We start from the raw sequence: 54,359 nt of genomic DNA on the forward strand, positions 1-54,359 counted from the left end.
GAAATGGCGCGACGCGGCGCATCGGGCCGACGGTGCGTCACTGTCCTGGCATCCGAGCGGCGATTGGATTCTAACGGAGGACTGCGCCGTCGCCGGGGACCGGTGGCACCGCGGACGTGGCCGGCACCGAGCGTGGCGTTCACCACTCGCCGTTGGGGCCGATGCGCTGGCCGCGTTACCGTCTATCGTTCTCAACTCTGAGGGGAGGCGCCATGGGAGGCCCGAGACGACCGTGGTGGACGACGTGGCCCGCGATCGTGCTGGGCTTCGCGCTGTTCACCCTGCCTGGCGTCGTGCTGCTGTGGCTGCGTCGCGGCGCGCCGCTGTGGCTCAAGGTCGTCGCCACGGCGCTCGCCGTGCCTGCCTTCGTCGGGGTGATCGCCCCCCAGGCTCCTCATGGCGGTGCGGCGGCGTCCTCCCCCGCTGCCAGCGCAACGGCCGAACCCGCGCCAACCGCACGCGTGTCCCCGTCCACCGCGCCTTCTCCGACGGCCACTGCCACGGCCGCTCGCCCCGCCGCCAGCGCATCGGCCCTTCCCAGTCCCGATCCAGCAAGCGAAGAGGCCGCAGCGTTGTACGGCACGGCCTACGCGGCCGCGCTGCGGCTCGAGGTCAAGGGTCGGGGGCCGCGAACGGGCTACGACCGCGACGTGTTCGGATCGGGCTGGATCGACGTGGACCGCAACGGGTGCGACACCCGCAACGACATGCTGGCGCTCAGGCTCACGGCCCGCGAGATGTCGGGCTCGTGCACCGTCCTGGCCGGCCGGCTCGTCGATCCCTTCACGGGCGCAGCGATCTGGTTCGAGCGAGGCGGGGCCAGCGAGGTGGACATCGATCACCTGGTCGCGCTGTCGGACGCGTGGGTCAAGGGCGCGGCGACGTGGGAGCATCCCAAGCGGGTGGCCTTCGCCAACGATCCGCTGAACCTGGAGCCCGTGGATGCCGCGCAGAACCGCGCCAAGGGCGACGGCGACGCCGCGACCTGGCTGCCGCCTCGCCACGAGTTTCGCTGCGAGTACGTGGCGCGCCAGGTCGCCGTCAAGGCCAAGTACGAGGTGTGGGTGACGCGGGCGGAGCTGGACGCCATCCTCCGCGTGCTCGACCGCTGCCCCGAGCAGGAGCTGCCGCCTCCGGGCGCGCAGCCCGTGCTCGCGCGCAACGCTGGCCCTGCCCCGCGCCAGACCGCGAGGCCCGCCGCGCCGGAGGAGGCCCCGGCGGACGCGCAGGTCACCGAGCTCGACGAGCGCTACCCGTACTGCAAGGATCTGCCGACCGGGTTGGGCCCGTACGTGAAGGGCGAGGACGCCGAGTACGCCTGGTACTCGGACCGTGACGGTGACGGCAGGGTCTGCGAGTAGTGCGCGCGATGCGACGCCGCTACTCTGCGCCGCTACTCCACGCCGCCCACGGTCTCCCCGGGCTCGAACGCACCCGTCGCGATGTCCTCCCAGAACTGATCGATCTCGTCGGGATCCAGCAGCACGGTCGAGCCGACGCCGTCGACGCTGTATCCCATGTCAGCGATGGGAGGAGTTCCGGTCACCGCCTGGTCGCCCAGTCCTGAGCGCAGCGCGAGCGCCATCCTCGCGAGGTCGAAGGCTCCTGTGCCGTCCGAGAACGTGAACGCGTCGAACGAGGCGTTCGCCACCGGCACGAGCGTCGCAGGATTGAGCAGCGTGGACGGCTTCAGCAGTTCCTCTGCCACGGCTCCCACCACCTGACGCTGGCGCTCGGCCCGCCCGATGTCTCCGAGGGGGTCGCTGTAGCGCATGCGCGAGAAGGCCAGGGCGGTCTCGCCGTCGGCCACGTGGCAGCCGGCCTCCCACTCGAGCTGGCTGCGCCGGTCGCTGACGTCGCTGTCGTAGCACAGCTCGACGCCGCCCAGAGCGTCGACGATCTCTGCGACGCCGGTGAAGCCCACCTCCATGTAGGTGTCGACGGTGAGTCCCGTGAGGTCCTCGACGGTCTCGACGAGCAGCTCGGGGCCTCCGAACACGTACGCCGCGTTGATCTTGTTCGAGCCGTTGCCTGGAATCTCGACGTACGAGTCGCGAGGGATGCTGATGAGCGCAGTCGGCCCCTGCTCCGGCCGGTGGAGCACCATGATCGTGTCGGTCCGGTTCCCCTCGACCGAGTCACCGCCATCCCACCCCTCGCGCGAATCGCCGCCGACGATGAGGTACGTGTCCCCTGGCGTGTCCTGGGCGCCACTCAGGGCGGGGACGGTCTGCAGGCTCGAGTTGATCCACACGACGAGCGCGACCGCGCCGGCGACCAGCAGCGCGAGGATCACCAGCATCGCGGTCATGCACCGGTGGTGACGCCGCCGTCGAGGCCTGGCGACGGGCGCCTGCTGGTCATTCGTCCCGGGACGGCCCGTCTGCGCTCCCTGCCCGGGCGCGATGGAGGCGGGCCGCGCGCTGTGCTGCGTTCGCTCTGATCCGCGCTGAGGCACGGGCGGGCGTGCGGAGCCGGAGGGCTGCCCGGACGATCGGCTCGACTGCTGGGGCCGCGGCTGCGTCGACGAGGTCGGGAGGACGCTGCGGCGCGCAGGCCCTTGCCTTCCCTCGGCGGGGCGCCCGCCCTGCTCGCGCGGCTGGATCGACGGCGGCATGGGGCGCCGTGCGCCGGGCGCTCCGTCGCCGTTGCCGGATCGGCCGCTGGTGTCGCTCACCCCGCGAGAGTACCGCCGGGCTCACCTGCGATGCGGGAGGCTGGGCTACGCACGCAGCACCTTCTCCATGGCCTTGCCGCGCGCGAGCTCGTCGACCAGCTTGTCGAGGTAGCGGATCTTCTGCATGAGCGGGTCCTCGATCTCCTCGACGCGCACGCCGCAGACCACGCCGGTGATGAGGCTGGCGTGAGGATTCAGCGTCGCGTCCTCGAAGAACGCCTCGAAGGACGTGCCGGCGTCGAGGTGCGCCTTGAGCGCGGTCTCGTCGAAGCCGGTGAGCCAGGCGATCGCATGGTCGAGCTCCGCGACCGTGCGCCCCTTCTTCTCCATCTTCGCGACGTAGTGCGGGTAGACGGAGGAGAAGGGCATGCTGAAGATCCGGTGAGCCATGCCCGTCAGCGTACGCGCGGCGCCGCGAGCGCTCAGCCGTCGGCCTCGAGAGCGTCGGTGAGCAGCCCCACGAGCGCCTCGACCTGAGCATCGGTCGACGCGCCGTCGTCGTCCACCGCCACGCCGTCGAGGGCTCGGGCCGCGAGCCCGGACTTGCTGTCGATCAGCTGGGCGATCCTCGAGTCGACGGTCTGGGCGGCGATGATCCGCCACGCGGTGACGGGCTCGGACTGGCCGATGCGGTGGATGCGGTCGATCGCCTGCGTCTGCTCGGCATCGGTCCAGGACAGCTCGGCGAGCACGAGGTTGGACGCGACCTGAAGGTTGACGCCCACGCCCGCAGCCATGAGCGAGCACACGATGACCTGAACGTCAGGGTCCTCGGTGAACGCGGCGATGCTGCGCTCGCGCGCCTTGGCCGTCTGATCCCCGCGGATGGACGCATACCCGATGCCACGGTCCGCGAAGAGCGCCTCCGCCTCGTCCATCACGTCGATGTGCTTGGCGAAGAACACCACCTTGCCGACGTTGCGCGCCAGCTGAGCGGCGTAGTCGGCGGCAAGCGAGGCCTTCGCCTGTCCGATCCTCCGCACCAGGGTGAAGACGTTCTCGCCGGACTTCTTCGAGCTCGCGTCCTTGAGCTCGGCGGCCGCGATGTGACGGGCCAGGTCGAGGTCGATGCCGTCGCTCTGCATGTCACCGGAGCGGGACTGGACGGAGCGACGGTACTGCTCGACCATGCGGCCGGCGAGCGCCGCCTCGGCGGCACGAATGGAACGTCCGACGGGTCCGTCGAGCTCCACGGGCAGGTCAGCGACGCGACGGGCGGGGATGTCCGCAGCGACGTCGACCTTGCGACGGCGCACGATCCCCTGGTCGACCACTGCCGCGCGCGCCGCTGCGTAGAACCCGCGATCCAAGGGGTTCAGGCCGGTGTCCTCGAGAGCGTTCATGAGGGAGCCGAGCGGCTTGTCGTCATCGATCCAGCCCAGGAACTGCCAGATGGCGCGGAAGTCCTCGATGTCGTTGATCAGCGGCGTCCCCGTGAGTGCCATGAGGAACGGCCGTGGGCTGCGGTGGCGGATGCGGTCGGACAGCGCGAGCACGTGCTGGGAGCGCTGCGAGGACTTGTTCTTGATGAAGTGAGCCTCATCGACCACCATGCCGCGGAAGCCATGGTCGCCGAACCACCCGACGTGCCGGTCGAGCACCTCATAGTTGACGATCACGACGTCCGCGAACGCGTCGACCTCGTCGCCGTCGCCGTGCACGACGGTCGCGGTGCGGTGCGGCGTCCACATGTCGACCTCGCGAGCCCAGTTGGTCTTCACCACGTTGGGCACCACCACGAGCAGCGGGTAGGCATCGGCTGCCTGCGCCGCGAGCAGCGCCTGAGCGGTCTTGCCCAGGCCCGGCTCGTCTGCGAGCAGGAATGTCCGATGGCCCCGGGCAGCCGCGGCCACCACTTGTGCCTGGTGCGCCATCAGGGTGCGACCGAGCGGAACCCTCGCCGCCTCGAGCGCTGGCCCGGCGTCGGGCAGCTCCATGCACGCGATCGCGCCGGGCGCATCCTGCTCGAACGAGCGGAACAGCGGGTCGAGCAGCTCCCAGCCGGCGAGGCGTCGCGGCTTCGCGGCCTGCCGCTCGCGGGCGGCCTCGAAGTCGGGCGCGAGAAAGGGGTTCGCGAGCTGTCTTGCGATCGCGGACTGCGGCACCACGCGCCGGGCCATCTCCGGTGTCGGCTCGGACGGTGCCGGCGGCTCGGGCTCAGGCTCATCCGGAACGTCGCGCCCGGCATCGCGCAGCACCTCGACCCGATACCGGCGCGCGGAGTCGGTGACGCGCGCATCCTCCGCCAGGAGCGCGAGCAGCGAGGTGTCCCGCGCTGCGGTCTTCGCGAGCAGCGTTCCCACGCCGTCGAGGCGCTTGAGCAGCTCGTCGCGTGCAGGGCCGCTCAGCGACTCGTCGGCCTTGACGTTCGCCCGCTCCTCACGGACCAGCAGCGCCACCACCTGGAACTTGGTGCGCACGCTCGGCCGGATCGGCGGGCGCTGAAGCGCGCGGTCGACCTCGCCCGCGAGCGCGGCGAGGAGCGGAATCAGTCCCTTCTCGGACGGCCGCTTCGCGCGGCGCCGCTGCGTGCCGGCGCCCGTCCTCGACCGGCCCGATCGCCGCTGTCCTGCTCCTGCCACGTGTCCTCCTCCTCGTCGCGTGGCCCGCGCGCCACGCGTGCCCAGGGACCATGAGGCCCCAGGCGGATGAGCTGGCCTGTACGCCGGGTTCTGTCACTCGCTCGCGTCGCCGCTTGCGAGGGGCGACCATCCATCTAGGCCCTGAGTTGCCTCAGGGCTCAAGCGACCTACCCGGAAGCTCGGGCGGGCAGCCCTCGTGCGCTTCCTGTCTGGCCTTGCTCCAGGTGGGGTTTACCGTGCCGCTCCTGTCACCAGTCGCGCGGTGAGCTCTTACCTCACCCTTTCACCCTTACCCCGCCCCCGAGGGAGCGCGGCGGTCTACTCTCTGTGGCACTGTCCCGCGGGTCACCCCGGGTGGCCGTTAGCCATCACCCTGCCCTGCGGAGCCCGGACGTTCCTCGGGGCCCCGAGGGGCCACGCGGCCGCCTGGCCAGCTCATCCGCTCCGCCAGGATACCGGGCGCGACGCGCCACGGGAAGCACCGAGCGTGCGACGGCGCTCGAGAGCTCCGACCTCGCGAGCCACGTACCCTGGTGCGCGTGCTGATCCTGCTCCCGCCCTCGGAGGGCAAGACCTCGCCGACCGCCGGCGACCCCGTCGACCTCGGGGCGCTCGCGCACCCAGCGCTCGCCCATGCTCGGCGCCGCGTCGGGGATGCGCTGGTGAAGGTGAGCGGGCAACGCAACGCACTGGCGGCATTGGGGGTCGGCCCAAGCCTCGCGGACGAGGTCGAGCACAACAGGGAGCTGTGGACCAACCCTGCAGACGTCGCCGCGAAGGTCTACAGCGGCGTGCTGTTCGAGGCGGCACGCGCCTCGACCTGGGACGGGGCCACGCTCGCTCGCGCGGCCGAGCGCGTGCGCATCATCTCCGCGCTGTGGGGAGCGGTCACCCCAGCCGACCGCATCCCCTCCTACCGGCTGTCCATGTCGACCAGCCTCGGGCGCATCGGCGCTCTCGCGTCCTTCTGGCGCCAGCACCTCGCGAGCGAGCTGTCGCACGTCGCGGACGGCCGAGTCGTGGTCGACTGCCGCAGCTCGTCCTACGTCGCCGCGTGGAGGCCCGCTGGCGCCACGCTGCTGTCCGTGCGCGTCGAGCGTGAGCTGCATGGCAAGCGCAGCGTGGTCAGCCACATGGCGAAGCACACGCGCGGGCTCCTCACCGGAGCGCTGGTGAGGGCCGATGCGGCGGCAGAGTCCTGCTCCGATGTCGCCGACGTGACACGCACGTTGGACGGCGTGATCGACATCCGCCTCGACCACCGCGAGCTCACCGTCGTCGTGGGCGCCTGACCCCTGCCTGGCCGCGGTCGCCCCCCGCCGGGAACCGAACGCGGCGCGCGCACGTCACCTCACCAGACGCGTCACCGTGCACGAGCGACATGACAGGGAACCCATGACAGACCAGCTCACCGTCCAGCCCATCGCCGTCCTCACCGGCGCCGACGTGGGCGGCGTCGACCGCGACCAGCTGCTCGCCATGCGGCGGGAGATCCAACGGTTCCTGCTCCAGTACGAGTTCGGCCTGCGCGAGATCGGCACCAAGATCGACATCCTCCGCGACGAGTTCCTCGAGCTCCACGACTACAACCCCATCGAGCACGTGTCGAGCCGCGTCAAGTCGCCCGAGAGCCTGGTCGACAAGATCGCTCGCAAGGCCCTGGGCACCGACCTCGAGTCGATTCGGGAGCACGTCACCGACATCGCGGGCATCCGGGTGACCTGCTCCTTCACAAGCGACGTGTACCGACTGTTCGGCCTCCTCACCCGGCAGGACGACGTCTCCGTGCGCTCCGTGAAGGACTACATCGCGAGTCCCAAGCCGAACGGCTACCAGAGCCTCCACGCCGTGATCGAGATCCCCGTGTTCCTGTCATCTGGCCCGGTATCCGTGCCTGTCGAGGTGCAGTTCCGCACCATCGCCATGGACTTCTGGGCGAGCCTCGAGCACAAGATCCACTACAAGTACGACGGCGACGTGCCCGCGCGGCTCACGGAGGAGCTGCGGGAGGCCGCCGCCACCGCCACGGAGCTCGACGACCGCATGGCTCGGCTTCACCGCGAGATCCACGGCGACACGGTCTGACGCGTCAGCCCGTCGGCGCTCCCACGCACAGCACGTGGCGCTCGACGATCTGACCGTCTCCGCGCACCCGCAGCTGCAGGATCGTCATCGAGGCAGGCTGCGGCCAGATCGAGCCCCAGTGTGCGCTGTCCATGGCCAGCGAGATGCCCACAGCGGACTTGATCGCGACGGCGTGCGAGGCCACGGCCCACGCGCGCGCGACGTCCTCGCGCTCGCACAGCGCCGCATGCTCGCGCGCCGCGTCGCGCAGGAACTCATCGAACCGCGCGCCGACGTCGGGAATCGACTCGCCGCCGGGAGCAGGGATCTCGCCGAACCGCCATCGGTGGATCGCGTCACCGTCGCGCTGCGCGACATCGTCGCTCGTGAGGCCCTCCCACGCACCGAAGTCGATCTCGCGCACGCGCGGCTCGGTCTCGACATGTGCGCCGATGCGCCTGCCGATGGCCGCGCCGGTCTCTTGGGTGCGGGTCATCGGAGAGGCGAGCACGCGCGTAACGTGCGGGACGCGGTCCCAGCTCCTGCGCCCGATGCCGTAGACCGCATCGGCGGCCTTGGCGACCTGGATGCGTCCCTGCGAGTTGAGCGCAGGTCCCGCCACAGCCGAACCCGACAGCGCGTGGGTGAGGGTCATGTCGGTCACGCCATGGCGCACGAGCACCAGCGTCAGCGGGCTGACGAGGTCGCCGTCCTCGACCGAGAACAGCGAACGATCGCGCGTGCGCGGCGTCGCAGTGGACGAGCCGTCAGGCCGGCCATCCTCGGCGGTGTCGTCGTACTCAGGGCCGGCGTCGGGTCCGGTGTCGTGCTCGTGCTCGTGCTCGGTCACGCTCAGCCCCTGCGCACGAGGATCCGGCCGCACTCCTCGCAGCGCACCACCTGGTCAGGTGCCGCGGCCTCGATCGCTCGCAGATCCGCTGGGTTGAGCGTCATGTGGCAGCCCAGGCACTGCGAGCCCTGGAGCGCGGCGGCTCCGATCCCGCCGCGCTGCTCGCGGAGGCGCTCGTACAAGGCCGTGAGCCCGGCGTCGAGGCCGTCCGCCGCCCGGGCGCGCTCCGCGCGCGCCTCAGCGATCTCCTCGTCGATGGCGCCGCCCTCGATGTCACGGGCGCGCTCGAGCTCGCCGCGCCGCGTGGCGATCTCCGCGCGGCGCGCGGTCACGGCGTCCTCGACCCTCTCGGCGTTCTCGAGACGCTCCATGGCCTCGAGCTCAATGTCCTCGAGGTCGCTGAGGCGGCGCGTGAGCACCTCGAGCTCGCTCTGCAGCGCCTGCAGGTCCTTGGCGTTGGTGCCACCGGACGCGAGGCGCTGCTCGTCTCGCTCCTTGCGCGCACGGACCGCCTGGACGTCGTCCTCCGCCTTCGTGACCTCGCGGCGAATGTCCGAGGCCTCGGTGCCGCGCGCTACGCGCTCGACCTCGAGCGCCTGGTCCTCGGCGGCGAGCTCGGCGAGCTGGGCGAGCACGGGCAGCGTGGCCCGCCGATGCTCGAGCTGCTGGATGCGCAGATCCGCGTCCTGCACGTCGAGGAGTCGCAACTGATCGGCAGCGGGGGCGGTGGGCACAGAGTCCTCCGTAGGGGTCGTCTCAGGCGCTGAAGCGCGCGGTCCAGGGATCGGTCGACAGGGTCGAGACCGTCACGTCCACGCCCGCGGCATCCGCGACGTGCTCGGCCGCGTCCGCGAGCCAGAGCCACTCCGAGGCGTAGTGGGACACGTCGACCAGGTAGGGGCGCCCATCGCCGAGCTCGGCGAGCTCTCGCGCCTCCGAGGCCGGATGATGGCGCAGGTCGGCGGTGACATAGACGTCAGCTCCGCTCACGCGCACGGCATCAAGGAAGGAATCCCCGGCGCCGCCCACCACCGCGACCGTGGACACCAGGCCGTCGAGGTCGCCGGCGACGCGCACGCCATGCTCCGTGGGAGGCAGCGCCCCTGCCACGGCCTGGGCGAACTCGCCAAGCGTGAGCGGACCGGCCAGCATGCCGATACGCCCCGTGCCCTCGGCGCCCGCCTGCCCTGCCGGGATCAGCGGCACCGGGTCGACCACGCCCACCGCGGCCGCGAGAGCGTCGCACACGCCCCCGGCCGCCGCATCGGCGTTGGTGTGGGCCGTGTACAGCGCGATCCCGCTCGAGATCAGGCGGTGGACGACGGCGCCCTTGGGCGTCGACGACGCGACGGACGTCACGCCGCGCAGCAGCAGCGGATGGTGCGTGACGATGAGATCGGCGCCCAGTTCGATCGCCTCGTCGACCACGGCGAGCGCCGGATCGACAGCGAACAGGATCCGGCGGACGTCGGCCGACGGGTCGCCGACCGCAAGTCCGTTGACGTCCCAGGGCTCGGCCAGGTCGGGCCGGAAGCGAGCTTCGAGAAGATCCGCGATGTCAGCGACCGTGGGCATGCGACAACGCTACTGCCCTTTCGACGGCCCGCGCTCCGCGAGGCCATCGATCTTGGCCTCGAGCCGCTCGATGCGCTCCAGCAGCTGGTGGTGACGGTCGACCTCCCGCTCCTCCTCGTCAGCATCCTCCCCCGAGCTGGTGAGCTGCACGAACCAGGCGGCCACGGAGGCGGTCACGACACCGATGAGCGCGATGCCGATGAGCATCATGATCCCCGCGATCACCCGACCCGTCACCGTCACGGGCGCGAAGTCGCCATAGCCGACGGTGGTCACGGTCACGATCGCCCACCACACGGCGTCGCCGAACGACTCGATCTGAGCGTCCGGCTTGCCCCGCTCCGCGCTCAGCATGGCGACGGAGCCGATCCACAGCAGCAGCACCACGGACACCGCGACGGCCTGCGAGGTCTGCACGCGCCCGCGCGTGCTCGCGAGAGCCGTCCCCTCGGTGAAGACCGTCAGGATCTTCAGCGGTCGCGCCGGCGGATAGAGGACGGCGAACACATCGATCGGGTGCGTCCACAGGTACCGCCACGACTTCTTGGAGATGATCGTGCGCACGACGATGTCCACGACGAACGCCACCCAGATCCAGGTGAGCGCGACTGTCGTCACCGTGTCGACCACGGGGTGCATGTCGTCGTGGAAGATCACGCGCCCTGACCACACCACCAGGAACACCAGCGCCAGCGCAAGCATCCATGGATCAGTGCGCCTTGCGTAGGCGTCGTACCGCTCGCCCATCGGCTCGGCCACGCGCAGTCCCTCCGTCGACGTCGCTTCGGTCAGCGTGGGCCCTGCCGGACTCGAACCGACGACACCTGCGGTGTAAACGCAGTGCTCTAACCAGCTGAGCTAAGGGCCCGAGGCCCATTGTTGCGCATCGGCGGCGACGCCCGTGCCCGGCATGCCGCGCTACAGTGCCGCGATCGCCGCCCGGTAGTCCTCGATGTCGCGCGCCTCGCCCACGGGGTTGATCACTGACCACGCCACGTCGCCCTGCGCATCGATGAGGAACGTGCCGCGGGTCGCAAGGCCCTTCTGCGGGTTGAACACCCCGTAGTCGCGGGACGCCTCGCCGTGGGGCCAGAAGTCGCTGAGCAGCTCGTCCTGGTATCCGTGCGCATCCGACCACGCCTTGAGCGTGTAGATGGAGTCGCACGACACCACGAGCACCTCGAGCGCACGGCCGTCCGTGAGGTCTGGTGCGTCGCGCAGCTCGATGAGCTCGTTCGTGCACGTGTCGGAGAACGCGAACGGCACGAAGACCAGCAGCACCGCGGCGCCGCGGTAGTCGCTGAGCGTCACACGGCGGCCATGATGATCGGTCAGGGTGAAGTCGGGAGCGGGACGTCCTACTTCGGGTTCTGTCACTTACTGCGGCCCTTCTCGACCAGCTGGGTGCAGGACCAGCCTTCGCCGACCACGAATGTCGACGTGGCGTGCAGGCCTGCCAGAGAAGACGATTCTTGCACCTCGCCGGGGAGCACGTGACCAGTGGTGCCCGCCTTGGGCGTCAGCAGCCATACGCATGCGCCGTCGTCGAGCAGCGACTGCACGTCCATCAGCATGTCCGCGAGATCCTCGTCGCCGTCCCGGAACCACACCAGGGCGCCGTCGGTGACGTCACCGAACTCCTCGTCCGCGAGGTCCTCGCCGGTGAGGTCCTCGATAGCCGTGCGCAACGCCTCATCAGCATCGTCGTCGTAGCCGAACTCCTGGATGATCATCCCGCGTTCGAATCCGAACCGGTCGATGACGCCAGCATCGATGGTGCTGGCACCGTCCTCAGTCGCCACGGTGGCGATGCTCCCTTCGTCGGTGGTGCGGGCCAGGCCCGCCGCTCACGTCTCACAGTAGAGCTCATGTCGCGGCGATGGCAACGTCCAGGGTGCCGGCGGTGGGATGATGGGCGGGAACACCTTGGCGTGACATTCACGCCGGATGTGGGAACAATGGCGAGAGCGGCGGCATCCCCGCCCCCCACCCACACGTATGGACGGCGCATCACCCCTGCGCCCAGACGAAAGGTCACCGGTGGCAGAGCACGGCGAGGTTGACAAGGACCCGAACGAGACCGGCGAGTGGCTCGAGTCGCTGGATGGGCTGATCGACAGCCGCGGCGAGTCTCGCGCCGAATACGTGCTCGACCGGCTGGTCGAGCACGCAGCCACCAAGCAGCTGTCGGTGCCGCTGAGCCTCAACACCCCGTACGTCAACACCATCCACGTCGACGATGAGCCCGAGTTCCCCGGCGACGAGGAGATCGAGCGCCGCTACCGCGGGTGGATCCGCTGGAACGCGGCCGTGATGGTGACGCGCGCGCAGGCCGGCAACAAGGGAGTGGGCGGCCACATCTCCTCGTACGCGTCGGTCGCGACGCTGTACGAGGTCGGACTCAACCACTTCTTCCGGGGCAAGGACCACCCCGGCGGCGGTGACCAGGTCTACTTCCAAGGCCATGCCGCTCCCGGCGTGTACGCGCGCGGGTTCGTGGAGGGCCGGCTGTCCGAGGAGGACCTCGACTCGTTCCGCCAGGAGAAGTCGGCCTCGGGCCGCGGCCTGTCGTCGTACCCCCACCCGCGCCTCATGCCCGAGCTGTGGGAGTTCCCCACGGTGTCGATGGGCCTCGGTCCCGCATCGGCCATCTACCAGGCCTGGACCAACCGCTACCTGCAGCTTCGGGGCATCAAGGACACGTCGCAGCAGCACGTCTGGGCCTTCCTGGGCGACGGCGAGATGGACGAGCCGGAGAGCCGCGGCATGCTGCAGCTCGCCGCCAACCAGAACCTCGACAACCTCACCTTCGTGGTCAACTGCAACCTGCAGCGCCTGGACGGCCCCGTCCGCGGCAACGGCAAGATCATCCAGGAGCTCGAGGCGTACTTCCGCGGCGCCGGCTGGAACGTCATCAAGGTGGTGTGGGGCCGCAACTGGGATCCGCTGCTCGAGCGCGACGAGGACGGCGCCCTGGTCAACCTCATGAACACCGTCCCCGATGGCGACTTCCAGACCTTCCGCGCCGAGTCCGGCGCCTTCATCCGCGATCAGTTCTTCGGAGGCGACCCCCGCGCCAAGGAGCTCGTCAAGGACATGACCGACGACGAGATCTGGGCCCTCAAGCGCGGTGGGCACGACTACCAGAAGCTGTACGCCGCCTACGCGAGGGCCACGACCGAGGCGAATGGCAAGCCCACGGTGATCCTCGCGAAGACCATCAAGGGGTACGGCCTGGGCGCGAACTTCGCGGCCCGCAACTCGACCCACCAGATGAAGAAGCTCGCGGCGGCCGATCTCAAGGTGCTGCGCGACACGTTCGAGATCCCGTTCAGCGACGAGCAGCTGGAGGCGGATCCGTACAACCCGCCGTACTTCCACCCCGGTGCCGACGATCCCGCCATCCAGTACATGCTGGACCGCCGCAAGCAGCTGGGCGGATTCGTTCCCGAGCGCCGCGACCCCGGCAAGCAGATCAAGCTTCCGGACGACAAGGCCTACGAGCTGCTCGCGAAGGGCTCCGGCAAGCAGGAGGTCGCCACCACCATGGCGCTCGTGCGCCTGTTCAAGGACCTGGTCAAGGACAAGGAGTTCGGGCACCGCCTGGTGCCGATCATCCCGGACGAGGCACGCACGTTCGGCCTCGACTCGATCTTCCCCTCCGCCAAGATCTTCAATACCAGCGGGCAGAACTACCTGCCGGTGGACCGCGAGCTCATGCTGAGCTACAAGGAGTCTGAGGCCGGGCAAATCATGCACACCGGCATCAACGAGGCCGGCTCCGCGGCCGCGTTCCAAGCCGTCGGCACGTCGTACGCGACGCACGGCGAGCCACTGGTGCCGTTCTACATCTTCTACTCGATGTTCGGCTTCCAGCGCACCGGCGACCAGTTCTGGGCTGCGGGCGACCAGCTCACGCGCGGCTTCATCATCGGCGCGACCGCTGGCCGCACGACGCTCGCTGGCGAGGGACTGCAGCACGGCGACGGCCACTCCCCCATCCTCGCGGCGACCAACACCGCCGTGGTCCAGTACGACCCCGCGTTCGGGTACGAGATCCGTCACATCATGAAGGACGGCATCCAGCGCATGTACGGGCCCGAGGATGGGCGCGACAAGAACGTCATGTACTACCTGACGGTCTACAACGAGCCCATCCAGCAGCCGGCCGAGCCCGAGGACGTGGACGTCGAAGGCATTCTGAAGGGCATCTACAAGTACGCCTCCGCTCCCGAGGGCGACGGCCCCGAGGCGCAGATCCTGGCATCGGGCGTGGGCGTGCCGTGGGCACTCGAGGCCCAGGAGCTGCTCGCCGCCCACTACGGTGTGCGAGCCACCGTGTGGTCCGTCACCTCGTGGAACGAGCTGCGCCGCGATGCGCTCGCCGCGGACCAGCACGCCTTCCTCCACCCCGAGGACCAGCCGCGGGTGCCGTACGTCACCCAGAAGCTCCAGGGCGCCCAGGGACCGTTCGTCGCGACCAGCGACTACGACCACCTGGTTCCCGACCAGATCCGTGCGTGGGTGCCAGGGCAGTACGCGACGCTGGGTGCCGACGGCTTCGGCTTCTCCGACACCCGCGCTGCGGCCCGCCGCTACTTCAAGATCGACGGCCCCTCCACCGCGGTGCGCGTGCTCCAGCAGCTCGCGCAGCGCGGCGACATCCCCGCGCACCTGGTGAAGGATGCGATCGACCGGTACGACCTGCACGACGTGTCGAAGGGCACCTCAGGAAACGCCGGCGGCGACGCTTAGCAGGCGCTTCCTGCAACGCACCAGGCCGCTCACCCCACGAGGGGTGAGCGGCCTTCGCGTTCCGTCGCCTCACATGGCTGCGCGGGGCCGATGCGCGTGCTGGCTCTGCCGGGCGGTCACGGCCTTCATCGACAGCAGTCGCCCTCGGAACCGGCGCTCGCCTCCGCGGAACTCACAGGCCATCTGCGACCGAGCGACCCACCTCGCGCTCGGCGCGCCCGCAGATCTGCACCTGGTCTGTGAGGTGAGGAAGCGACCTAGACAGCGTCACCGCGACCGGGGTCGTCGCGTCGCGGCAACTCGTCGTCGGTCGCCGATCGCTCGGCTCCCGGCGCCGTGTCATCGAGATCCGCTCCGGATGAGTCCGGGCCGCCGTTCGTATGGGCTTCGCTCGCCTCACGGCCGTTCGCGTCGAACGCAGGCTCGTCTTCCCGAGGCTGCTCCGCGCGCGCCTGCTCGGGGTTCGACTCCTCGGGGTTCGACTCCTCGGGGTTCGACTCCTCGGGGTTCGACTCCTCGACGCTCGACTCTTCGACGGTGGGTTCGGCGAAGCTCGCCGCATCGACGTGTGGCTCATCAGCACCGCGCTCCGGACCGGCGAGCGTGTCGAGCCCCGGTTCGGCGTCACCGGAGTCGACGGCGTGGTCGCCCGCGGGCGGTTCCTCCGGCACAGGCGCGGCGTCGCTCGCCTCACTCTCGCTGAGTCCGGCGTCGCTGGGGCCATCGTCAGCCCGAGCCTCCCCTGCGGGTGCCGGCGCGAACCCAGGCTGCGACGGGCTGTCCGACTCCGACGGCACGGCCGGTTCAGTGGTACCGGACGGTTCCGCCCACGGTGACGTCGTGCCCTGAGCCGCCACGGGTTCGGCGCGGGTCTCGGGTTCATACGGCCGTGCGGCGGACGCTTCGCTCCCGGCAGGTTCGTTCGCTGAGTCGTCGCGAGCGCCCGCCGCCGTGCCGGTCGCGGCACCGGCCGCCGCCGCTGGGCCCGCGCTCGCATCGGCCCCGGCCGTGGCCGCTGGTGCCGTCTGGCCACCCGGCGAGCCCGGCGCGCCTCGCTGCTGGACGTTGCCGTCGGGCTCGCGGGCAACGGTGGTGCTCGTCTCGCCCGCGACCGCAGACGTGCCGACCATGGCGAGGGCCCGGTCCGACTCCTTGATCGAGCGCCGCACGCCGACGGCGAGCATCACGATCACGATGAGGACCACGACGAGAAGCGCCCACAGCAGGGCGAGAAGCAGGCCGGAGAAGGCGCTGTCGGGAGCGACGCGAAGGTAGCCGTCGCCTCCGCACTGCCCGTCCGGGCCGTACAGCGTCGCGGCGACGTGATACGTGCCGGTCAGCAGCAGCGCGCCGGCATCGATCACGGGGGCGACCTCCACCGACCCGGACCACTCCGTGGCTCCCGCGCCGTTGGTGAGCGTGGCGCTGTCGAGGGGGATCTCGAATCCGCCCACGAGCAGGCTGACATCGACGGTCGCTTCGGGCGATTCGATGCCCACCGACCCGGACCACGCGATCGTGTCGGTCGCGGTCGCCTCGAATGGATCGATGGCCGTGGTCTGCGCGACGCTCACCGGCTCCGTCTCGAGCGAGGAGGTGCCCTCGAGGGTGCAGGCTTGCGTGAGCGAGCCGCCGCGCAGGATCTCGGGGATGCCGGTGAGTGCGACTCCGCCGAGCATCGCCGCGATCACGATGACCGTCGTGAAGCGCCCCCGAGCGAGAGCGGGGCGCTGGGTGAGCAGCCACGACACCGCGAAGACGAGGACGGCCACGATGGCGAAGAGCGGAAGCCGGTCCGGCGGGAGCACGCCGATGATCCAGAGCAGTGCCATCACGATCAGCCCGAGAAGGGCACCGAGCAGCGCGCCTACCAGCGGCTTGGGTCGAGCTTCCGTCATTGTCTGCTCCCTCCGGGTGCGTGCACCGGTCTGATTGCACCGTAACCCCTGCTGGGGCCTTTCACCAGGACGAACCGCGGCGCACCGCCTCCATCCCCGACGTGTTCCTGCGTGCTCGCACCTGTGCCGAACCACAGTGTCCGAGCCGGTCTTCTTCGGCATTGTCCGTTCGAGCCACCACTGTCGTTGTCGATGGCCGACAACGACCCCTATGCTGGCGCGCATGGCCACTGCCCAGGCGCGCTCGGACACCTTGCGCCGTCTGCGAGCCGCCGCCGGACGACTCTCGACCGCCGCGCTGCGCAGCCTCGACGCCGAGTTCGGCTGGTTCCGCACGCTGCCGGCTCAAGAACGCTCATGGGTCGGCACGGTCGCCCAGGCCGGCATCGACTCCTTCGTCGCCTGGTACGCAGATCCGCAGCACAGCCACCGCAGCGCCACCGAGGTCTTCGCCGCGGCCCCGCCCGAGCTCACGCGCTCGGTGTCGCTCCAGCACACCCTCGCGATCGTCAGGACCGTGGTCCGCGTGGTCGAGGAGCACGCCGGGGAGTTCGCGTCGCCTGGCTCCGAGCGCGAGGTGCGCGAGGCGATCCTCCTCTTCTCACGCGAGATCGCGTTCTCCGCGGCGGAGGTCTACGCGAGGGCCGCCGAGTCGCGGGGCGCCTGGGACGCGAGGCTCGAGGCGCTCGTGGTCGACGCCCTGGTGCGCGGGGAGGTCGACGAGGATCTGCCCTCGCGTGCGGCTGCGCTCGGATGGAAGCCCGGTCCCACGCTGGTCATGGTGGGGCTCACGGACGGCACGCTCGGCGAGGTGCAATCGGCGGAGCTGAGGCGCACCATCCGGCGCGCCTCGCACGGCGCCCTCGTGGGGATCCACGGCGAAGACCTGGTGGTGATCGCGCGGTCCGACGAGGATCACGACAGGCTGTCGCGCCAGCTCCTGCCGTCGTTCGGCCCCGGTCCGGTCGTGATCGGACCGGCCGCGATCACGCTCGTCGAGGTTGCGCGCGCCACACGGGCGGCGCTGTCAGGCGTGGTCGCCGCGCCGGCGTGGTCCCTCACCCCGCGGCCGGCGGCGGCCGACGACCTGCTGCCCGAGCGCGTGCTCGTGGGAGACACGGCGGCTCGAGATCGCCTCATCGCCATCGCCTACGACCCGATCCAGAATGCAGGTGGATCGCTCGGCGACACCATCGCCACCTACCTCGACTGCGGTCGATCGCTCGAGACCGCCGCGCGCACCATGTTCGTCCACCCCAACACGGTTCGCTACCGCCTCAAGAAGGTCGCCCAGATCACCGGCTGGGACGTGCTCTCCACTCGTGATGCGCACGTGCTCGCGACGGCGTTCGCGCTGGGACGGCTGCGCGACTCGAGCCACCCCCCTTTGTAGACTGTCGACAAATCTGCACGGCCGAAACCGTCAGTGAGAACTGCGCAGGCGACCGACAGATGGGAGATGCTAGAAGCATGATCGCCGTCCTCTTCCCCGGCCAAGGCGCCCAGAGCCCCGGCATGCTCGAGCCGTGGCTGGCGCTCGACGCTGTGTCCGCGCACCTCGCCGAGTTGTCGGAAGCCACAGACGCCGACGTTCTCGCGCATGGGACGACCTCCGACGCTGACACCATCCGCGACACGGCTGTCGCCCAGCCGCTGCTGGTCGCCGCCGGCCTCGCGACGGCCCGCGTGGCCCTCGGCGGCGCGGCGCCCGGCCTGGTGGCTGGCCACAGCGTGGGCGAGCTGGGCGCGGCCGCTCTCGCGGGCGTGTTCGACGACGCCACCGCGATGCGGCTGGTCACGGCCCGCGCGAACGCGATGGCCCAGGCCGCCGCGAGCTCTGAGCCCACGTCGATGGCTGCCGTGCTCGGCGGCGTCGAGGAAGAGGTTCTCGAGCGCCTCGAGCAGCTGGGCCTGACGCCTGCGAACATGAATGGTGGCGGCCAGATCGTGGCCGCCGGGGCGAAGGCCGGCATCGAGGCGCTCGTCGCCGAGCCGCCGGCTCGCGCCCGGGTGATCGAGCTCCAGGTCGCAGGCGCGTTCCACACCTCGTACATGGAGCCTGCCGTCGCGGCCCTGGCCGCCGCCGCCGCAGAGGTCTCCCCTGCCGCGCCCACGTCCACCCTGCTGTCGAACTCCGACGGCTCCGAGGTGACCGACGGCGCGGACGCGCTCGAGCGCATCGTCCGCCAGGTCGCGAGCCCCGTCCGCTGGGACCTCTGCCAGGAGCGTATGCTCGCCCTCGGCGTGACCGGCATCCTCGAGGTCGCGCCGGGAGGCGTGCTGACTGGCCTCGCCAAGCGCTCGCTCAAGGGCGTGCCGGCCGTCGCGCTCAAGTCCCCCGATGACCTTCCCGCCGCCCGAGAGCTTGTGGAGCAGCACGCGTGACGACACTGAACATCAGCCGGGGCCCCGAGTTCTCGCGCATCGCCGGCCTGGGCGTCGCGCGCGGTGAGAACGCCGTGCCCAATGAGGAGATCATCGAGCCCATCAACTCGTCCGACGAGTGGATTCGCAAGATGACCGGCATTTCGACGCGCGTGCGCGCCGACGCCACGACCTCGGTCATCGACCTCGCGGAGTCCGCATCCCGGGATGCGCTCGCCGCGGCGGGCATCGACGGCGGCGACGTTGACGCCCTCATCCTGTCGACCATCACCTACCCCCACATGACCCCCGGCGGCGCTCCCGTCCTCGCCGACCGCATCGGCTCGACGGGCGCCGCGTTCGACATCTCGGCCGCGTGCGCCGGGTACTGCTACGGCATCGGGCAGGCCGACGCGCTCGTGCGATCCGGCTCCGCCCGCAACGTGCTCGTCGTGGGCGCGGAGAAGATGAGCGACTTCATCGACCCCGCCGACCGCTCGATCTCGTACCTCCTGGGCGATGGCGCCGGAGCTGTGGTGGTGAGCGGGTCGGAGTCGCCGGGCATCGGGCCAACGGTATGGGGCTCCGACGGCTCGGGAGCGCAGCTGATCCGCCAGACGTCCTCGTGGCTCGAGGTCCGAGATGGCGAGGCAGACGCCTTCCCCACGCTCTACCAGGAGGGTCCGAGCGTCTTCAAGTGGGCCTCCTTCAAGATGGCCCCGGTGGCACTCGAGGCGATCGCCGCAGCCGGGGTGACACCCGACGACATCACCGCGTTCATCCCGCACCAGGCGAACATCCGGATCATCGACCAGATGGTCAAGCAGATCGGCCTCCCCGATCACGTCAAGGTGGGCAAGGACATCGTGGACAGCGGGAACACGTCCGCGGCCTCGATTCCTCTCGCCACCGAGCGCCTGCTGCGCGACGGCGAGGTGGCCTCAGGCGACCTCGCGCTGCAGATCGGGTTCGGCGCTGGCCTGGTCTACGCCGCGCAGGTCGTGGTCCTGCCGTAGCCGCCCGAGCACAACTAGAGTTCCAAAGGTCCACAACCCCGATGCGCGTGCATCACCACATCAAGGAGAACACCATGGCAGACAAGAACGAGATCCTCGCCGGCCTCGCGGAGATCGTGGCCGAGGAGACCGGCCTCGACACCGCGGAGGTCCAGCTCGACAAGTCCTTCACCGACGACCTCGACATCGACTCGCTGTCGATGATGACCATCGTCACGCTGGCCGAGGAGAAGTTCGACGTGCGCATCCCCGACGAGAAGGTCAAGGACCTCACCACCGTGGGCGACGCCGTCGACTACATCGAGTCCGCTCAGGGCTGATCGACGCCAGGGCGCTTGCCCACTTCGCACGTTCCCCATCCTGACAGGAGCACCACATGACCACCGTCGTCGTCACCGGACTCGGCACCACCAACCCCCTGGGCGGGGACGTGGCGAGCACGTGGGATGCGGCCCTCGCCGGCCGGTCCGGCGTGCGCACCCTCGACAACGATTGGGCGGAGACCTACGGCATGGCCGTGAACTTCGCCGGTCAGCTCGTGGTGCCCACGACCGACGTCCTGTCGCGACCCGAGGCGAAGCGCATGGACCCGAGCGCTCAGATGGCGATCGTGGCCACGCGCGAGGCGTGGGCCGATGCAGGATCGCCCGAGGTCGACCACGAGCGCCTGGGCGCCGTGGTCTCCTCGGGCATCGGGGGCGTGTGGACCCTGCTGAGCGCGTGGGACACGATGAAGGAGAAGGGCGCCGCGCGCGTCCTTCCGCTCACGGTGCCCATGCTCATGCCCAACTCCCCCACCGCGTACGTGTCGCTCGAGCTCACGGCCCGCGCCGGGGCGCACTCCCCGGTGTCCGCATGCGCCTCGGGCGCGGAGGCCATCGGCATGGGCTTCGAGATGATCCAGTCCGGCCGCGCCGACGTCGTGGTGGCCGGTGGCACCGAGGCCGCCATCCACCCGCTGCCCATCTCGTCGTTCGCGGCGATGGCGGCGCTGTCCAAGCGCAACGACGACCCGGCGGGCGCGTCGCGTCCCTACGACACGAGCCGCGACGGCTTCGTGCTCGGCGAGGGCGCCGGCGTGGTGGTCCTCGAGTCCGAGGAGCACGCCAGGGCCCGGGGCGCGAAGATCTACGCCCGACTGCTGGGCGTGGGAATGACCGCCGACGGCCACCACATCGCCGCCCCAGAGCCCAACGGCGCCGGCCAGACCCGCGCCATGGCGCTCAGCCTGGAGCGCGCGGGGCTCACCACTCGCGACGTGGCCCACGTCAACGCTCACGCTACGTCGACTCCCGTGGGCGACATGATCGAGGCTCGCGGCATTCGCGGACTGCTGGGCGAGCACGCTGACGAGGTGCTGCTGAGCGCCACCAAGTCCATGACCGGCCACCTGCTGGGCGGGGCTGGCGCGCTCGAGTCGGTATTCACCATCAAGGCGCTGCAGGAGCGCACAGCTCCCCCGACGATCAACGTCACCGACCCCGACCCCGAGCTCGAGGTCGACCTGGTGCGCGACACGCCTCGTGCGCTGCCGGCCGAGGGCGACCTCGCCGCAATCAACAACTCGTTCGGGTTCGGCGGCCACAACGTGGCGCTGACCTTCGCGACCGCGTAGGCCTGTCGCTGGCGCTACGGGCCGACTAGCTCGGTCCCGCACCCTCTGACGCCCCGACGCGCACCGCTCACCACACGGCTGGGACGAGTGATGCAGGTGTGACGGCAGGGAACCCTCACCTGCACCACTGACCACATCTGTACCAGGCGTGTGGTGAGCGGTACGCCCGCAAGGAGGTCAGCGCGACGGCGGCATCACGGCAGGGCCGATGCGCGTGCTGAGGGCTTCGTCGCGCTACAGGTCGGTGGGGGTCGCCTGGTGGTAGCGCAGGCGCCAGCGGCCGTCGTTGACCCAGACGCTCGAACGATGGGTCGCGCCGCGGGTGGCGCGCGAGGGCACCGAAACGTAGGTGACGAGCGCCACGTCCTCGCAGATCGCGACGGCCGTGAAATCCGTCAGCGGCAGCTCGATGTCGATGTCCACGGGCTTGAGCTCGAGCGTGTCGAGACGTGAGAAGACACGACCCGAGCGCCCCACCTCGGAGAAGTTCTCCGCCAGCACGGCGTCCATGTACGCCCTGTCGAAGCGGGTCTCGGCGCGCCACATCGCCTCCTCCATCGCCTGGAGGGTGAGCGCCTCGTCTCGGTTCAGCTCCTGCATGGTCTCCATCCTTCGCGCGCCCTCACGGGCACGAGCCGCGTCAGCCGACGCGGTGGAGCCACCGTACCGGAGCGCCCGACCCTGCGTACCGGAAGGGCTCGAGCTCCTCGTCCCACGCGGCGCCGAGCGCGAGATCCATCGCGCGCTTGAACTCGGCGACGGTGGCGCCAGACTCGAGCACGGCGCGGATCCTGTCCTCCGGCACGACGATGTTCCCGTGCACGTCCGTGACGGCATGGAAGATGCCCAGCGCGGGAGTGTGCGACCAGCGCCCGCCGTCGGACCCGAAGGACGGATCCTCCGTGACCTCGTAGCGCACGTGCTCCCAGCCGCGCAGCGCAGATGCGAGCCGGGCTCCCGTGCCGGGCGTGCCCTGCCAGGCGACCTCGGCGCGGAACAGGGAGGTGCCTGCGGGCTGGTCGGTCCACTCGAAGGAGGCGCGCGGGCCCAGCACTGACTGGGCGGCCCACTCGATGTGCGGACACATCGCGCGGGTCGCCGAATGCACGAAGAGGACACCGCGGGTGATCGCAGCCATGGCTCTTCCTTCCTGTTGAGGTGCGTCTTCCCCTACGACCTCGAAGGAACTGCCCCGCTGCCCGGGTGCTCTGCCACCTATCGTGCCTCATCGCGCGAGGATGCGCCAGCACGCCGCGCGCGAGTGTGGAAGCCTGGGCCCATGCCAGCGCCAGCGATGACCGCACAGCAGATCCGAGAGGCGGAGTCCGTCGCGATGCGCGCCGTTCCCGAGCACGTCCTCATGGCCAGGGCGGCGGACGCGGTGGCCGCCGAGAGCGAGGCGATTCTCGCCTCGAGGGTGGGTCGAATCGCCCGCGCACGCGTGGTCGTCCTCGCTGGATCGGGCAACAACGGCGGCGACGCGCTGCTGGCAGGGGCGCGCCTGCACTACCGGGGCGCGGAGGTGACGGCAGTCATGGTCGGGCCGGGCGCGCACGAGCACGCGCTCGGCGAGTGCGAGGCCGCCGGCACCGCCGTCGTGCGGGCCGATGTGGACGCCGGGCGGGCGGCGGAGGCGGTGGCCCGAGCGGACCTGGTGATCGACGGCATCGTCGGCGTGGGCGCGCGGCCTGGACTGCGATCCCCCGCCGCGGAGCTCGTGGCCGCGATCCCGGACGGCACCGCGGTGCTCGCGGTCGACGTTCCGAGCGGCCTCGACGTGGACAGCGGCGCGGTCGAGGGCGCGCACGTCAGTGCCGACGTCACGGTGACCTTCACCGCACCCAAGCCGTGCCTGGTGAAGCAGCCCGCCGCCGCATCGGCTGGGCGAGTGGTGGTGGCGGACGTGGGCGTGCCGCGCCGGGGCACGTGACCCGAGCTAGGCCTCGAGGGAGGCGCGCAGCTCGCGCATGGCGGCCCTGCGCGCATCCTTGGAGAGGCGGTCGAGGTAGAGCTTGCCGGCCAGATGGTCGACCTCGTGGTTGATCAGGCGCGCCCAGATCTCCTCGCCCTCGATGACCACCTCATTCCCCTCGAGATCCGTGCCCACGGCCTTCGCGTAGGCGGGCCGCTCGCACGGGTACCAGAGGCCGGGCACGGACAGGCAGCCCTCGTCGCCGAGCTCCTGCAGCTCGTCGGAGTTCTCGACGATCTCGGGGTTGAGGATGTAGCCGATGTCGCCGTCGATGTTCCACGAGAAGGCGCGCAGCGAGACGCCGATCTGATTGGCCGCGAGCCCCGCGCGGCCCTCGTAGTCGACCGTCTCGACCAGGTCAGCGACCAGGGTTCGCACGCGATCGTCGATGACGGTGATGGGGTCGCAGACCGTGCGCAGGACGGGGTCGCCGGTCGTTCGGATCTCTCGCATGGCCATGGCTGGTATTCTCTCACGATCCCCTGATGGGAGGCGTCGTCGCTGGAAATGCGGCATCCGCCGCACAGGCTGTGTCACCCTGGACGCGTGAGCGGAACGAGTCAGGTGGACGCCGCATGGGTGCGCGAGCGCTGGCCCGTGCCGGAGGCCGGCGACGACAAGTACTCCCGTGGCGTCGTGGGCGTGGTCGCGGGATCCGATGCGTACCCGGGCGCGGCGGCGCTCGTGGTCTCGGCGGCGGTGCGCGCCGGCGCCGGCATGGTCCGCTACGTCGGGCCGCGTCGCGCCCAGGACCTGGTGCTCGGGCACCGTCCCGAGTGCGTGGTGCACGACCCTGGCGACGCCGCGGAGTCGCTGCCGCGCGCCCAGGCGTGGGTCGTGGGTCCGGGGGTGGCCGACCATCCGGAGCAGGACGCGGCCATCGGCGCCGTGATGGCCGCAGGGGTGCCCATGGTCGTGGACGCCGGCGCACTCGAGGCGGTGGCTCGCGCCAGGGCCTCCGGCTCCCGCGAAGCGCCGGCGGATCGGGTGCTGCTGACCCCGCACGCCGAGGAGCTCATGCGCACGCTGGGCGCCCTCCGCCACGACGTCACTGTCCACGACGTCGCCGCCGACCGCGCGGGCCACGCGCGACTGCTCGCCGAGACCGCGCGAGCCACGGTGCTGCTCAAGGGCTCGCAGACCGTCATCGCCTCCCCCGGCGGCTCGCTCGTCGAGCTTCCACCTGCTCCTCCGTGGCTGGCGACCGCAGGGAGCGGTGATGTGCTCGCCGGCATCGCCGGCGCTCTGCTCGCCGCAGGCATGACCGCCATCGAAGCGGCCGGCTGCGCGTCCTGGGTGCACGCCCGCACCGCCGTGGAGGCGCAGCGCAGCGGCCCCGTGGCCGCGCTCGACCTCGCTGGCGCTCTGCCCGTGGCGGTCGCTCGCATGCTCACCTCCGACGGCTGACACCCCCGCACGTCGCCCGGAATGCGACTGGGCACTCGAGGTGTTCTCCTTGCCGTAGGACCACAACGAGAGCAAAGGAGCATCACCGTGAGCAACACCGACCGACTCGACAACGCCGCCGAGGACGCCCAGGGCAAGATGAAGGAGGGCGTCGGCAAGGCGACCGACGACGAGCAGCTCGAGGCCGAGGGCAAGTGGGATCAGACCAAGGCCGACGTCAAGGACAAGGTGGAGGACGTCAAGGACGCCGCCGCCGACAAGTACAACGACCTGACGGATCGGGACAAGGACGCCTGAGCGCCCGAGCTCCAGTTCCACATACGCATCAGCGGCCGGAACCGTCCAGGTTCCGGCCGCTGATGCGTATGTGGGCCACGGGTCAGTCGGTGTCGTCGTCGACCCAGTCAAGGGTCTTCGACACCGCCTTCTTCCAGGTGCGCATCAGTCGACCCCGCTCGTCCTCGTCCATCTGGGCGCTCCAACGCTTGTCCTCCGCCCAGTTGTCGATGACGTCCTGCTCCCCTGACCAGTAGCCGACGGCGATGCCCGCGGCGTAGGCGGCGCCCAAGGCGGTGGTCTCCGCCACCTTCGGTCGGACCACGTCGACGTCGAGGATGTCGGCCTGGAACTGCATGAGGAGCTCGTTGGCGACCATGCCGCCGTCGACCTTGAGCTCGCTGAGCTCCACCCCGGAGTCCGCTCGCATGGCCTCGAGGACCTCGGCAGTCTGGAAGGCGGTGGCCTCGAGCACCGCCCTGGCGATGTGACCTGCCTTCACGTACCGCGTGAGACCGACGAGCGCTCCGCGAGCGTCCGACCGCCAGTGCGGGGCGAACAGCCCCGAGAAGGCTGGCACGAAGTAGGCGCCCCCATTGTCGTCGACGCTCGCCGCGAGCTGCTCGATCTCGGGCGCATCCTTGATGAGGCCGAGGTTGTCGCGCAGCCACTGCACGAGCGAGCCCGTCACGGCGATCGAGCCCTCGAGCGCGTACACCGGATCCTGATCACCGATCTTGTAGCAGACCGTCGTGAGCAGCCCGTTCTTCGAGGGCACCAGCTCGGTGCCGGTGTTCATGAGCATGAAGTTGCCGGTGCCGTAGGTGTTCTTCGCCATGCCGACCTCGAAGCACGCCTGTCCGAAGGTCGCGGCCTGCTGGTCACCGAGGATGCCTGCGATCGGCACGCCGGGCAGCATGCCGCCCCTGCGCCCCTCTCCGTAGACCTCGGCGGACGAGCGGATCTCGGGCAGCATCGACAGAGGGATGCCCATGTCGGCGGCGATCGACTCGTCCCATGACAGGGTCTTGAGGTCCATCAGGAGGGTGCGCGAGGCGTTGGTGACGTCGGTCACGTGCACTCCGCCGTCCGCGCCGCCGGTCATGTTCCACAGCACCCAGGTGTCGATCGTGCCCATGAGCAGGTCGCCCGCCTCGGCCTTCTCTCGCGCGCCGTCGACGTTGTCCAGGATCCACATCACCTTGGGCCCCGCGAAGTAGGTCGCGAGGGGCAGTCCCACCGTGGCCTTGTACTTATCGGGCCCGTCGTCGCCTCCGAGCCTGTCGATGATCTTCTGCGTGCGCGTGTCCTGCCAGACGATCGCGTTGTACACCGCCTTGCCCGTGGTGCGGTCCCACACGACCGCGGTCTCGCGCTGATTGGTGATGCCCACGGCCATGATGTTCTCGTGGGTCAGGTCCGCCGTGGTGAGGGCCTGGCCCACCACTTCACGGACGTTCTTCCAGATCTCGTGAGGGTCGTGCTCGACCCAGCCGGCCTTGGGGAAGATCTGCTCGTGCTCCTTCTGGCCGGTGGACACGATCGAGCCGGAGGAGTCGAACACGATGGCCCTGGAGCTGGTAGTGCCCTGGTCGATCGCGAGGACGTAGTCGTTCATGAGGTCGTTCCTTTCACTGCGTTGTGGAGGTGGGGCGCTCGTGGCGCCGCTTCAGTGCGACGTGCTGGTCAGTAGAGCGCGCCGGCCAGGAGGCCGCCCGCGATGCCGCCGAGGATGGGTCCGACGACCGGCACCCATGCGTACGACCAGTCCGAGGTGCCCTTGCCCTTGATGGGCAGCAGCGCGTGTGCGATGCGCGGGCCGAGGTCGCGAGCGGGGTTGATGGCGTAGCCCGTGGGTCCACCCAGGCTCGCGCCGATGCCGACGACGAGGAGAGCGACCGGGAGGGGTCCCAGATCTCCTGGCCAGTTGGCGAAGCTGAGCACCACGAAAACGAGCACGAAGGTCGCGACGACCTCGGTCACGAGGTTCCAGCCGTAGGAGCGGATCGCCGGGCCCGTCGAGAAGACGGCGAGCTTGAGGCCCGCATCCTCGGTCTCGTCGAAGTGCTTCTTGTACACGAGGTACGCCAGCACGGCGCCGACGAAGGCGCCCACCATCTGCGCCACGATGTACACCGCGAAGTTCGCGGCGTTGACGGGGATGTCGGGCGCGAACTCCTCGGCGCCGGACGCCCAGATGCCGAAGGTGACGGCGGGGTTGATGTGCGCTCCTGAGGAGAAGGCGACGAACACACCGGCGAACACGGCGAGGCCCCAACCGAAGTTGATGAGCAGCCAGCCCCCGTCGAGGCCCTTGGACTTGGCGAGCAGCACGTTGGCCACCACGCCGGCTCCCAAGAGGATCAGCATGCCTGTTCCCAGCATCTCGGGGATGAAGATGTCAGTCACGGACTTTCCTTTCTTTCACGCCATTGTGGAAGGGTGGCGACGCGAGTCGCCCAGCGGCACCGCGGCTGCGGATGCCACGCTCAGTCGGGGTCGGATGCCCCGGCGGTGTCGAGTGCCATCATGGGAGCAATGCTGGGGACCGTCGCTCGCACGGCGGTCGCCTGCTCCTCGCTCTGCTCGCGAGCCGCGGCCGCATCCGCCTCGATGCGGGCTCGGTAGGAGGAGATCTCGCGGTCAATGCGGGCCTGATCCCAGCCCTGGACCGCCGCGACGATCTGCGCGATCTCGGGCGCGGCGGCCAAGCCCGAGTCAGCCATCTCATACACGAGCCGCGTGCGGTGAGTCATGACGTCCTCGAGATGCATCACCTGCTCGTGGGTCGCGGCAAAGTGGATCTCGGCACGCAGGTAGGCGGGGGCGTGCTCGAGAGGCGCGGCGAGGTCCGGCTGCCGCTCGATCTGCTCCAGCAGGTCCGACAGCCCGGAGCCGTACCTGTGGGTGAGGTGGTCGAAGGTCGCGCGCGTCCAGCCGTGCTTCATGCTGAGCGCCCGCCCTTGCCTCCTCACCGCCTTGAGCCCCTCCGCGCCCCACAGCGGGATTCGGTCGGTGATCGACGGCAGCGTGGACGCTCGGGAGCCGAGCGCGAAGTCGACGGCGTCCTTCGCCATCACCCTGTACGTGGTGAGCTTGCCCCCCGCGACCACCGTCATGCCCGAGGCGGGAGACGCGACCGTGTGCTCACGCGACACCTTGGCCGACGACGTGCCTTCCTTGGTCCCTGGCTGCAGCAGCGGGCGCAGACCCGCGTAGGTGCCGATCACGTCGTCGACCGTGAGCGGATGCGCGAGCACCTCGTTCGCGTGCGCGAGGATGTAGTCGACGTCCGCTCTGGTCGCGACGGGATGGATCGGATCGAACTCATAAGGAGTGTCCGTCGTGCCGATGATCCAGTACCGCGACCAGGGGATCACGAACAGGACCGACTTCTCCGTCTGGAGGATCAGCCCCACGTCGCCCCGGATCTTCTCGCGAGGGACGACGACGTGGACGCCCTTGGAGGCGAGCACGTGCAGGCCTCCCTCGCTCTGCGCGAGCGCCTCGGTCTCCTCCGTCCACACACCGGTGGCGTTGACGACGTGCCGTGCCCGGATCGCTCGCTGCTCACCGGACTCGAGGTCCTGCACCACGGCGCCCGTGACGGCGCCCACAGGCGAGTGGGTGAGCGACACCACCTGCGTGCGGTTGGCGGTGAGCGCCCCGTACGAGGCGGCAGTGCGGACCAGGGTGAGCACCAGTCTGGCGTCGTCCACGGTGGCATCCCAGTACTGAATGGCCCCGATGGCCGCGTCGTGGCGCAGGTCGGGGAAGCGCTGGGCCAATCCGCCCCGCGAGAGGTGGCGATGGACCGGGAGAGCTCGCCTGCGCCTGCCGTTGACGGATGCGAGCGTGTCGTAGAGAGCGACGCCAGTGCCGACATAGGCGCGCTCCCACACGCGGTTCTCGAGGGGGTACAGGAACGCCACCGGCTCGACGAGGTGCGGGGCGAGCTCGGTGATGAGCAGATCGCGCTCGGTCAACGCCTCGTGGACGAGGTGGAAGTCGAGCATCTGCAGGTAGCGCAGGCCTCCGTGCACCAGCTTCGACGAGCGCGACGAGGTGCCCGACGCCCAGTCCTGCGCTTCGACGATCCCGGTGCGCAGTCCTCGCGTGGCCGCATCGAGGGCCACGCCGGCGCCGGTCACTCCACCGCCGATGACGAGGACGTCGAGACCCTGGGCGTCGCTCATCGCCTCGAGATCTGCGAGGCGGCTCTGCGGGTTCAGCATGCTTCTCATCCGTGGTGCCATCCTTTCGTCATCTCATTTCACCCCATCGTGGACGCATGTGCCGCTAGGATGCACATATGTGCAGCGAAGAGTGCGGGCGGTGAGAACTCGCGACACTTCCGGCCGCCCGGGAATTCTCGGTCGAGACGAGGTGATGCGGAAGGCGGCTGCGCTGTACTACCTGGACAACCACACGATGGAGTCTGTCGCGCGCCGATTGGGACAGTCGCGCTCGAGCATCTCGCGCCTGCTGAAGGAGGCGCGCGAGACCGGCATCGTCCGTATCGACGTCAGAGACGTCGACACGGCCAACGACCTCGCGCACCGGCTCGGGGCGGCCTTCGACATCCGCGCGCAGGTCGTGCGCGTCCGAGAGCCGGCGTCGGACGCCGACCGTCTGGACAGGGTCGCTCGACACGCAGCGGCGGCGTTGCCGGAGTGGTTCCGCGACGGCATGACGCTTGGCGTCGCGTGGGGCACGACGGTGTCCGCGATCATCTCCCACCTCACCGACCATGTGCTCACCGACGCCATGGTCGTGCAGCTCAACGGATCGGCCTCGCCCACGAGCACGGGCGGCGAGTTCGGCGTTGAGCAGGTCGCGGCGATCGCCCGCGCGTTCGATGCCGAGATGACGCCGTTCCCCGTGCCGGCCTTCTTCGACTTCCCGCGCACCCGAGAGCTGATGTGGCAGGAGCGCTCCGTGCAGCAGGTCCTGGCCCGGCAGGCAGCGGCGGACATCACCCTGTTCGGGGTCGGATCCCTGCACTCCCCCACCCCGTCGCACGTGTACGCCTCCGGCTACCTCGACGAGGCCGACCGCCGGACGCTCGCGGCCAACGATGTGGTGGGCGACGTCTGCACCGTCTTCCTACGCGCCGACGGATCATGGCGAGACATCGCCATCAACTCCCGGGCGAGCGGCCTCACGCCGCTCCAGCTCTCGCGGATCCCGCGGCGCGTCGCCGTGGTGGCGGCGCCAGCGAAGTCGGTCGCCCTCCTCGCGGCGCTGCGGGCCGGCGCCATCACCGACCTCGTCCTCGACTCGGGCACCGCACAGGCTCTGCTGCGCAGGGCCGAGCGGTCGCCGAGGTCGAGGGGGTAGCCGCCGCGCCACCACTCACGTGTACCGCGCGCAGGCGGGGGTGCACGCGGACGGGCGACCCTGCCTGCGGACAGGCGCGCGACGCGTCAGGCCGACGGGTGCTCCTCGCCCCGGGGTTGATCCGATCGCTCAGGCTGCTCCGCTCGCTCGGGCTCAGCCTGTCGCGTCGCCTGCGCCTCGCGAGCCTCCTGAGCCAGGCGTGCCTCCTGCGCTATCCGTGGCTCCTGCGCCTCACGTGCCGCCTGCGCGTTGCGCGGCTCCATCGCCTCGCGCACGATGGCGTGGTGCGCTCGCTCGTGCGGGTCGTCGTCGTTGCGCCCGTCGATCGTGCTGTTCCGCATGCGCGTCTTCTCGCGCACGAAGGTGTCCCACCGTTGGAGCTTGAGGCGCTCGGCGGCGGTGGTGTGCTCGAACTGGTAGCGCGCGTTCTGGTTGCGGTAGCGCTTGTAGAGGGTCGCGTATGTGAACCACCCCACCACGAAGGGCACCGCGAACAGGATCAGGCCGAAGAGTGCTGTCCCGCCCTCCCCGCTCGAGGCGAGCACGGCTGCGGACGCCGCCACCGCATCGGCGCTGCTGAGGATCCCCATCCCCATCACCCTGCCAGCACCGCGGCCGCGCCCAGCGGCCAGGCGACGAGCGCCGTGAGAGCCGTGACCAGCGCCGTGACGCCGAAGAGTCGGGCCTTGTTGATGGGCACCGAGCCCATGACGTTGCCATGGCGGCCGTTGACGGCGATGTAGTGCACCATCATGCGGCCGTTGTCGAGCCGCTCGGCGTAGCTGTAGAGCCACACGGGCACGAACACCGAGGCCCAGCGGCTGCCGTGCACCTCGAGTTCCTCATGCGTCCACCGGACACCGCGGTCGTACGCGGTGATGTCGTCGCGGATCGACTCTCGCGCCATCGTCAGGAAGTGCGCGTGGGCCTTGCGCGTCACGTCATCGATGTTGAGGTCGCGCTTCTCCGCGGTCATCTCGCCCATGTAGTTGCTGTCGAACGCGACCATGTTCTTCACGTCGTACGGCAGCAGGGAGTTGATGATGTTGTTGGTGTTGGAGCGGTTGTCGATGTTGGACCGGCCAGCGGAGGACTCGACGATCAGGTCGTCGATGTGCAGGTCGAAGTCCCTGACCACCTCGAACTGGTTGGCGTCGTAGTAGGTGGTCGAGGTGTTCTCGCCTGTCTTGACGGTGTAGCGCCGGGTCTGGATCTCGCCCTCGCCGTGGAACCGTGCGGACACGTTGCCGTCGACCGTCATGTACGGCATGTACACGCCCAGCACGTTCTCCGGCCTGAACTCGGCACGGAACTTCTTGAGCGCGAAGAACCGCCGCGCCCCGGCGAACTCGCCGATCCGCGCGATTGCCTCCTCCTTGGTGATGTGGAACGGCAGGATCCCGTCGGGGACGGCGCCGTTGGGGATCTTGTCGTTGATCGACAGGATCGAGCGGCACCAGTGACAGCGGGACTCGAGCGCGCGCGAGGTGTCGATGACGACCTCGGACCCGCACCCCTGGCACTTGAGCGTGAGGAGGTCGTCGCCGCTCGTGATGTCGGAGGCGCCGGTCAGGAACGCGCGTCCCTCAAGTGCGCCAATCCCCTCGCCCAGGCCGTGCGTGTCCTCGAGGCGGCTGCCCACCCATTCGTAGCGGCAGAAGCCGCAGACGAGGCTCAGCGTGTTGCCCTTGCGCGACACCTCCGTGGAGCCGCACTGCGGGCAGTCGTCGTGGCCGTGGGCACGTCCCGTGGACGTGTCGATGTGCGTCTCGGGCGCCGATGCGGCGGCAGGCTGACCCTGTCCGCTCGCGTCTGGCTGGGACGGCACGCCGGGCTGGTGCGGTTGCGTCATGGCTCCCTCGGCGGACCCGCGCTAGAGGCCCAGTGCCTTGCGCTTGAGCGCGTCGAAGTCCTCCTGCGTGATGAGGCCCTCGTCGAGCATCGCCTTGGCCTCGCGGATCTGGTCCGCAGCGCTCGGCGCAGCGGCCTCAGCGGCCGGTTGCGCGGCCCCCTGCTGCGGCGGCTGCTGCTGCCCGGGCTGGTTCTGCATGAGGCCGCCGAGCGCGCCGCCTGCGGCATTCATGCCCATGCCCATGAAGGCGAGCCCGTCACCGCCGCCGGTCTCGCCGGCCGCCTGGATGCCTCGCGCCGCCGACTGCCGCAGGAACGAGTCGCCGCGTCCGCCTGACAGCGCATCGGCCTTCTGCACGTCTTCGAGCAGCTTCGCGGTGGGGGCGTCGTACTCGATCGCGAGCAGCGCGGCCGCGTGGATGCTCAGGCCGCGCTCGTCGGTCCAGTGATAGTTCTCCTCGACCACAGCGGACAGCGACTGCGCGAAGCCCAGCGCGTCGCCCTGGATCTTCGAGATGCGGTTGCCGCGCTCGACGTCGTTGGTGTAGCGCGAGAAGGCTGCCGCCAGGGATCCTACGACCTCGTTGAAGAGCTGCTCCGAGACGGGGTTGTCCACCGCTGACAGGTCGAAGATGCCGGCGTTCTGCGAGATGTAGGCCGCAGGCAACAGGCTCTTCGCGAACAGGATCGGGTCGACGACCTTGAGCGTGTAGGAGCCGCGGGTCACCGCGCCGGCCTGCGTGCCGAGGTAGCGATCGTCCCAATAGATAGGCCCCTGGGTCCCGAACCGATTGTTGGGGATCTCCTTGAGGTTGACGTAGAACGCGAGGTGCTGGACGCCGGGCTGGCCGCCGTACTTGAAGCGCTCCCACGAGGACTGCACGGTCGAGGAGAGGAATCCGCCGCCGGTGAACAGCGACTTCGCCTGCTGGTCGTCGTCCGAGAAGACGTACCCGCCGGCCTCGGCCACCAGGTTCGTGATGCGGCCGTCCTGGAACGTGAGGAGCCCCATGCCCTCGGGCACGACGATCTTCGATCCGTTGGTGATGATGTTCTCGGAGTGGCGGATGTTGGAGCCGCGGCCCGCGTTCTGACCCTTCATCACCGCGGGGAACACCACGGCCGTCTGGGGAACGTTGTCCGGCGGGATCAAAAAGTCGATCCACTGGTCCGCGAGCGTGCCGCTGATCGCTCCCACCGCTGCCTGAATGAAGCCCATGCCTGCCCCCTCGTCGTGGTCCGTGGCGTCAGGCTATCGCACGCCGATGGCGCACGGCTCGCGCGTCAGGGGCCGCTTCGCGCCGGGCGACAGTCCTCGGCTCACGCGGCGACGAGGGTGATGGCGACGCTCGCCCGATCGCCCACCTCGACACCCTCCTCCTTCCGTACCGACGCCTTGACGGGGAGGATGTACGAGCCGTGCTCCTTCGACGGGAACATCGACGTCCTCCAGGTGGTCGAGCCGATGGTGACCTCGACCTTCACGGCACCGAAGCCGCGCTCGGGCCCCACCTGGAGGGCCTCGACCTCATCGGCGACGCCTTCCGGGAGCGTGAGGAACACCCACTGCGCGCCGTTGCCGGTCCACTGCCACAGCGCGGCATCGAACTGGTAGGTCGTCATGGCGGCCAGCCTAGGCGAGCGGAGTAGCGCCTGTGATGTCAGGCGCGAGTGAGACCATGTCGAGAGCGTGTGGCGACAGGAGGTGGCGGGTGCGCGGCGAAGCGACAGTGCTCCACGCCGATCTCGACGCGTTCTACGCCTCGGTGGAGCAGCGGGACGAGCCCGCGCTGCGGGGCCGGCCCGTCATCGTGGGCGGCGGTGTCGTGGTAGCCGCGAGCTACGAAGCGAAGGCCCAGGGGGTGCGCACTGCGATGAGTGTGCACCGGGCGCGGGCGCTGTGCCCCGACGCAGTCATCGTCCCGCCCCGGATGGAGGCCTACTCCGCGGCCAGCCGAGCGGTCTTCGAGGTGTTCCACGACACCACGCCTTATGTGGAGGGAATCTCGATCGACGAGGCGTTCCTCGAGGTGGGGGGACTGCGCCGGCTAGCAGGAGCCCCCGAACAGATCGCCGCACGGCTGCGGGCACGCGTGCGTGGCGAGGTGGGCCTTCCGATCTCCATCGGCGTCGCGCGGACCACGTTCCTCGCGAAGGTCGCGAGCGCGGCAAGCAAGCCTGACGGGCTCCTCGTGGTGGAGCCGGAGCGCGAGGAGGAGTTCCTTCATCCGCTCCCGGTCGAACGGCTCTGGGGCATCGGCGCGGTGACCGCGGAGAAGCTGCACGCCCGAGGCATCTACACCGTCGGACAGCTGGCGCAGATCGAAGTCGACATAGCCAAGCAGTGGCTCGGCAAGGCAGCCGGTGCACAGGTGCATGCGCTGGCCCGGCTCCGGGATCCGCGCCCAGTCGAGACGGCCAGGCGCCACGGGTCCATCGGCTCGCAACGCGCGCTCGGCAACCGACCCCATTCGGGAGCTGAACTCGAGCTGATCATCATTCAGATCGTCGACGGGCTCGCGAAGCGCCTTCGCGACCGAGGCTCCTCATGCGCCACGGTCGTCCTGCGACTCCGCTACGGCGACTTCACGAAGGCGACTCGATCGCGCACCCTCGCCGCGCCCACCGATCACACCGCGGTGCTGCTGACCGCGGCCCAGGGATTGCTCGCCGCGGCGGATCGTGACATCGCCGCACGCGGCATCACCCTGATAGGCGTCTCGCTGTCACACTTGAGTCGCGCTGGCACAGTTCAGGGGGAGCTCCTCCTCGACTGGAAGGATGGGGCGCGCATCGACGCCAAGCTGGACGGCGCGATCGACGCGGTACGCGATCGGTTCGGCTCCTCTGCCGTCACGCGCGCGGCGCTCATCGGTCGCGACCCCGGGTTGAGCGCGCCGCGACTGCCCGAACAGGAGTAGGACTGTGCGAATCCCTCCGAGTCGGGCTCCATGCTCCATGAGACGAAGTCCGAGCGCTGGGTCACCCCCACAGCGAGTGCACGCCTACCGTGGGCCAGGTGGGGCTCGAACCCACGACCGACGGATTATGAGTCCGCTGCTCTAACCGGCTGAGCTACTGGCCCGTATGCCGCCCGAGCGGCCGCGGGACAGTCTAGCCGCGCGCCGCTACGGGCCCGGTCGGGAGTGTGCGAGCGCGACCCGTGGATCATGTAAACTCGTGGATCGCGATCCTCCATAGCTCAATTGGCAGAGCAGCCGACTGTTAATCGGCAGGTTGTTGGTTCGAGTCCAACTGGAGGAGCTCACGCAGGCCGGTCCGCAAGGGCCGGCCTTTCGCGTCTCTGCCGCCTGTCACGACTCTGGCAGGTGGTCGGGAATCGAGACCGAGCCGTCGCTCGCGAGGTCCCAGAAGGGGTTCACCGCTAGCTCCCACACGTGCCCGTCCGGGTCGGCCACGTAGCCGCTGGAGCCGCCCCACGGCGCGGCCCCCGGGCGCTTGAGCTCGACCGCGCCGGCGGAGAGCGCAGCATCGAACCTCTCGTCCACCTCGGCCTCGGTGGCGTAGTTCTGCGCCAGCGTGACGGCGCCCGTGCCCAGCACGGCGTCGGGGCGAGCCTGATCAGCCGCGAGCATCGTGAGCGAGAACAGCCCGAGCACGAGCCCGTTGAGCTGGAAGAACACGATGTTCTGCGCGTCCTGCCGCTTCTCCCATCCCCACGACTCGTAGAAGTCGCGGGAGCGTGCAAGGTCCGCGACTCCCAGCGTGACCATGGACAGTCGCTGCACCGTCATCACGCCAGGCTATCGCCGCGTGCCCCCATGCGCATCGGCGATACCCACGAGGCACGTCCTAGAGCGTGGCCTCCACCTTCTCCTCCGTCGTCACCTTCTGCCCCGAGCCAGAGATGATGTGGTGGCGGATGCCGCCGGAGATCGAGTCGACGAGGATCGTCACGACGATGATCACCACCAGCGTGATGCCGATCTGCTCCCACTCGCGCCGGCTGAACAGCTGGCCCAGCAAGGAGCCGATGCCGCCCGCGCCGATGACGCCGAGCACGGCCGAGGCGCGGATGTTGATCTCGAAGCGGTACAACCAGAAGGCGATCACCTCGGGCAGCACCTGCGACCAGTACGCCCAGCGCAGGATCGAGAACCGACCCGCGCCCGAAGCCTTCGCGGCCTCGACGGGACCGGGGTCGATGCCCTCGAGCGCCTCCGCTGTCAGCTTGCCGAGCGTGCCGATCGCGCCCACGCCCAGGGCGATCGCGCCCGCGACGGGGCCGAAGCCGAAGATCGGCAGCATCAGGATGATCGCGAACACCAGTTCGGGCACCGCACGGATGGCGTTGAGGACGATGCGGGTGACCTGCACCGTGACAGGCCCTGACACGTTGCGCGCGGCGAGGAACCCCATGGGGATCGACAGCACCGCGCCCAGCAGCGTGCCCACCCACGCCATGTACACGGACTCGAGCATGCGGTCGAAGGCGAGCGTCCAGTACTCGCTGTAGGGCTCGGAGAACGGGTTCTGGAAAAGGCCCTCCGCCATGAGCTGGAGGTAACGCCACCCGTCGGTGAAGATGCCGGAGATCTCGCTCCACCTGGCGTTGGACAGCACGACGGCGCCGCCGAACAGCACGAGCAGCCCGATCCAGACCAGTGTCTCCTTGGTCTTGGAAGGCTCGGGAGGGCGTGGCGTCGTGGAACGGGCCGATGCGGTGGCGGGGGAGGTCATCACACGACCCTCCTGCGCAGGAACTGGGAGAGCTGGTCGATGAGCAGCACCACGACGAACAGCGCGACGGTGATGGCGGCGACGTTCTCGTACTGGAAGCGCGCGAACTGAACGCCGAGGACCTGGCCGATTCCGCCACCGCCCGCGATGCCGATCACGACGGACGAGCGGATGTTGAGCTCGAAGATGTACAGGCAGTACGACAGATAGTTGGGCAGGATCTGCGGCATGACGGCCCAGCGAGAGCGTCCCACCGTGCTCGCACCGGCGGCGTCGGCGGCCTCGATCGGGCCGGCCTCGACGGCGTCGATGGTCTCCGCGGTGAGCTTCGCGGCGATGCCGATGTTGAAGATGATGAGCGCGAGGATGCCGGCGAGCGCGCCCACACCCACAAGGGCGACGAAGATCAGCACGTACGCGATGTCGGGAAGCGAGCGCACGATCGACAGGAAGATCTTGGTCGCGCGGTACAGCCAGCCGGAGCGATTCGTGACCCGCGAGGCCATGAACGCGAACACGAGCCCCGCCAGCACGCCCACGCAGGTGGCGACGATGGAGATCGAGATGGTCTCGACCCAGGCATCCCATACCCGCCAGATGAACGACCAGTTGGGCTCGAGGAACTGCTGGATGACCACCCAACCATTGGCGAAGTTGGTGAACAGGTCGCCCAGCGTGAACTCGATCTCGCGCGCGGCCCACCAGGTGAAGATCGCGGCGAGCACCAGGCCGCCGATCAGCAGTGGCGACGGCGCGGGCTTCTTGGGCCTCACGGGAGCGGATGCGCCATGCGGCGAGGTCGTGGACGTGACCGTCATGCGTTCGAGGACAGGGTGTCGTCCGCGGTCAGCGAGCGCCCGTAGATCTTCTCGAACACCGCGTCGTCGGCCTCGGCACCGGTGCCGTCGAAGACGACCTTGCCATCGCGCATGCCGATGACGCGGTCGCCGTAGGCGCGCGCCAGGTCGAGGAAGTGCAGGTTCACCAGCGTGGTGATGCCGAGCTCACGGTTGATGCGCTGGAGGTCTTTCATGACCATCTGCGCGGTGGGCGGGTCGAGGCTCGCCACGGGCTCGTCTGCCAGCATGACCGAGGGGTCCTGCGCGAGTGCGCGGGCGATCGCCACACGCTGCTGCTGGCCCCCGGACAGCTCGGAGGCGCGGGTCCACGTCTTCTCGACGATGCCGACCCTCTCGAGGGCCTGATAGCCCTTCTCCTTCTGCTCCTTGGTCCACGCGCCCAGCAGCGCGCGCCATCCGGGGATGTGGTGCAGCTGGCCCATGATGACGTTGTTCATCACGGAGGTGCGCTTGACCAGGTTGAAGGACTGGAAGATCATCCCGATCTTGGATCGGATGGCCCGCAGCTCCCGCTTGGAGGCGCCGGACACGTCCATGCCGTCGACGGTGAGCGTGCCGCTCGTGACGGGCACCAGGCCGTTGATGGTGCGGATGAGAGTCGACTTGCCCGCGCCGGACAGACCGACGACGACCACGAACTGGCCGTCGGGGATCTCCAGGTCCACGCCGTCGAGGCCCACCACCCCGTTCGGGTAGCGCACCGTCACGTTCTTGAGCTCGATCATGAAGTCACTGTTCCACAAAGTGCCTGAGATGCGACAGGACAGCGCGGTGGTCGCGCCCCTCGCGGGGGCGCGACCACCGCTCCAGTCGGCTGACTCAGCCTTCGCCGAAGTTCGCGGCGACCTGGCGGGCCTCATCGAGCGCTTCGACATCGGCGGGCTCGAGGCCCTCGATGTTGTACACCGCGTCGAGGGCGGCGAGGCCCTCGTCGGTGCCGGCGAGCGCGACGAGCGCATCGGTGATCTGCTGCTGAGCGTCCTCCGAGAGGTCGCTCGACAGCACGACGCCGTCGTTGGGGATGTTGGTCGAGTACGCGAAGACCACGACCTTCTCCCCCACGTCGGGGAACTCGGCCGCGAGCTCGGATCGGGCGTCGTTGAACGACGTGCCGACCACGGCGTCGCCGTCGTAGACCGCCTGCACCGACTGCGGGTGGCCGCCGGCGAAGAACGAGCCCGTCAGGTCGACCAGCGGGTCGATGCCGAGGATGCTCTCCAGCTGCGTGGCCGGGTAGTAGTAGCCCGACGCCGAGGACTCGTCCACGAACGCGATCGAGGAGCTGGGGTCGACCAGCGCGAGCGCGTCCTCGCCCTGCGGGCCCTCGTAGCCGGTCGCGCCGTTGCAGTACGAGTAGTTCACGCCCTCGTCGTCCGCCTCCGTCGTGACCTCGTCAAGGCAGAAGGTGTCGGGGTCGTTCGTGAAGTACTGCGTCACGTAGCTCGACGAGCCGTAGCGAACGGACTGGAGGACGGGCACCGCTCCCGCCTCGTCGACCGCCTGCACCATCGCGATCGGCCCGAGGAATCCGATGTCGGCCTGGTCGGTCTGGAGCGCGACCACCACGGCCGAGTAGCTGTCAGGGATGAAGGTGGTGACCTCGACGCCCAGCTCGGCAGAGAGCAGCTCGGCGAGAGCGTCGCCGTCGGTGACCAGCTGGTCGACCTCGTCGGAGGGCACGAGACCCAGGATGAGCTCGTCGGGCAGGCCGCCCTCGCCCTCCATCGCGTCCTCGGTCGACTCCGCGGTCGCGCCGTCGGTGGGCTCGTCGCCCGGGTCCTCGTCACTCGCGCAGCCAGCCGCGATGAGCGCGGTCGCGCCCACCAGGGCAGCCGCCGCGAACGGCCTCTTCGTGAATCGCACAGTCACACCTTCCGTTCGTTCTGCAGGTCTCGGCGCCCGATGGCGCCAGCAAGCGCCGCACCTACGCGGCCTTCCATCGAACCTACCTAGAGACTCGCGCGATCCGCGCGCCGAAGCCAACATTTTTCACACCGGTAACAGGGAGTTCACGGGACCGTGGCCGTACCGTGACCGGATCGGTACGACGGCATCATGCCTCGCGCAGCGCACGCCTCGCGGTCTCGAGCCTGATGATCTCGGCGAAGGCCTGCTGGCCCTCGTCCGACTGCGCGCCCGCGCGCTGCATTCTCCCTCGCACATCGGCGATCCGCCGGGTCAGGCTGAGGTCGTGCACGCGCGCGAGCACGGTGCCTGCCCAGTGCCCCATGGTCTCCGGCTTGTCATGCGGGAGCGGCGACACCGCGAGCTCGGAGACGATGCCGGCAAGGGTCTCGCCCGCCTGCTCGGCCACGTCGTTCGCCCAATCGGCGCCAGCCTGCGCGGGGTCACCCGTGGCGAGGATCGCCTCCAGCACAGCGCGGTACTGCGGGACGGAGTACGACGCCGGCGTCAGCTCGGGCAGGACCACGCGGCCGAGCGGATCGGCGGCCGCCTCTCGCGGGGCCTGCAGCAGCACGCCGAGCGACAGCGCCTCCGCGCGCACGACAGGGTCGCGCGGGTTGGGACGCCCGGGCGCGTCGGGCCCCTGGATCGGCACGGCTCCCGTGACGGGTGGCGACTCGCGCCCCGGCCCTGCGCTGCCGCCGCCGCTGCCGCGCGAGCGCGCGGCTGCCGTGACGGCGCGGGACACGGAATCGACCTCCATGCCCAGCCACCCGGCGAGACGCCGCGCGTACTCCGGCTGCAGGGCGCGATCCTTGATGCCGGCGACGGCCGGGGCGGCGGCACGCAGCGCCGCCACCCGTCCCTCGGCGGTCTCGAGGTCGTGCGACCCGAGCGCGGTCTTGATCACGAACTCGAACAGCGGCACCCGGCGTCGCATCAGCGCCGCGACGGCCTCGTCTCCCCCGCTGACGCGCAGGTCGCACGGATCCTTGCCGTCAGGATCCACGGCGACGAAGGTCTGGGCGAGAAACTGCTGATCCAGCTGGAACGACTTGAGCGCGGCGTTCTGCCCCGCCTCGTCGCCGTCGAAGGTGAAGATCACCTTCGCGCCCGTCTCGCCCACCTTCGTCTGCGGCCCGCCCGTGTCGCCCATCAGCCGGCGCACGACCTTGACGTGGTCCGCGCCGAACGCCGTGCCGCACGTCGCGACGGCGTTCGTCACCCCCGCGAGATGGCAAGCCATCACGTCGGTGTAGCCCTCGACCACCACCGTGGCGCGGTCGGAGCGGATCGCGCCCTTCGCAAGGTCGAGACCGTAGAGGACCTGCGCCTTCTTATACAGCGGAGTCTCTGGCGTGTTGAGGTATTTGGGGCCCTGATCGTCGTCGTGCAGGCGCCGCGCTCCGAACCCGATGACCTCACCCGTCACATCCCTGATGGGCCACACGAGCCTGCCGCGGAACCGGTCGTAGACGCCCTTGGCTCCGTCCGATACCAGGCCGGACTGGCGCAGCTCGTCGATGGTGAACCCCTTGCCCTGCAGGTGCTCGGTGAGGTGCGACCAGCCCTGTGGTGCGTACCCCACGCCGAAGGTCTCCGCCGCGGCGCCGTCGAAGCCACGCTCGCGCAGGAAGTCCCTGCCGATGCGCGCCTCGGGAGCCCGCAGCTGCTCGGCGTAGTACGCGGCCGCTATTCGATGGGCTTCGAGCAGGCGCTTGCGCTGCCCTGCGCCGCCTTCGCGCCGCGGTCCCGCCCCGGCCTCGTAGCGCAGCGTGACGCCGGCGCGCTCGGCGAGGTACTCGACGGCCTCCGCGAAGGGCAGTCCGTCCATCCGCATGACGAACTCGATGACGTCGCCGCCCTCGCCGCAGCCAAAGCAGTGCCACCGCCCCGCAGCGGGTCGCACGTTGAACGACGGCGTGCGCTCATCGTGGAACGGGCACAGGCCCTTGAGCGTCCCCACCCCCGCGCTCTTCAGGGCGACGTGCTGGCCGATGATGTCCTCGATCGGAGCGCGCTCGCGGACGGCCGCGATGTCGTCCCGATTGATGGTGCCTGCCACGTACGTACCCTACTCGCGCAGGTCACGCGTTCCCGCTCTCTCCCCAGCTGCCGCATCGGCTGGTCGCGAACACGTCCGAGCTCAGGCCTTCGGGTCGCTAGGCTGGAGTGCAGACCCCTCCACGAAAGGACCCCACAGTGAGAGTCGACGCCTTCCTCGCGGATTCCGCCGAGGTCGTCCAGGGCAAGATCTACGCGCTCGGCGCCGGATGGAACACCATCTACGTGCGCTCGTTCCCGGCCGCGCACCGCCGCCTGGCCGTCGCATCCACGGTGCACGTGCCCTTCACCGCCACCAACGTCAGCCACCAGTTCGAGCTCAAGCTGCTGACCGAGGACGGCAAGGAGTACCCGATCGGCGTGCGTGCCGACGCCGAGGGCAAGCCCTCGCCCGTGCGCGCGATGGGCGGCGAGTTCACGCTCGGCCGCCCCCCGCAGCTGGTCGACGGCGACGAGCAGGTCGCATGCTTCGCATTCACCATCGACGGCCTGCGCTTCGCGGAGGCCGGCATGTTCACGTGGGTCGTCTCGATCGACGGCGAAGAGGTCTCGCGCCTGCCGATGCGCGTCAAGCAGGCCCAGCAGCAGTAACAACGGTGGCGCTGTATGCCGGGGTGATCTACCCCGCCACCGTGGGATGGTGCCTGGTCCTGCTCGTCGTCGCAATCGCGACGCTCGTGCGCGTGCGGCTGCACCCGATCCTCGAGTGGGTCGTCACCGGCATGTGGATCGTGACGGGCATTCAGGCGATCGCCGTCGTGATCGCGCTGCTGAGCGGCAACGACGCGGGGATCGTGCTGACTGTCGGCTACCTGCTCGCGACCGTCGCCGTCCTGCCCCTGCTGGGCATCGGGCGGCTCGGCGCACCCGACGCGGCCGCTGCCGACCCTGACCCCAACCGGCCGGTCCTCGCGCCCGACCAGATCGCGCGGGTCGATGCAGGCGCGGCAGCCATCGTCGCCGTCACGGCCGCCGTGCTCGCGTGGCGCATCGCGGTCCTCCTCGGTGCCGCATGAGGCAGCAGCGAAGGATCGGCCCGAGCGCGATTCACCCCATCGGGCGCATTCTGCTGATCGTCGCATATGCCGTGCTCGGCCTCGCCGCCACCGGACGCTCGGTGGTCCAGATCACGACCAAGCTCGATCAGGCGCCGCTTCCCTATCTCGTCTCAGGCGCATCGGCCCTGCTATACGTGGTGATCGCGCTCGCGCTGTGGCGCGGATGGCGCCGCGTGGCGATCGCGGGCACGGTGATCGAGCTCGTAGGCGTCCTCGTCGTCGGCACGCTGGGCTACGTCGCCCCCGAGCTGTGGCCGGATGAGACCGTGTGGACCGGCTATGGCTCCGCCTACGGCTGGGTGCCTCTCGCGCTTCCGATCATCGCGCTCGTCGTGCTGCTGAGGCGCGGCGCCGCCAGCGCCGATGCGCATGCAGCTGAAGCGTCCTAGTCGGCCACGCGCGCGCTGGTGACGTAGCGGTGGTGCCAGTTGTACGCGGACGTGTCCGTGAGCGACGCGACCTGGTCGATGGCGACCCGGAGCCGGTCGGCGTCCGTCGAGGCTGAGGCGTAGTCGACCGCGAACTGCGGCTCCATCACGCTTGGGCCGCGCTCCGCGAGCGCTCCCACGAGCTCGCGCAGCACCTTGCGCTGCTTGCCGTAGGTGGGACTGGTCTCGCGCGGCGCCATGAGGAAGTGCACCGCGACACCCTTGAGGATCATGATCTCGTCGCGCGTCTCCTGCGGCACCACGAGGCCCGCGTGGTGGCGAGTGAGCGGTCCGTCGCCGTGCTCGGCGCGCGTGGCGACGATGATGTTCTGGGCGAACCGCCCGATGATCTGGCTCGTCATGTCCTTGAGCGCGGCCAATGACCGGCGTGTCCCGTCGAAGTCCTCGGCCCACCACTGGAACGCCTGCAGGCGCTCGAGCGCGCCGAGCAGCGCGTCCTCCTCGGTCGCTCCCCCGTACCACTGGCGCGCGTGGTCGATCACATCGCGGGCCTGCCCTGGATCGCGCAGCACCTTCAGGTTGACCGAGCGGTAGACGATCGAGTCCTCGAGGTCGTGCACGGAGTACGAGATGTCGTCAGCGACGTCCATGACCTGCGCCTCGAAGCTCTGCTCGGTGCCGGCGACGTCCTCGCGCACCCAGTCGAACACCGCGACGTCGTCGTCGTAGACGCCGAACTTGCGCGACGGCGAGCCGTCCGGTCGCAGCGGCGCCGCCGGCTCCCGCCACGGGTACTTGATGGCCGCATCGAGGCTCGCGCGCGTGAGGTTGAGGCCGATCGACTCCCCCGTCTCCGGGTTCACGGACTTGGGCTCGAGGCGCGTGAGCAGGCGCAGGGTCTGCGCGTTGCCCTCGAAGCCGCCGATGTCCTTCGCCACCTGGTCGAGAGCACGCTCGCCGTTGTGCCCGAACGGAGGGTGGCCCAGGTCGTGCGCGAGGCAGGCCGCGTCCACGATGTCCGGCGAGCACCCCAACGCCTTGCCGAGCTCGCGGCCCACCTGCGCGACCTCGAGCGAGTGCGTGAGGCGCGTGCGCACGAAGTCGCCCGAGCCGAGCCCGAGCACCTGGGTCTTGGCGCCGAGCCTGCGCAGCGCGCTCGAGTGCACGATCCGCGCCCGGTCGCGCTCGAACGGCGTGCGCTGCGCGGCCTTGGGCGGCTCGGCGACAAAGCGCTCGGTGTCGTGCGGCTCGTAGCCTGGGGGCAGGGCGGTCACGCCTCGATGCTAGCCGCAACGCGGCACGTACCTGGAGCGTCGGCGCGTCCTCATGCGTGGCGCGAGCGTGCTGTGCGCACTGCGTGGCGGCTGCAGCGGCGGATCGCCGAAGGACTCTGCCGCGACGGTGCGTGCCCTCCTCACGGAGGTCTGTGCCGTGGATCCGTCGCGACGGCACACGGGGAGTGGCTGCAGGAACATGTCGGACTCATCGCCCTGCGACCCTCGGGACGCCGCAGTACGCGGATTCGCGCGGGACGCGGGCTCGCGGGCCCTCGGAAAGCTTGAGCGTGGGGGTGCCGCCTCCGTCCACGCGGCGTACCGTGTGGCCCATGGGTCGCATTCGTGTGTTCATCGCCAGCTCGTTGGACGGCTTCATCGCCGGGCCTCACGACGACATCGCCTGGCTCGAGGCGCCGAGACCGGAGTGGGCGCCCATGGCAGGGGGTGCATGGGCATCCGCACCCTCGGACGCGCTCGATTTCGACGGGTTCATGGCGGACGTGGGCGCCATGCTCATGGGTCGCGGGACCTACGACGTGGTGCGCGCCATGGGCGGCAGCTGGCCCTACGGCGACACGCCGATCCTGGTGGCGACCGGCAGACCGCTGACGGATGCGCCGCCGACGGTGACCGTCGCATCGGCGCCCATCGCCAACCTGATCGAGGAGGCTCGGACACTGGCGGAGGGCAAGGACGTCTACGTGGACGGCGGGAGCATCATCCGCCAGGCTCTCGACGCCGACCTGATCGACGAGATGACCGTGACCCTGCATCCCACCGTGCTGGGCGCTGGCCACGCGCTGTTCGCGGGTGCCGAGCATCGGCGCCACATCACGGTGACCGACGTCCGCCGCTACGGCGACGGCATGGTGCAGCTGACCCTCGTGCCCGCACGGGAGCCCCGCGACGCGAGGCCGGTGCCCGAGGACGGTGGCCCGGCCGAAGCGCCAGTTGAGCCGCCGAAGGGCCTCGCCTGAGCGCACAGCACTGGAGGGGCACGACGCGTGCACGAAGTGACCACGCTTCGCCCTTGCCGTCCCTGAGGGGCTTCGACGTGACCAACCTGCGTGGGATCAGCCTCCGGAGACGCTGAGCTCCGCCTCGCGCAGGCGCTCCTCGAGATCGGGCGTGATGTCCTGGGTGTCGAGCCAGCCCTCGGGGCATGCCGGGCGCTTGGGCGTGCCCTGGCGCCCGCGCGCTCCCTCGGCGGCCTCGCCCGGATAGGGGGTGTCGAGCGGGAGCGAGTCGAGCAGCTCGCGCAGCTGTGCGAGGGTCTCGACCAGTCCGAGCGCGCGGCGCAGGTCACCCCCGACCGGGTAGCCCTTCAGGTACCACGCCATGTGCTTGCGGATCTCGCGCATCGCCTTGTTCTCGTCGTCCCCGAAGAAGCGCACCATGAGCTCGCCGTGGCGGTAGATGGTGTCTGCGACCTGGCGGAGCCCGGGACGCACGCGCTCCGGGCGCCCTTCGAACGCCGCCTGCAGGTCGTGGAACAGCCAGGGCCTGCCCTGGCAGCCACGGCCCACGACCACGCCGTCGCATCCGGTCCGCTCGACCATCGCGAGCGCATCCTCCGCTGACCAGATGTCGCCGTTGCCCAGCACCGGCACGCTCGTGACGGTCTCCTTGAGGCGGGCGATGGCATCCCAGTCCGCGGTTCCCGAGTAGAAGTCGGCGGCGGTGCGGGCGTGGAGCGCGACCGCCGCGGCCCCCTCCGCCTCCGCGATGCGACCGGCGTCAAGGTAGGTGAGGTGGTCGTCGTCGATGCCCTTGCGCATCTTCACCGTGACCGGAATGTCGCGCGTCGCGGCCTCGCGCACGGCGGCTCGCACGATGTCGCGGAAGAGGTCCCTCTTCCACGGCAGCACCGCTCCTCCGCCCTTGCGCGTCACCTTGGGCACGGGGCACCCGAAGTTCATGTCGATGTGATCGGCGCGATCCTCCTGGGCGAGCATGCGCACCGCCGCGCCGATGGTGGCGGGATCGACGCCATAGACCTGGACCGAGCGCGGCGTCTCGTCCGGATCGTGGTGGATGATCCGCAGGCTCTCCGGCGTTCGCTCGACCAGCGCGCGAGACGTCACCATCTCAGCTACGTACAGGCCACCTCCGTGCTCCCGGCACAGCCGACGGAACGCCGCGTTGGTGATGCCGGCCATCGGCGCGAGCACCACGGGAGTCTCGACCTCCATGGCGCCGATGCGCAACGGAGGCAGGACACGGGTGGTCGCCGATGCGGTGGTGGTCATGACTCCATTGTCGCCGATCGCGGCGCGACCATCGCACCCCAAGACGCCCGCCCGGGCGCTGAGGGGGACCCGGGCGGGCGCTCGTGCGGCGTGACGTCAGGCCTGCACCGTCACCTGTATCCCCCGACAAGGTCGGGGCGCACGTCTGTGGGCGAGCACGACGCCGGGGAGAGAGCCGTCCACCCCAGGAGCGCTCCTCGTCGTGCTGCGGCGCGACCGCTGCCGGCTGTGAGGACCCCCCTGTCTGGCTCGAGACAGCGACGCGCTCTCGCAGGATATCGGTTTGTCCCCCGCGGCGGCTAGTACCTGCGCTGACCCAGTTCGGGCTCGCTAGTCCTCGGCGTCCACCGCGGGCTCCGGCACCACGTCCTCCTCGGCGAGGGCGTGCCGTCCGACCACCAGCGCCCCGATGCCGGTGGTGAGCGGAACCGCGAGCACCAGGCCGATCGAGGACACGAGGGTGCGGACGACCTCCTCGGCGATCTCCGCGCCCGTGAGGGTCACGCCCAGCGACGAGTTGTAGAGGCTGATCAGCATGATGGTGGGCAGCGCGGCGCCCACGTACGCGAAGGCGATGGTGTACACGGTGGACGCGATGTGATCGCGACCGATGCGCATGCCTCGCTGGAAGAGGTTCCACCTGCTGATCTCGGGACGCGCAGCCCTCAGCTCCCAGATGGCCGAGGCCTGCGTCACCGTGACGTCGTTGAGCACGCCCAGACCGGCGATGATGATGCCGCACAGCACGAGGCCCTGGAGATCCACGGATCGGCCTGACAGCTCCAGATGGCTGCCCTCCTCCGACCATAGCCCCGTGAGACGGGAGGCGTCGACGGCCCACCATGCGAGCAGCGCGGTGATCGTCAGCCCCGCGAGGGTGCCCAGGTAAGCGGTCGTGGTGCGGGCGTTGAACCCGTGAGCGAGGTAGAGCAGCACCGCGAGCGCGCCCGACCCGGTCACCAGTCCGGTGATGAGCGGGTCCGCGCCCCCGAACAGGGCGGGAACCGTGAAGAACACGATGATCCCGAACGCCGCCACCAGGCCCAGGAGCGCCCCTATCCCTCGCCACCATGCGATCGCGATCACCAGCACCACATAGACGATGAGAAGCAGCAGCAGGGGTCCGTCGCGCTCGAAGTCGCCGAAGATGAGCTCGCCGGTCTCGAGCTGCAGCGCCCGGACATGATCGCCCACCTCGTACGCCGACGTGCCCAGGGCGGGCGGCGGCAGCTCCTGCGGTCCGGCGTCCTCGTCGCCGTCGACGACGACCTGGGCCGACTCCGACGTCGGGTCGACGTCGACGACCTCGACGGAGACCCAGGTAGCTCCCTCGTAGGTGGTGGGGACGGAGCGCATGAACGACCAGTCCGTGGGCCACACGGCCATCGCTCCGAGGACGGTGAGGAACAGGACGGCGCCCACGATCGAGGACAGCACGATCGTGGTGCGCTCGGAGGCGCGCGGCGCGCGCTCGAGTCCGTGCGAGTGGCCAGCGCCCATCAGAGCGCGCCCGTCACCGCGAACCTGGCCGGCGCATCGGCTCCCATGCCGTCGCCGCTACGCGCCCACCAGGCGCGTCGCGAGGTAGGCCTGCACCTGGGTCAGCCCCACCCGCTCCTGCTGCATGGTGTCGCGGTCGCGGATGGTCACAGCCTGGTCATTCTGCGTATCGAAGTCGACGGTGATGCAGTAGGGCGTGCCGATCTCGTCCTGGCGGCGGTAGCGCTTGCCGATCGCCTGGGTGACGTCGAGGTCGACGTTCCACGCGCCGCGCAGCTCCTTCGCGAGCGCCTCCGCGGTGGGCAGCAGCTCCTCGGACTTGGACAGCGGGAGCACGGCCGCCTTGACGGGCGCGATGCGCGGGTCGAGGTGCAGCACGGTGCGCTTGTCGACGCCGCCCTTGGTATTGGGAGCCTCGTCCTCGTCGTAGGCCTCGACCAGGAACGCCATGAGCGAGCGGGTCAGGCCTGCTGCGGGCTCGATCACGTAGGGCGTGTAGCGCTCGTTGGTAGCGGGATCCAGGTACGAGAGGTCCTTGCCGGAGTGCTCGGAGTGCGTCGACAGGTCGAAGTCGGTGCGGTTGGCGATGCCTTCGAGCTCGCCCCACTCGGAGCCCGTGAACCCGAACCGGTACTCGATGTCCGTGGTGCCCTTCGAGTAGTGCGACAGCTTCTCCTGGGGGTGCTCGTACAGGCGCAGGTTGTCAGCGCTGATGCCAAGATCCGTGTACCAGGCGAGTCGGGTGTCGATCCAGTACTGATGCCATTCGTCATCCGTGCCGGGCTTGACGAAGAACTCCATCTCCATCTGCTCGAACTCACGGGTGCGGAAGATGAAGTTGCCAGGCGTGATCTCGTTGCGGAACGACTTGCCGATCTGGCCGATGCCGAACGGCACCTTCATGCGCGAGGTCCGCTGCACGTTGTCGTAGTTCACGAAGATGCCCTGCGCGGTCTCCGGGCGCAGGTAGTGCAGCCCGGACTCGTCCTCCGTGACGCCCAGGTAGGTCTTGAGCAGCCCGTTGAACATCTTGGGCTCGGTCCACTGGCCCCGGGTGCCGCAGTTGGCGCACGCGACCTCGGCCAGCCCGCCCTCGGGGGCGCGGCCCTTCCGCTCCTCGAACTCCTCGAGCAGGTGGTCCTCGCGGTAGCGCTTGTGGCAGCTCAGGCACTCGACCAGCGGGTCGACGAACGCCTTCAGGTGACCCGACGCCTCCCAGACCTTGGGCGGCAGGATGACCGACGAGTCCAGGCCGACGATGTCGTCGCGGCTGGAGACCATGGAGCGCCACCACTGGCGCTTGATGTTCTCCTTGAGCTCGACGCCGAGCGGCCCGTAGTCCCACGCGGAGCGTGTCCCTCCGTAGATCTCGCCGCACGGGAACACGAAGCCGCGGCGCTTCGCGAGCGAGATCACGTTGTCTAGACGGGACGGCTGTGCCACAGGGACGCTCCTTGAGGGGTCAGTCGGGATGCCCGCACAGTCTAGCGGCGCGCAGCGTGAGGGCCGATGCGCGGGCTCGGTCCCGGGAATGACTGCGGCCCCGGCTCGAGGAGCCGGGGCCGCAGTGCGTTCGTCAGTGCGTCGCTCAGCCCTTGACGGCGTTCTTGAGCGCGGCGCCAGCGGAGATCTTGACGACGCGCGACGCCGGGATCTCGATGGTCTCGCCGGTCTGCGGGTTGCGGCCGGTGCGCGCGGCGCGGTCACCGGTGTCGAACTGGGCGAAGCCCGTGAGCTTGACGGCCTCGCCGGCGACCAGAGCCTCGGTGACGGTGGCCTCGAAGGCCTTGAGCGCATCAGCTGCCTGTCCCTGGGTGATGCCAGCGGACTCCGCGATCTTGGAGGCGAGGTCGGAACGAGTGAGAGCCATGGTTGTCCTTTCACGCCCGGCGAGTGCCGTCGGGCTCGATGAGACCGCGCCGGACGGCGCGGACGAGGGGGCGCGGCACCATGTGGATGGTGCCATCGACGGTCACGGGCACGAGGTCCGCGGCCGTCGTCTTCCACTGCGCGCGACGCGTTCGCGTACGCGAGCGGGAGGTCTTGCGCTTTGGTACAGCCACGACCCTACCCCTGTCTCGCCTTGAAGCGCGGATTTCGCTTGTTGATCACGTAGGTCTTGCCGCGCCGGCGGACGACGATGGCGCCTTCCTTGCGGGCCAGGGACCTGATGCTGGCTCGGACCTTCACGAGGCCTCCTTTCCATAGCGGCGCTTGAAGCGCTCGACGCGGCCGGCGGTGTCCATGACCCGCTGCTGGCCGGTGTAGAACGGGTGGCTCGCCGCAGAGATCTCCACGTCGATGACGGGGTACGTGTTGCCGTCCTCCCACTCGATGGTGGCTTCGGACGTGCGCGTCAAGCGAGTGAGGAACGCAGTGTTCGCCGCCTTGTCGCGGAACACGACGGGCTCGTAGCGCGGGTGAATGCCCTGCTTCATGGCGTCACCAGCTCGACTTCGTCACGCCGGGCAGCTCGCCGCGGTGGGCGGCCTCGCGGAACTTGACGCGTGACAGACCGAACGTGCGCAGGTTGCCGCGGGGCCGACCGTCGCTCACGCCACGCACGCGCAGCCGTGTGGGGCTGGCGTCGCGCGGAAGGGCGTGGAGCGCCTTCATGGCCTCGGCGCGCTCCTGCGCGCTCAGGTGAGGGTTGACCGATGCACGCTTGAGCTCGCGGCGACGCTCCGCATAGCGCGCGACCACCTCCTCGCGCTGCCGGTTGCGGGCGATCTTGGACTTCTTCGCCATCAGCGTGTCTCCTTGAACTCGACGTGGCGACGGATCGCCTTGTCGTACTTGCGAATGACGAGCCGGTCCGGCGTGTTGCGGCGGCTCTTGGTCGTCACATAGCGGGTGCCGGTGCCGGCCGTTGACTCGAGCGTGATCTTGTCCCGCATGTCCTTGGACTTCGCCATCAGACCTTCTCCCCTCGCGCGATCATGCGTCCCACCACGGCGTCGATCCCGTCGCGGTCGATGACCTTGATGCCCTTGGTGCTCACGTTGAGGGTGACGTTGCGTCCCAGGCTGGGCACCCAGTAGCGCTTGCGTTGGATGTTGACGTCCCAGCGCCGCTTGGTGCGGCGGTGGGAGTGGGAGATCGAGTTGCCGAAGCTCGGGACGGCTCCAGTGACCTGGCATCGCTGTCGTGACATGGTCGGCAACAGTAGTAAATGATAATCGTTCTCGTCAAGTGCTACAGTGCTGGCCATGACCGACATGTTCACCATCTCGACCCTCGCGACCATCGACCCGGTCGTGCGCGCTTCCGCGACGCTCGGCCTCACCCTCGACCGTGCCGACACGGTCGTGATCACGCACGACATCCTTGAAGGAGGGGTGCGCCGCACGGTGGCCGACGCCTCGGGCGTCCTGGAGACCACCATCACTCCCCTGGCGCACGCGTGCGTCTCGTGCGCGATCCGCGAGGACGTCCTGCCCACCCTGGTGGGCCTGCGCCGCCGAGATGCCTGGCAGCACGCCGTGGTCGCGCTGCCCGTGACAGCCGAGCCCGCACCGCTGGTGCGCCTGCTCGATGCCGCGCTCAGCCCGGATGGCTCGCTCGCCGGCGCCGCGTTCGGCACGGTCACCGCGGTGGTCGATGGCACCCACCTGCACGACGACGCCTTCTCGGACCAGTGGCTCTCCGATGTCGGACGTGCGCTGCACGAGGACGACGACCGCGTGGTAGCAGAGGCGCTCGCTCCGATCCTCGCCGCCGCGGACCTCATCGTGATGTCCGGCGATCAGCCCATCTGTGAGGAGGCGTTCGCGGTGGCCGACCACCTGCGCGGCGACGGCGCGCGCGTGATCGGCGCGGCGCTGTCGGAGCTCTCCGCAGTGATGCTCGGGCGTGCCCACGGGCGCGGCAAGGACTGCCTCGAGCGCGCCGATCCCCTGCGACCGCCGCGGCGCACGCCGCGCGACCGCGCGGGGGTATGGACGCTGCGGCTCTCGAGCGACCGGCCCTTCGACGCCGGCCGGCTACGCGAGAACCTCCACCGGCTCGCCGACCACCGGGTGCGCGCACGCGGCCACTTCTGGATCGCGTCGCGGCCTGGCGCCGCGTGCATCTGGGAGGAGGCGGGCGGCCAGCTCAGCGTGGGCGAGGTGGGCACGTGGGAGGGGCGCAGACCTCGCACCGAGATCCTCGTCACCGGCATGGGCGACGAGCGGGACACCATCGCGCAGGCCTTCGCTGCGGCGCTGTCCTCTCCCGCTGATGCGCCCAGCGAGGACAGGCTGGACGACTGGTTCGGCGAAGCGGACGGGTCCGAAGCCGACGCGGCCTGACACCTTTCAGCGGCTCACTGCGCGCCGTCGACCTGGCGGTCTCACTTTTGACAATGATTATCACTGAGAATACGCTGGTGTCCATGCTTCGCACCCCCCTGATCCTCGCTGGCTGCGCCGTGGGCGCCTTCCTGGCGGCCGGCTGCTCGCCAGCCGGCTCCACCGATGACGCGAGCGGCAGCACGGACGCCGCGCTCACCGTGGGCGCCTCGCTGTATCCGCTGCAGTTCGTCGCCGAGCGCGTGGGTGGCGACTCTGTCGAGGTCGTGTCGCTCATCGCGACGGGCGTCGAGCCCCACGATGCCGAGATCTCCCCCGCGATGGTCCGCCAGATGCAGAGCATGGATACGGTGCTGACCCTGTCGGACTTCTCGGCTGCGGTGGACGAGGCCGTCGACGCCACGGGCGTGCGCGCCGTGGACGCCCACGCGGTGGTGGACGAGCACGGCCCAGAGGTCGCGCACCACGCCGAGGAGTCGCACGCAACTGATGGGCACGACCACGAGGACGAGGACCACGCGCACGAGGATGAAGACTCGCACGAGGGTCACGACCACGGCGCTCTGGACCCCCACTTCTGGACCGATCCGAGCATCTTCGCGGAGTTCGTTCCCGCCGTGGTCGCCGAGTACTCGGAGCTGGATCCTGACAACGCCCAGGCGTATGCCGACAACGGCGACCGGCTGGTCGCGCAGCTCACGGAGCTGGACGACGCGTTCTCCGAAGGGCTCGCGACATGCGAGCGACGCGAGATCTTCGTCAGCCATGAGGCCTACGGCTACCTGGCGATGCATCACGATCTCGTCCAGGAGGGCCTCTCCGGCCTCGACCCGGAGGCGGAGCCGTCCCCCGCGCGCGTCCGCGAGATCCGCGATCAGATCGCGGGCACGGGCGCGACCACCATCTTCACCGAGTCGCTGGTGAGCTCTGCCGTCGCGGAGAGCCTGGCCAGCGACCTGGGCGTCACGACCGACGTGCTCGACCCGATCGAGTCCGCGGTCGACGGTGACGACTACATCGCGATCCAGGAGCGCAACCTCGACGCCATGAGGAGCGGACTTGGCTGCGCCTGAGCCAGACGTGCTGCTCGACGGCAGCCACGACGCCCCGCCCGCCGTGACGGCGCGCGGGGTCCGCGTGCGGCTGGGCGGGCACGAGGTGCTCCACGGCGTCGACCTCGACGCCTTCCCCGGCGAGGCAGTCGCGATCATGGGCGGCAACGGATCGGGCAAGTCGACGCTCGTCCGCGCCGTCGTGGGCGCCCTTCCCGCCTCGGGCGGATCCATCGAGATCTTCGGCGCGCGCCGTGCACGCTCGGTGGCCTCGCGCATCGGCTATGTCCCGCAGCGCGCATCCGCTGGCGGCGGCGTCACCGCCACGGCCCGCGAGGTCGTACAGTCCGGACTGTTGGGCGCCTCGCAACTGCGGCTTCCCCGCGACTCAAAGGAGCGCGCGATGCGGGCGCTCGACGAGCTCGGCGTCGCTGACCTGGCACGGCGCGATGTCGCCTCGCTCTCCGGAGGTCAGCAGCAGCGCGTGCTCATCGCGCGTGCACTGGTGCGCGAGCCGGACCTGCTGATCCTCGACGAGCCGATGGCGGGAGTCGACGTCCCCAGCCAGGAGGCGCTGGCGACCGCTCTCACCGCCCGCCGGGATGCCGGCGCGTCGATCATCGTCGTCCTGCACGAGCTGGGACTGCTCGGTCCCCTCGTGCACCACGCCGTCGTGCTCGACCAGGGCTGCGTGACGCACATCGGCGAGCCGCCGCGGGCGCTGGGCCTCCACGCCCTGCCCGGCCACGACCACGAGCACCCCCACGCGG

General features: G+C 69.8%; 58 protein-coding genes, 3 tRNA genes and 1 other RNA gene (1 of these 62 cut by a window edge). 22 read left to right on the forward strand and 40 right to left on the reverse strand.

Annotation, left to right across the window (positions count from 1 at the left end; translation table 11 throughout):
- Positions 1-212: 212 nt before the first annotated feature.
- Positions 213-1,361: a DUF1524 domain-containing protein gene (locus tag B7K22_RS00820; RefSeq protein ID WP_084037914.1), complete on the forward strand. Its 1,149-nt coding sequence runs from the start codon at positions 213-215 to the stop codon at positions 1,359-1,361.
- Between the two features lie 32 nt (positions 1,362-1,393).
- Here B7K22_RS00820 and B7K22_RS00825 read toward each other — a convergent pair whose 3' ends face one another.
- The 4 genes from B7K22_RS00825 to rnpB all read right to left on the reverse strand — a co-directional run bounded on the left by B7K22_RS00825 (position 1,394) and on the right by rnpB (position 5,697).
- Complete coding sequence (locus tag B7K22_RS00825) at positions 1,394-2,311, reverse strand: LCP family protein (RefSeq protein WP_084037915.1); 918 nt, start codon at positions 2,309-2,311, stop codon at positions 1,394-1,396.
- Between the two features lie 411 nt (positions 2,312-2,722).
- Positions 2,723-3,067: a DUF2200 domain-containing protein gene (locus B7K22_RS00830; RefSeq protein WP_084037916.1), complete on the reverse strand. Its 345-nt coding sequence runs from the start codon at positions 3,065-3,067 to the stop codon at positions 2,723-2,725.
- Positions 3,068-3,099: 32 nt separating this feature from the next.
- Positions 3,100-5,259 (reverse strand): DEAD/DEAH box helicase, encoded by a 2,160-nt coding sequence (locus B7K22_RS00835; RefSeq protein WP_084037917.1) that lies wholly within the window; start codon positions 5,257-5,259, stop codon positions 3,100-3,102.
- 63 nt (positions 5,260-5,322) lie between these two features.
- Positions 5,323-5,697, reverse strand: an RNA gene (gene rnpB / locus B7K22_RS00840) — RNase P RNA component class A.
- Positions 5,698-5,798: 101 nt separating this feature from the next.
- Here rnpB and B7K22_RS00845 point away from each other — a divergent pair.
- Both B7K22_RS00845 and B7K22_RS00850 read left to right on the forward strand, forming a co-directional pair.
- Positions 5,799-6,551, forward strand: coding sequence for a YaaA family protein (locus B7K22_RS00845; protein WP_159448705.1), 753 nt, complete (start codon positions 5,799-5,801; stop codon positions 6,549-6,551).
- 103 nt (positions 6,552-6,654) lie between these two features.
- Complete coding sequence (locus tag B7K22_RS00850; RefSeq protein WP_084037918.1) at positions 6,655-7,344, forward strand: GTP pyrophosphokinase family protein; 690 nt, start codon at positions 6,655-6,657, stop codon at positions 7,342-7,344.
- A 4-nt stretch (positions 7,345-7,348) separates the two neighbouring features.
- Here B7K22_RS00850 and B7K22_RS00855 read toward each other — a convergent pair whose 3' ends face one another.
- From B7K22_RS00855 to B7K22_RS00885, 7 genes are all read right to left on the reverse strand, one after another.
- The gene (locus B7K22_RS00855) at positions 7,349-8,173 is read right to left on the reverse strand and encodes a histidine phosphatase family protein (protein WP_084037919.1); all 825 of its coding nucleotides are present in this window, start codon (positions 8,171-8,173) and stop codon (positions 7,349-7,351) included.
- A gap of 2 nt (positions 8,174-8,175) precedes the next feature.
- Positions 8,176-8,907, reverse strand: a complete 732-nt coding sequence (locus tag B7K22_RS00860; protein WP_084037920.1) for a zinc ribbon domain-containing protein — start codon at positions 8,905-8,907, stop codon at positions 8,176-8,178.
- A 22-nt stretch (positions 8,908-8,929) separates the two neighbouring features.
- Positions 8,930-9,748 carry a Nif3-like dinuclear metal center hexameric protein gene (locus tag B7K22_RS00865; protein WP_084037921.1) on the reverse strand — a complete coding sequence of 273 codons (819 nt, stop codon included), beginning with the start codon at positions 9,746-9,748 and terminating at the stop codon, positions 8,930-8,932.
- A 9-nt stretch (positions 9,749-9,757) separates the two neighbouring features.
- A complete protein-coding gene (locus B7K22_RS00870) occupies positions 9,758-10,507 on the reverse strand; it encodes a potassium channel family protein (RefSeq protein ID WP_084037922.1) in 750 nt (249 codons plus the stop codon).
- 35 nt (positions 10,508-10,542) lie between these two features.
- A tRNA-Val gene (locus B7K22_RS00875) sits at positions 10,543-10,616 on the reverse strand.
- 50 nt (positions 10,617-10,666) lie between these two features.
- Positions 10,667-11,125, reverse strand: a complete 459-nt coding sequence (locus tag B7K22_RS00880) for a peroxiredoxin (RefSeq protein ID WP_084037923.1) — start codon at positions 11,123-11,125, stop codon at positions 10,667-10,669.
- The gene (locus B7K22_RS00885) at positions 11,122-11,550 is read right to left on the reverse strand and encodes a DUF3052 domain-containing protein (protein ID WP_234983247.1); all 429 of its coding nucleotides are present in this window, start codon (positions 11,548-11,550) and stop codon (positions 11,122-11,124) included. Before B7K22_RS00885 ends, B7K22_RS00880 begins: the two co-directional genes overlap by 4 nt.
- Before the next feature lie 238 nt (positions 11,551-11,788).
- Between B7K22_RS00885 and aceE the strand changes: the two genes are divergently transcribed.
- On the forward strand, positions 11,789-14,503 hold the full coding sequence (gene aceE, locus B7K22_RS00890) for a pyruvate dehydrogenase (acetyl-transferring), homodimeric type (RefSeq protein ID WP_234983248.1): 2,715 nt from the start codon (positions 11,789-11,791) through the stop codon (positions 14,501-14,503).
- Between the two features lie 257 nt (positions 14,504-14,760).
- On the opposite strand, the gene B7K22_RS00895 is transcribed toward aceE, so the two are convergent.
- A complete protein-coding gene (locus B7K22_RS00895) occupies positions 14,761-16,401 on the reverse strand; it encodes a hypothetical protein (protein ID WP_084037925.1) in 1,641 nt (546 codons plus the stop codon).
- A gap of 223 nt (positions 16,402-16,624) precedes the next feature.
- On the opposite strand from B7K22_RS00895, the gene B7K22_RS00900 reads away from it, so the two are divergent.
- The 5 genes from B7K22_RS00900 to B7K22_RS00920 all read left to right on the forward strand — a co-directional run bounded on the left by B7K22_RS00900 (position 16,625) and on the right by B7K22_RS00920 (position 21,396).
- On the forward strand, positions 16,625-17,794 hold the full coding sequence (locus B7K22_RS00900) for a CdaR family transcriptional regulator (protein WP_234983249.1): 1,170 nt from the start codon (positions 16,625-16,627) through the stop codon (positions 17,792-17,794).
- Positions 17,795-17,871: 77 nt separating this feature from the next.
- Complete coding sequence (locus B7K22_RS00905) at positions 17,872-18,786, forward strand: ACP S-malonyltransferase (protein WP_084037927.1); 915 nt, start codon at positions 17,872-17,874, stop codon at positions 18,784-18,786.
- Positions 18,783-19,781: a beta-ketoacyl-ACP synthase III gene (locus B7K22_RS00910; protein ID WP_084037928.1), complete on the forward strand. Its 999-nt coding sequence runs from the start codon at positions 18,783-18,785 to the stop codon at positions 19,779-19,781. Before B7K22_RS00905 ends, B7K22_RS00910 begins: the two co-directional genes overlap by 4 nt.
- A gap of 74 nt (positions 19,782-19,855) precedes the next feature.
- The gene (locus B7K22_RS00915; RefSeq protein ID WP_084039610.1) at positions 19,856-20,101 is read left to right on the forward strand and encodes an acyl carrier protein; all 246 of its coding nucleotides are present in this window, start codon (positions 19,856-19,858) and stop codon (positions 20,099-20,101) included.
- A 56-nt stretch (positions 20,102-20,157) separates the two neighbouring features.
- The gene (locus B7K22_RS00920) at positions 20,158-21,396 is read left to right on the forward strand and encodes a beta-ketoacyl synthase (protein ID WP_084037929.1); all 1,239 of its coding nucleotides are present in this window, start codon (positions 20,158-20,160) and stop codon (positions 21,394-21,396) included.
- 234 nt (positions 21,397-21,630) lie between these two features.
- Here B7K22_RS00920 and B7K22_RS00925 read toward each other — a convergent pair whose 3' ends face one another.
- Positions 21,631-21,996: a DUF4440 domain-containing protein gene (locus tag B7K22_RS00925; protein WP_159448706.1), complete on the reverse strand. Its 366-nt coding sequence runs from the start codon at positions 21,994-21,996 to the stop codon at positions 21,631-21,633.
- A gap of 40 nt (positions 21,997-22,036) precedes the next feature.
- The gene (locus B7K22_RS00930) at positions 22,037-22,534 is read right to left on the reverse strand and encodes a DUF3145 domain-containing protein (protein WP_084037931.1); all 498 of its coding nucleotides are present in this window, start codon (positions 22,532-22,534) and stop codon (positions 22,037-22,039) included.
- A 141-nt stretch (positions 22,535-22,675) separates the two neighbouring features.
- Between B7K22_RS00930 and B7K22_RS00935 the strand changes: the two genes are divergently transcribed.
- Positions 22,676-23,326 carry an NAD(P)H-hydrate epimerase gene (locus tag B7K22_RS00935; protein WP_159448707.1) on the forward strand — a complete coding sequence of 217 codons (651 nt, stop codon included), beginning with the start codon at positions 22,676-22,678 and terminating at the stop codon, positions 23,324-23,326.
- A 6-nt stretch (positions 23,327-23,332) separates the two neighbouring features.
- Here B7K22_RS00935 and def read toward each other — a convergent pair whose 3' ends face one another.
- Entirely contained in the window at positions 23,333-23,827 is a 495-nt protein-coding gene (gene def / locus B7K22_RS00940; protein ID WP_084037932.1) for a peptide deformylase, read from the reverse strand.
- Between the two features lie 87 nt (positions 23,828-23,914).
- Here def and B7K22_RS00945 point away from each other — a divergent pair, with 87 nt between their 5' ends.
- Both B7K22_RS00945 and B7K22_RS00950 read left to right on the forward strand, forming a co-directional pair.
- Positions 23,915-24,775, forward strand: a complete 861-nt coding sequence (locus B7K22_RS00945; RefSeq protein ID WP_234983250.1) for an NAD(P)H-hydrate dehydratase — start codon at positions 23,915-23,917, stop codon at positions 24,773-24,775.
- An 87-nt stretch (positions 24,776-24,862) separates the two neighbouring features.
- Positions 24,863-25,072, forward strand: a complete 210-nt coding sequence (locus B7K22_RS00950; protein ID WP_084037934.1) for a CsbD family protein — start codon at positions 24,863-24,865, stop codon at positions 25,070-25,072.
- 82 nt (positions 25,073-25,154) lie between these two features.
- Here the strand turns inward: B7K22_RS00950 and glpK are convergent, their stop codons facing one another.
- The 3 genes from glpK to B7K22_RS00965 form a co-directional block, all read right to left on the reverse strand.
- The gene (glpK, locus tag B7K22_RS00955) at positions 25,155-26,669 is read right to left on the reverse strand and encodes a glycerol kinase GlpK (protein WP_084037935.1); all 1,515 of its coding nucleotides are present in this window, start codon (positions 26,667-26,669) and stop codon (positions 25,155-25,157) included.
- A 68-nt stretch (positions 26,670-26,737) separates the two neighbouring features.
- Positions 26,738-27,460, reverse strand: coding sequence for an MIP/aquaporin family protein (locus tag B7K22_RS00960; RefSeq protein WP_304441536.1), 723 nt, complete (start codon positions 27,458-27,460; stop codon positions 26,738-26,740).
- An 80-nt stretch (positions 27,461-27,540) separates the two neighbouring features.
- Entirely contained in the window at positions 27,541-29,295 is a 1,755-nt protein-coding gene (locus tag B7K22_RS00965) for a glycerol-3-phosphate dehydrogenase/oxidase (RefSeq protein WP_084037936.1), read from the reverse strand.
- Between the two features lie 145 nt (positions 29,296-29,440).
- On the opposite strand from B7K22_RS00965, the gene B7K22_RS00970 reads away from it, so the two are divergent.
- Complete coding sequence (locus tag B7K22_RS00970; RefSeq protein WP_084037937.1) at positions 29,441-30,391, forward strand: sugar-binding transcriptional regulator; 951 nt, start codon at positions 29,441-29,443, stop codon at positions 30,389-30,391.
- A gap of 86 nt (positions 30,392-30,477) precedes the next feature.
- On the opposite strand, the gene B7K22_RS00975 is transcribed toward B7K22_RS00970, so the two are convergent.
- The 4 genes from B7K22_RS00975 to B7K22_RS00990 form a co-directional block, all read right to left on the reverse strand.
- Positions 30,478-30,981 (reverse strand): hypothetical protein, encoded by a 504-nt coding sequence (locus B7K22_RS00975; protein ID WP_084037938.1) that lies wholly within the window; start codon positions 30,979-30,981, stop codon positions 30,478-30,480.
- Positions 30,982-30,986: 5 nt separating this feature from the next.
- Positions 30,987-32,243, reverse strand: a complete 1,257-nt coding sequence (locus tag B7K22_RS00980; protein WP_084037939.1) for a hypothetical protein — start codon at positions 32,241-32,243, stop codon at positions 30,987-30,989.
- A gap of 21 nt (positions 32,244-32,264) precedes the next feature.
- Positions 32,265-33,461 (reverse strand): SHOCT domain-containing protein, encoded by a 1,197-nt coding sequence (locus B7K22_RS00985; protein WP_084037940.1) that lies wholly within the window; start codon positions 33,459-33,461, stop codon positions 32,265-32,267.
- A 101-nt stretch (positions 33,462-33,562) separates the two neighbouring features.
- Positions 33,563-33,865, reverse strand: a complete 303-nt coding sequence (locus B7K22_RS00990; protein WP_084037941.1) for a DUF1905 domain-containing protein — start codon at positions 33,863-33,865, stop codon at positions 33,563-33,565.
- An 89-nt stretch (positions 33,866-33,954) separates the two neighbouring features.
- Here B7K22_RS00990 and dinB point away from each other — a divergent pair, with 89 nt between their 5' ends.
- Positions 33,955-35,163, forward strand: a complete 1,209-nt coding sequence (gene dinB, locus B7K22_RS00995; RefSeq protein ID WP_084037942.1) for a DNA polymerase IV — start codon at positions 33,955-33,957, stop codon at positions 35,161-35,163.
- Between the two features lie 90 nt (positions 35,164-35,253).
- On the opposite strand, the gene B7K22_RS01000 is transcribed toward dinB, so the two are convergent.
- Positions 35,254-35,327, reverse strand: a tRNA-Ile gene (locus B7K22_RS01000).
- A 106-nt stretch (positions 35,328-35,433) separates the two neighbouring features.
- On the opposite strand from B7K22_RS01000, the gene B7K22_RS01005 reads away from it, so the two are divergent.
- Positions 35,434-35,506, forward strand: a tRNA-Asn gene (locus B7K22_RS01005).
- Positions 35,507-35,556: 50 nt separating this feature from the next.
- On the opposite strand, the gene B7K22_RS01010 is transcribed toward B7K22_RS01005, so the two are convergent.
- The 6 genes from B7K22_RS01010 to dnaG form a co-directional block, all read right to left on the reverse strand.
- The gene (locus tag B7K22_RS01010) at positions 35,557-35,997 is read right to left on the reverse strand and encodes a VOC family protein (protein ID WP_084037943.1); all 441 of its coding nucleotides are present in this window, start codon (positions 35,995-35,997) and stop codon (positions 35,557-35,559) included.
- Positions 35,998-36,055: 58 nt separating this feature from the next.
- Positions 36,056-36,943 carry a phosphonate ABC transporter, permease protein PhnE gene (phnE, locus tag B7K22_RS01015; RefSeq protein WP_084037944.1) on the reverse strand — a complete coding sequence of 296 codons (888 nt, stop codon included), beginning with the start codon at positions 36,941-36,943 and terminating at the stop codon, positions 36,056-36,058.
- Positions 36,943-37,761, reverse strand: coding sequence for a phosphonate ABC transporter, permease protein PhnE (gene phnE, locus B7K22_RS01020; RefSeq protein ID WP_084037945.1), 819 nt, complete (start codon positions 37,759-37,761; stop codon positions 36,943-36,945). The genes phnE (B7K22_RS01015) and phnE (B7K22_RS01020) overlap by 1 nt, the downstream gene beginning before the upstream one ends.
- Positions 37,758-38,528, reverse strand: coding sequence for a phosphonate ABC transporter ATP-binding protein (phnC, locus tag B7K22_RS01025; protein ID WP_084037946.1), 771 nt, complete (start codon positions 38,526-38,528; stop codon positions 37,758-37,760). The genes phnE (B7K22_RS01020) and phnC overlap by 4 nt, the downstream gene beginning before the upstream one ends.
- A 94-nt stretch (positions 38,529-38,622) precedes the next feature.
- Positions 38,623-39,666, reverse strand: coding sequence for a phosphate/phosphite/phosphonate ABC transporter substrate-binding protein (gene phnD, locus B7K22_RS01030; protein WP_234983251.1), 1,044 nt, complete (start codon positions 39,664-39,666; stop codon positions 38,623-38,625).
- Between the two features lie 190 nt (positions 39,667-39,856).
- Complete coding sequence (gene dnaG / locus B7K22_RS01035; RefSeq protein WP_084037948.1) at positions 39,857-41,773, reverse strand: DNA primase; 1,917 nt, start codon at positions 41,771-41,773, stop codon at positions 39,857-39,859.
- A gap of 137 nt (positions 41,774-41,910) precedes the next feature.
- On the opposite strand from dnaG, the gene B7K22_RS01040 reads away from it, so the two are divergent.
- The 3 genes from B7K22_RS01040 to B7K22_RS01050 are packed head-to-tail and all read left to right on the forward strand — an operon-like array spanning position 41,911 to position 43,219.
- Entirely contained in the window at positions 41,911-42,363 is a 453-nt protein-coding gene (locus B7K22_RS01040) for a hypothetical protein (RefSeq protein ID WP_084037949.1), read from the forward strand.
- Between the two features lie 5 nt (positions 42,364-42,368).
- Positions 42,369-42,788 carry a hypothetical protein gene (locus tag B7K22_RS01045; RefSeq protein WP_084037950.1) on the forward strand — a complete coding sequence of 140 codons (420 nt, stop codon included), beginning with the start codon at positions 42,369-42,371 and terminating at the stop codon, positions 42,786-42,788.
- Positions 42,785-43,219: a hypothetical protein gene (locus B7K22_RS01050; protein WP_084037951.1), complete on the forward strand. Its 435-nt coding sequence runs from the start codon at positions 42,785-42,787 to the stop codon at positions 43,217-43,219. The genes B7K22_RS01045 and B7K22_RS01050 overlap by 4 nt, the downstream gene beginning before the upstream one ends.
- On the opposite strand, the gene B7K22_RS01055 is transcribed toward B7K22_RS01050, so the two are convergent.
- A complete protein-coding gene (locus B7K22_RS01055) occupies positions 43,216-44,493 on the reverse strand; it encodes a deoxyguanosinetriphosphate triphosphohydrolase (protein ID WP_084037952.1) in 1,278 nt (425 codons plus the stop codon). The two genes, B7K22_RS01050 and B7K22_RS01055, sit on opposite strands and share 4 nt — an antisense overlap.
- 332 nt (positions 44,494-44,825) lie before the next feature.
- Between B7K22_RS01055 and B7K22_RS01060 the strand changes: the two genes are divergently transcribed.
- Positions 44,826-45,473, forward strand: coding sequence for a dihydrofolate reductase family protein (locus B7K22_RS01060; RefSeq protein ID WP_144276184.1), 648 nt, complete (start codon positions 44,826-44,828; stop codon positions 45,471-45,473).
- Between the two features lie 96 nt (positions 45,474-45,569).
- Here B7K22_RS01060 and dusB read toward each other — a convergent pair whose 3' ends face one another.
- The 10 genes from dusB to rpmB all read right to left on the reverse strand — a co-directional run bounded on the left by dusB (position 45,570) and on the right by rpmB (position 51,399).
- On the reverse strand, positions 45,570-46,745 hold the full coding sequence (dusB, locus tag B7K22_RS01065; protein WP_084037954.1) for a tRNA dihydrouridine synthase DusB: 1,176 nt from the start codon (positions 46,743-46,745) through the stop codon (positions 45,570-45,572).
- A 330-nt stretch (positions 46,746-47,075) separates the two neighbouring features.
- Positions 47,076-48,245 (reverse strand): YibE/F family protein, encoded by a 1,170-nt coding sequence (locus tag B7K22_RS01070; protein ID WP_084037955.1) that lies wholly within the window; start codon positions 48,243-48,245, stop codon positions 47,076-47,078.
- Positions 48,246-48,302: 57 nt separating this feature from the next.
- Entirely contained in the window at positions 48,303-49,688 is a 1,386-nt protein-coding gene (locus B7K22_RS01075; protein WP_084037956.1) for a glycine--tRNA ligase, read from the reverse strand.
- A gap of 145 nt (positions 49,689-49,833) precedes the next feature.
- Positions 49,834-50,115, reverse strand: a complete 282-nt coding sequence (locus B7K22_RS01080; protein ID WP_084037957.1) for an HU family DNA-binding protein — start codon at positions 50,113-50,115, stop codon at positions 49,834-49,836.
- Positions 50,116-50,125: 10 nt separating this feature from the next.
- The gene (rpmF, locus tag B7K22_RS01085; protein ID WP_084037958.1) at positions 50,126-50,308 is read right to left on the reverse strand and encodes a 50S ribosomal protein L32; all 183 of its coding nucleotides are present in this window, start codon (positions 50,306-50,308) and stop codon (positions 50,126-50,128) included.
- A gap of 4 nt (positions 50,309-50,312) precedes the next feature.
- On the reverse strand, positions 50,313-50,435 hold the full coding sequence (gene ykgO / locus B7K22_RS01090; RefSeq protein ID WP_084037959.1) for a type B 50S ribosomal protein L36: 123 nt from the start codon (positions 50,433-50,435) through the stop codon (positions 50,313-50,315).
- Positions 50,432-50,683 carry a type B 50S ribosomal protein L31 gene (locus B7K22_RS01095; protein WP_084037960.1) on the reverse strand — a complete coding sequence of 84 codons (252 nt, stop codon included), beginning with the start codon at positions 50,681-50,683 and terminating at the stop codon, positions 50,432-50,434. The genes ykgO and B7K22_RS01095 overlap by 4 nt, the downstream gene beginning before the upstream one ends.
- 4 nt (positions 50,684-50,687) lie before the next feature.
- A complete protein-coding gene (gene rpsN / locus B7K22_RS01100) occupies positions 50,688-50,993 on the reverse strand; it encodes a 30S ribosomal protein S14 (RefSeq protein WP_084037961.1) in 306 nt (101 codons plus the stop codon).
- Positions 50,993-51,160 carry a 50S ribosomal protein L33 gene (gene rpmG, locus B7K22_RS01105; RefSeq protein WP_084037962.1) on the reverse strand — a complete coding sequence of 56 codons (168 nt, stop codon included), beginning with the start codon at positions 51,158-51,160 and terminating at the stop codon, positions 50,993-50,995. Before rpmG ends, rpsN begins: the two co-directional genes overlap by 1 nt.
- Positions 51,160-51,399 carry a 50S ribosomal protein L28 gene (rpmB, locus tag B7K22_RS01110; protein WP_084037963.1) on the reverse strand — a complete coding sequence of 80 codons (240 nt, stop codon included), beginning with the start codon at positions 51,397-51,399 and terminating at the stop codon, positions 51,160-51,162. Before rpmB ends, rpmG begins: the two co-directional genes overlap by 1 nt.
- 55 nt (positions 51,400-51,454) lie before the next feature.
- Here rpmB and B7K22_RS01115 point away from each other — a divergent pair, with 55 nt between their 5' ends.
- From B7K22_RS01115 to B7K22_RS01125, 3 genes are all read left to right on the forward strand, one after another.
- Complete coding sequence (locus B7K22_RS01115; RefSeq protein ID WP_084037964.1) at positions 51,455-52,537, forward strand: GTP-binding protein; 1,083 nt, start codon at positions 51,455-51,457, stop codon at positions 52,535-52,537.
- Positions 52,538-52,620: 83 nt separating this feature from the next.
- Positions 52,621-53,610 (forward strand): metal ABC transporter solute-binding protein, Zn/Mn family, encoded by a 990-nt coding sequence (locus B7K22_RS01120; RefSeq protein WP_144276185.1) that lies wholly within the window; start codon positions 52,621-52,623, stop codon positions 53,608-53,610.
- Positions 53,597-54,359: the 5' portion of a metal ABC transporter ATP-binding protein gene (locus tag B7K22_RS01125; RefSeq protein ID WP_234983252.1), read on the forward strand. The gene runs 50 nt beyond the window's last position; 763 of the gene's 813 nt are visible here — the first part of the coding sequence; its start codon is at positions 53,597-53,599; its stop codon lies off the right edge, out of view. The genes B7K22_RS01120 and B7K22_RS01125 overlap by 14 nt, the downstream gene beginning before the upstream one ends.

It is taken from the genome of Demequina sp. NBRC 110053 (assembly GCF_002090095.1).
Taxonomy (GTDB): Bacteria; Actinomycetota; Actinomycetes; order Actinomycetales; family Demequinaceae; genus Demequina.

What these genes read in the sequence shown, in the direction of transcription:
- B7K22_RS01120 (WP_144276185.1), top strand. Translation starts at nt 52,621, where the DNA reads ATGCTTCGCACCCCCCTGATCCTCGCTGGCTGCGCCGTGGGCGCCTTC.
- B7K22_RS01010 (WP_084037943.1), bottom strand. Translation starts at nt 35,997, where the DNA reads ATGACGGTGCAGCGACTGTCCATGGTCACGCTGGGAGTCGCGGACCTT.
- phnE (WP_084037945.1), bottom strand. Translation starts at nt 37,761, where the DNA reads ATGACGGTCACGTCCACGACCTCGCCGCATGGCGCATCCGCTCCCGTG.
- B7K22_RS00980 (WP_084037939.1), bottom strand. Translation starts at nt 32,243, where the DNA reads ATGACGCAACCGCACCAGCCCGGCGTGCCGTCCCAGCCAGACGCGAGC.
- B7K22_RS00925 (WP_159448706.1), bottom strand. Translation starts at nt 21,996, where the DNA reads ATGCAGGAGCTGAACCGAGACGAGGCGCTCACCCTCCAGGCGATGGAG.
- B7K22_RS00850 (WP_084037918.1), top strand. Translation starts at nt 6,655, where the DNA reads ATGACAGACCAGCTCACCGTCCAGCCCATCGCCGTCCTCACCGGCGCC.
- B7K22_RS00905 (WP_084037927.1), top strand. Translation starts at nt 17,872, where the DNA reads ATGATCGCCGTCCTCTTCCCCGGCCAAGGCGCCCAGAGCCCCGGCATG.
- B7K22_RS00900 (WP_234983249.1), top strand. Translation starts at nt 16,625, where the DNA reads ATGGCCACTGCCCAGGCGCGCTCGGACACCTTGCGCCGTCTGCGAGCC.
- B7K22_RS00820 (WP_084037914.1), top strand. Translation starts at nt 213, where the DNA reads ATGGGAGGCCCGAGACGACCGTGGTGGACGACGTGGCCCGCGATCGTG.
- rpmB (WP_084037963.1), bottom strand. Translation starts at nt 51,399, where the DNA reads ATGTCACGACAGCGATGCCAGGTCACTGGAGCCGTCCCGAGCTTCGGC.
- B7K22_RS01070 (WP_084037955.1), bottom strand. Translation starts at nt 48,245, where the DNA reads ATGGGCGCTGGCCACTCGCACGGACTCGAGCGCGCGCCGCGCGCCTCC.
- B7K22_RS00990 (WP_084037941.1), bottom strand. Translation starts at nt 33,865, where the DNA reads ATGACGACCTACCAGTTCGATGCCGCGCTGTGGCAGTGGACCGGCAAC.
- B7K22_RS00830 (WP_084037916.1), bottom strand. Translation starts at nt 3,067, where the DNA reads ATGGCTCACCGGATCTTCAGCATGCCCTTCTCCTCCGTCTACCCGCAC.
- B7K22_RS00895 (WP_084037925.1), bottom strand. Translation starts at nt 16,401, where the DNA reads ATGACGGAAGCTCGACCCAAGCCGCTGGTAGGCGCGCTGCTCGGTGCC.
- phnC (WP_084037946.1), bottom strand. Translation starts at nt 38,528, where the DNA reads ATGATCGAGCTCAAGAACGTGACGGTGCGCTACCCGAACGGGGTGGTG.
- B7K22_RS00920 (WP_084037929.1), top strand. Translation starts at nt 20,158, where the DNA reads ATGACCACCGTCGTCGTCACCGGACTCGGCACCACCAACCCCCTGGGC.
- B7K22_RS00935 (WP_159448707.1), top strand. Translation starts at nt 22,676, where the DNA reads ATGCCAGCGCCAGCGATGACCGCACAGCAGATCCGAGAGGCGGAGTCC.
- B7K22_RS00915 (WP_084039610.1), top strand. Translation starts at nt 19,856, where the DNA reads ATGGCAGACAAGAACGAGATCCTCGCCGGCCTCGCGGAGATCGTGGCC.
- B7K22_RS00965 (WP_084037936.1), bottom strand. Translation starts at nt 29,295, where the DNA reads ATGAGAAGCATGCTGAACCCGCAGAGCCGCCTCGCAGATCTCGAGGCG.
- glpK (WP_084037935.1), bottom strand. Translation starts at nt 26,669, where the DNA reads ATGAACGACTACGTCCTCGCGATCGACCAGGGCACTACCAGCTCCAGG.
- dusB (WP_084037954.1), bottom strand. Translation starts at nt 46,745, where the DNA reads ATGACCACCACCGCATCGGCGACCACCCGTGTCCTGCCTCCGTTGCGC.
- B7K22_RS00985 (WP_084037940.1), bottom strand. Translation starts at nt 33,461, where the DNA reads ATGGGCTTCATTCAGGCAGCGGTGGGAGCGATCAGCGGCACGCTCGCG.
- B7K22_RS01080 (WP_084037957.1), bottom strand. Translation starts at nt 50,115, where the DNA reads ATGGCTCTCACTCGTTCCGACCTCGCCTCCAAGATCGCGGAGTCCGCT.
- B7K22_RS01095 (WP_084037960.1), bottom strand. Translation starts at nt 50,683, where the DNA reads ATGAAGCAGGGCATTCACCCGCGCTACGAGCCCGTCGTGTTCCGCGAC.
- B7K22_RS00975 (WP_084037938.1), bottom strand. Translation starts at nt 30,981, where the DNA reads ATGGGGATCCTCAGCAGCGCCGATGCGGTGGCGGCGTCCGCAGCCGTG.
- B7K22_RS00970 (WP_084037937.1), top strand. Translation starts at nt 29,441, where the DNA reads ATGCGGAAGGCGGCTGCGCTGTACTACCTGGACAACCACACGATGGAG.
- def (WP_084037932.1), bottom strand. Translation starts at nt 23,827, where the DNA reads ATGGCCATGCGAGAGATCCGAACGACCGGCGACCCCGTCCTGCGCACG.
- B7K22_RS01050 (WP_084037951.1), top strand. Translation starts at nt 42,785, where the DNA reads ATGAGGCAGCAGCGAAGGATCGGCCCGAGCGCGATTCACCCCATCGGG.
- B7K22_RS00930 (WP_084037931.1), bottom strand. Translation starts at nt 22,534, where the DNA reads ATGGCTGCGATCACCCGCGGTGTCCTCTTCGTGCATTCGGCGACCCGC.
- B7K22_RS00825 (WP_084037915.1), bottom strand. Translation starts at nt 2,311, where the DNA reads ATGACCGCGATGCTGGTGATCCTCGCGCTGCTGGTCGCCGGCGCGGTC.
- rpmG (WP_084037962.1), bottom strand. Translation starts at nt 51,160, where the DNA reads ATGGCGAAGTCCAAGGACATGCGGGACAAGATCACGCTCGAGTCAACG.
- B7K22_RS01060 (WP_144276184.1), top strand. Translation starts at nt 44,826, where the DNA reads ATGGGTCGCATTCGTGTGTTCATCGCCAGCTCGTTGGACGGCTTCATC.
- B7K22_RS01115 (WP_084037964.1), top strand. Translation starts at nt 51,455, where the DNA reads ATGACCGACATGTTCACCATCTCGACCCTCGCGACCATCGACCCGGTC.
- phnE (WP_084037944.1), bottom strand. Translation starts at nt 36,943, where the DNA reads ATGACCTCCCCCGCCACCGCATCGGCCCGTTCCACGACGCCACGCCCT.
- B7K22_RS00865 (WP_084037921.1), bottom strand. Translation starts at nt 9,748, where the DNA reads ATGCCCACGGTCGCTGACATCGCGGATCTTCTCGAAGCTCGCTTCCGG.
- rpsN (WP_084037961.1), bottom strand. Translation starts at nt 50,993, where the DNA reads ATGGCGAAGAAGTCCAAGATCGCCCGCAACCGGCAGCGCGAGGAGGTG.